The 57,671-nt window shown below is 47.1% G+C and carries 48 protein-coding genes and 1 pseudogene (2 of these 49 cut by a window edge); 23 read left to right on the top strand and 26 right to left on the bottom strand.

Translation table 11 applies throughout. The annotated features are described in order from the left end of the window. Nucleotides 1-2,819, top strand: partial view of an aminomethyl-transferring glycine dehydrogenase subunit GcvPB gene (gcvPB, locus tag O3C43_01800; GenBank protein ID MDA1065215.1) — the 3' portion only. Its footprint begins 187 nt before the window's first position; the window shows 2,819 of its 3,006 coding nt (coding positions 188-3,006); the start codon falls outside the window, past its left edge; the stop codon is at nucleotides 2,817-2,819. A gap of 22 nt (nucleotides 2,820-2,841) precedes the next feature. After that, a complete protein-coding gene (locus tag O3C43_01795; protein ID MDA1065214.1) occupies nucleotides 2,842-4,008 on the top strand; it encodes a glycerate kinase in 1,167 nt (388 codons plus the stop codon). Nucleotides 4,009-4,018: 10 nt separating this feature from the next. Here O3C43_01795 and O3C43_01790 read toward each other — a convergent pair whose 3' ends face one another. Together O3C43_01790 and O3C43_01785 are read right to left on the bottom strand one after the other, a co-directional pair. After that, nucleotides 4,019-4,987 carry a transposase gene (locus O3C43_01790; protein MDA1065213.1) on the bottom strand — a complete coding sequence of 323 codons (969 nt, stop codon included), beginning with the start codon at nucleotides 4,985-4,987 and terminating at the stop codon, nucleotides 4,019-4,021. Nucleotides 4,988-5,076: 89 nt separating this feature from the next. Then, nucleotides 5,077-5,766, bottom strand: a complete 690-nt coding sequence (locus tag O3C43_01785; protein MDA1065212.1) for a hypothetical protein — start codon at nucleotides 5,764-5,766, stop codon at nucleotides 5,077-5,079. A 310-nt stretch (nucleotides 5,767-6,076) separates the two neighbouring features. Between O3C43_01785 and O3C43_01780 the strand changes: the two genes are divergently transcribed. Beyond that, the gene (locus tag O3C43_01780) at nucleotides 6,077-6,637 is read left to right on the top strand and encodes a DUF2062 domain-containing protein (protein MDA1065211.1); all 561 of its coding nucleotides are present in this window, start codon (nucleotides 6,077-6,079) and stop codon (nucleotides 6,635-6,637) included. A 39-nt stretch (nucleotides 6,638-6,676) separates the two neighbouring features. Continuing rightward, the gene (locus tag O3C43_01775) at nucleotides 6,677-7,957 is read left to right on the top strand and encodes a DUF1343 domain-containing protein (GenBank protein MDA1065210.1); all 1,281 of its coding nucleotides are present in this window, start codon (nucleotides 6,677-6,679) and stop codon (nucleotides 7,955-7,957) included. 24 nt (nucleotides 7,958-7,981) lie between these two features. Here O3C43_01775 and O3C43_01770 read toward each other — a convergent pair whose 3' ends face one another. Continuing rightward, nucleotides 7,982-8,776, bottom strand: a complete 795-nt coding sequence (locus tag O3C43_01770) for an Fpg/Nei family DNA glycosylase (GenBank protein MDA1065209.1) — start codon at nucleotides 8,774-8,776, stop codon at nucleotides 7,982-7,984. A 3-nt stretch (nucleotides 8,777-8,779) separates the two neighbouring features. Then, nucleotides 8,780-9,448 (bottom strand): hypothetical protein, encoded by a 669-nt coding sequence (locus O3C43_01765; protein ID MDA1065208.1) that lies wholly within the window; start codon nucleotides 9,446-9,448, stop codon nucleotides 8,780-8,782. A gap of 170 nt (nucleotides 9,449-9,618) precedes the next feature. Between O3C43_01765 and O3C43_01760 the strand changes: the two genes are divergently transcribed. Genes O3C43_01760 through O3C43_01750 form a run of 3 tightly spaced genes read left to right on the top strand, consistent with a single transcriptional unit; the run spans nucleotide 9,619 to nucleotide 12,955 of the window. Continuing rightward, a complete protein-coding gene (locus tag O3C43_01760; GenBank protein ID MDA1065207.1) occupies nucleotides 9,619-10,662 on the top strand; it encodes a sugar phosphate isomerase/epimerase in 1,044 nt (347 codons plus the stop codon). Between the two features lie 30 nt (nucleotides 10,663-10,692). Next, nucleotides 10,693-11,772: a Gfo/Idh/MocA family oxidoreductase gene (locus O3C43_01755; protein MDA1065206.1), complete on the top strand. Its 1,080-nt coding sequence runs from the start codon at nucleotides 10,693-10,695 to the stop codon at nucleotides 11,770-11,772. Between the two features lie 22 nt (nucleotides 11,773-11,794). Further along, the gene (locus O3C43_01750) at nucleotides 11,795-12,955 is read left to right on the top strand and encodes a Gfo/Idh/MocA family oxidoreductase (GenBank protein MDA1065205.1); all 1,161 of its coding nucleotides are present in this window, start codon (nucleotides 11,795-11,797) and stop codon (nucleotides 12,953-12,955) included. 69 nt (nucleotides 12,956-13,024) lie between these two features. Here the strand turns inward: O3C43_01750 and xseA are convergent, their stop codons facing one another. The 6 genes from xseA to O3C43_01720 all read right to left on the bottom strand — a co-directional run bounded on the left by xseA (nucleotide 13,025) and on the right by O3C43_01720 (nucleotide 19,304). Continuing rightward, a complete protein-coding gene (gene xseA / locus O3C43_01745; GenBank protein ID MDA1065204.1) occupies nucleotides 13,025-14,377 on the bottom strand; it encodes an exodeoxyribonuclease VII large subunit in 1,353 nt (450 codons plus the stop codon). Continuing rightward, the gene (locus O3C43_01740) at nucleotides 14,334-15,020 is read right to left on the bottom strand and encodes a VTT domain-containing protein (protein MDA1065203.1); all 687 of its coding nucleotides are present in this window, start codon (nucleotides 15,018-15,020) and stop codon (nucleotides 14,334-14,336) included. Before O3C43_01740 ends, xseA begins: the two co-directional genes overlap by 44 nt. 144 nt (nucleotides 15,021-15,164) lie before the next feature. Further along, nucleotides 15,165-16,598 (bottom strand): bifunctional class I SAM-dependent methyltransferase/glycosyltransferase family 2 protein, encoded by a 1,434-nt coding sequence (locus tag O3C43_01735; protein MDA1065202.1) that lies wholly within the window; start codon nucleotides 16,596-16,598, stop codon nucleotides 15,165-15,167. 124 nt (nucleotides 16,599-16,722) lie between these two features. Continuing rightward, nucleotides 16,723-17,349 carry an SDR family NAD(P)-dependent oxidoreductase gene (locus O3C43_01730; protein MDA1065201.1) on the bottom strand — a complete coding sequence of 209 codons (627 nt, stop codon included), beginning with the start codon at nucleotides 17,347-17,349 and terminating at the stop codon, nucleotides 16,723-16,725. Further along, entirely contained in the window at nucleotides 17,291-17,605 is a 315-nt protein-coding gene (locus tag O3C43_01725; protein MDA1065200.1) for a hypothetical protein, read from the bottom strand. Before O3C43_01725 ends, O3C43_01730 begins: the two co-directional genes overlap by 59 nt. A 19-nt stretch (nucleotides 17,606-17,624) precedes the next feature. Next, entirely contained in the window at nucleotides 17,625-19,304 is a 1,680-nt protein-coding gene (locus O3C43_01720; protein MDA1065199.1) for a hypothetical protein, read from the bottom strand. 133 nt (nucleotides 19,305-19,437) lie between these two features. On the opposite strand from O3C43_01720, the gene O3C43_01715 reads away from it, so the two are divergent. The 4 genes from O3C43_01715 (at nucleotide 19,438) to O3C43_01700 (ending at nucleotide 25,041) form a co-directional block, all read left to right on the top strand. Then, nucleotides 19,438-20,316, top strand: a complete 879-nt coding sequence (locus O3C43_01715) for a prephenate dehydrogenase/arogenate dehydrogenase family protein (protein ID MDA1065198.1) — start codon at nucleotides 19,438-19,440, stop codon at nucleotides 20,314-20,316. Nucleotides 20,317-20,329: 13 nt separating this feature from the next. Continuing rightward, nucleotides 20,330-21,667, top strand: coding sequence for a 3-phosphoshikimate 1-carboxyvinyltransferase (aroA, locus tag O3C43_01710; GenBank protein ID MDA1065197.1), 1,338 nt, complete (start codon nucleotides 20,330-20,332; stop codon nucleotides 21,665-21,667). Further along, on the top strand, nucleotides 21,664-22,374 hold the full coding sequence (cmk, locus tag O3C43_01705; GenBank protein ID MDA1065196.1) for a (d)CMP kinase: 711 nt from the start codon (nucleotides 21,664-21,666) through the stop codon (nucleotides 22,372-22,374). Before aroA ends, cmk begins: the two co-directional genes overlap by 4 nt. A gap of 159 nt (nucleotides 22,375-22,533) precedes the next feature. Next, nucleotides 22,534-25,041 (top strand): TonB-dependent receptor plug domain-containing protein, encoded by a 2,508-nt coding sequence (locus O3C43_01700; GenBank protein MDA1065195.1) that lies wholly within the window; start codon nucleotides 22,534-22,536, stop codon nucleotides 25,039-25,041. Nucleotides 25,042-25,117: 76 nt separating this feature from the next. Here the strand turns inward: O3C43_01700 and purE are convergent, their stop codons facing one another. The 3 genes from purE to O3C43_01685 form a co-directional block, all read right to left on the bottom strand. After that, the gene (purE, locus tag O3C43_01695; protein ID MDA1065194.1) at nucleotides 25,118-25,615 is read right to left on the bottom strand and encodes a 5-(carboxyamino)imidazole ribonucleotide mutase; all 498 of its coding nucleotides are present in this window, start codon (nucleotides 25,613-25,615) and stop codon (nucleotides 25,118-25,120) included. A gap of 58 nt (nucleotides 25,616-25,673) precedes the next feature. Further along, complete coding sequence (locus O3C43_01690) at nucleotides 25,674-26,672, bottom strand: purine nucleoside permease (protein ID MDA1065193.1); 999 nt, start codon at nucleotides 26,670-26,672, stop codon at nucleotides 25,674-25,676. Between the two features lie 195 nt (nucleotides 26,673-26,867). Continuing rightward, a complete protein-coding gene (locus O3C43_01685) occupies nucleotides 26,868-27,104 on the bottom strand; it encodes a ferredoxin (protein ID MDA1065192.1) in 237 nt (78 codons plus the stop codon). A gap of 171 nt (nucleotides 27,105-27,275) precedes the next feature. Here O3C43_01685 and O3C43_01680 point away from each other — a divergent pair, with 171 nt between their 5' ends. Together O3C43_01680 and O3C43_01675 are read left to right on the top strand one after the other, a co-directional pair. After that, nucleotides 27,276-28,166 (top strand): rhomboid family intramembrane serine protease, encoded by an 891-nt coding sequence (locus tag O3C43_01680; protein ID MDA1065191.1) that lies wholly within the window; start codon nucleotides 27,276-27,278, stop codon nucleotides 28,164-28,166. A 226-nt stretch (nucleotides 28,167-28,392) separates the two neighbouring features. After that, complete coding sequence (locus O3C43_01675; GenBank protein ID MDA1065190.1) at nucleotides 28,393-30,744, top strand: carboxy terminal-processing peptidase; 2,352 nt, start codon at nucleotides 28,393-28,395, stop codon at nucleotides 30,742-30,744. 3 nt (nucleotides 30,745-30,747) lie between these two features. Here O3C43_01675 and prmC read toward each other — a convergent pair whose 3' ends face one another. Together prmC and prfA are read right to left on the bottom strand one after the other, a co-directional pair. Further along, nucleotides 30,748-31,590, bottom strand: a complete 843-nt coding sequence (prmC, locus tag O3C43_01670; protein ID MDA1065189.1) for a peptide chain release factor N(5)-glutamine methyltransferase — start codon at nucleotides 31,588-31,590, stop codon at nucleotides 30,748-30,750. 29 nt (nucleotides 31,591-31,619) lie between these two features. Then, complete coding sequence (prfA, locus tag O3C43_01665; GenBank protein ID MDA1065188.1) at nucleotides 31,620-32,717, bottom strand: peptide chain release factor 1; 1,098 nt, start codon at nucleotides 32,715-32,717, stop codon at nucleotides 31,620-31,622. A gap of 78 nt (nucleotides 32,718-32,795) precedes the next feature. Between prfA and O3C43_01660 the strand changes: the two genes are divergently transcribed. From O3C43_01660 to O3C43_01640, 5 genes are all read left to right on the top strand, one after another. After that, nucleotides 32,796-33,818: an HAD family hydrolase gene (locus O3C43_01660; GenBank protein MDA1065187.1), complete on the top strand. Its 1,023-nt coding sequence runs from the start codon at nucleotides 32,796-32,798 to the stop codon at nucleotides 33,816-33,818. A 111-nt stretch (nucleotides 33,819-33,929) separates the two neighbouring features. Then, nucleotides 33,930-34,847 carry an ATP-binding cassette domain-containing protein gene (locus tag O3C43_01655; protein MDA1065186.1) on the top strand — a complete coding sequence of 306 codons (918 nt, stop codon included), beginning with the start codon at nucleotides 33,930-33,932 and terminating at the stop codon, nucleotides 34,845-34,847. A 36-nt stretch (nucleotides 34,848-34,883) separates the two neighbouring features. After that, the gene (locus O3C43_01650) at nucleotides 34,884-35,603 is read left to right on the top strand and encodes an ABC transporter permease (protein MDA1065185.1); all 720 of its coding nucleotides are present in this window, start codon (nucleotides 34,884-34,886) and stop codon (nucleotides 35,601-35,603) included. A gap of 18 nt (nucleotides 35,604-35,621) precedes the next feature. Further along, entirely contained in the window at nucleotides 35,622-37,493 is a 1,872-nt protein-coding gene (locus tag O3C43_01645; protein MDA1065184.1) for a Gldg family protein, read from the top strand. A 12-nt stretch (nucleotides 37,494-37,505) separates the two neighbouring features. Beyond that, entirely contained in the window at nucleotides 37,506-38,705 is a 1,200-nt protein-coding gene (locus O3C43_01640) for a DUF4340 domain-containing protein (GenBank protein MDA1065183.1), read from the top strand. A gap of 14 nt (nucleotides 38,706-38,719) precedes the next feature. On the opposite strand, the gene recJ is transcribed toward O3C43_01640, so the two are convergent. Genes recJ through yajC form a run of 3 tightly spaced genes read right to left on the bottom strand, consistent with a single transcriptional unit; the run spans nucleotide 38,720 to nucleotide 43,343 of the window. Beyond that, nucleotides 38,720-40,429 carry a single-stranded-DNA-specific exonuclease RecJ gene (gene recJ / locus O3C43_01635; GenBank protein MDA1065182.1) on the bottom strand — a complete coding sequence of 570 codons (1,710 nt, stop codon included), beginning with the start codon at nucleotides 40,427-40,429 and terminating at the stop codon, nucleotides 38,720-38,722. Nucleotides 40,430-40,432: 3 nt separating this feature from the next. Beyond that, complete coding sequence (gene secD / locus O3C43_01630; protein MDA1065181.1) at nucleotides 40,433-42,982, bottom strand: protein translocase subunit SecD; 2,550 nt, start codon at nucleotides 42,980-42,982, stop codon at nucleotides 40,433-40,435. A 37-nt stretch (nucleotides 42,983-43,019) separates the two neighbouring features. Beyond that, on the bottom strand, nucleotides 43,020-43,343 hold the full coding sequence (gene yajC, locus O3C43_01625) for a preprotein translocase subunit YajC (GenBank protein MDA1065180.1): 324 nt from the start codon (nucleotides 43,341-43,343) through the stop codon (nucleotides 43,020-43,022). Between the two features lie 96 nt (nucleotides 43,344-43,439). Between yajC and speA the strand changes: the two genes are divergently transcribed. Beyond that, nucleotides 43,440-45,347, top strand: coding sequence for a biosynthetic arginine decarboxylase (gene speA, locus O3C43_01620; protein MDA1065179.1), 1,908 nt, complete (start codon nucleotides 43,440-43,442; stop codon nucleotides 45,345-45,347). 85 nt (nucleotides 45,348-45,432) lie between these two features. On the opposite strand, the gene O3C43_01615 is transcribed toward speA, so the two are convergent. The 4 genes and pseudogenes from O3C43_01615 to gcvT form a co-directional block, all read right to left on the bottom strand. Then, complete coding sequence (locus tag O3C43_01615) at nucleotides 45,433-45,714, bottom strand: helix-turn-helix domain-containing protein (GenBank protein MDA1065178.1); 282 nt, start codon at nucleotides 45,712-45,714, stop codon at nucleotides 45,433-45,435. A gap of 4 nt (nucleotides 45,715-45,718) precedes the next feature. Next, a pseudogene (locus O3C43_01610) lies at nucleotides 45,719-46,063 on the bottom strand (type II toxin-antitoxin system RelE/ParE family toxin). A 300-nt stretch (nucleotides 46,064-46,363) separates the two neighbouring features. Beyond that, nucleotides 46,364-46,750, bottom strand: a complete 387-nt coding sequence (gene gcvH / locus O3C43_01605) for a glycine cleavage system protein GcvH (protein ID MDA1065177.1) — start codon at nucleotides 46,748-46,750, stop codon at nucleotides 46,364-46,366. A gap of 34 nt (nucleotides 46,751-46,784) precedes the next feature. Continuing rightward, entirely contained in the window at nucleotides 46,785-47,885 is a 1,101-nt protein-coding gene (gene gcvT, locus O3C43_01600) for a glycine cleavage system aminomethyltransferase GcvT (protein ID MDA1065176.1), read from the bottom strand. A 375-nt stretch (nucleotides 47,886-48,260) separates the two neighbouring features. On the opposite strand from gcvT, the gene O3C43_01595 reads away from it, so the two are divergent. Both O3C43_01595 and lgt read left to right on the top strand, forming a co-directional pair. After that, complete coding sequence (locus O3C43_01595; protein ID MDA1065175.1) at nucleotides 48,261-49,346, top strand: hemolysin family protein; 1,086 nt, start codon at nucleotides 48,261-48,263, stop codon at nucleotides 49,344-49,346. An 8-nt stretch (nucleotides 49,347-49,354) separates the two neighbouring features. Then, nucleotides 49,355-50,188: a prolipoprotein diacylglyceryl transferase gene (gene lgt / locus O3C43_01590; protein MDA1065174.1), complete on the top strand. Its 834-nt coding sequence runs from the start codon at nucleotides 49,355-49,357 to the stop codon at nucleotides 50,186-50,188. Here the strand turns inward: lgt and O3C43_01585 are convergent. Together O3C43_01585 and O3C43_01580 are read right to left on the bottom strand one after the other, a co-directional pair. Next, nucleotides 50,172-51,020, bottom strand: a complete 849-nt coding sequence (locus O3C43_01585) for a universal stress protein (GenBank protein MDA1065173.1) — start codon at nucleotides 51,018-51,020, stop codon at nucleotides 50,172-50,174. The two genes, lgt and O3C43_01585, sit on opposite strands and share 17 nt — an antisense overlap. A gap of 1 nt (nucleotide 51,021) precedes the next feature. Then, complete coding sequence (locus O3C43_01580) at nucleotides 51,022-52,302, bottom strand: glucose-1-phosphate adenylyltransferase (GenBank protein MDA1065172.1); 1,281 nt, start codon at nucleotides 52,300-52,302, stop codon at nucleotides 51,022-51,024. Between the two features lie 72 nt (nucleotides 52,303-52,374). Between O3C43_01580 and glmS the strand changes: the two genes are divergently transcribed. Together glmS and O3C43_01570 are read left to right on the top strand one after the other, a co-directional pair. After that, on the top strand, nucleotides 52,375-54,225 hold the full coding sequence (gene glmS, locus O3C43_01575) for a glutamine--fructose-6-phosphate transaminase (isomerizing) (protein MDA1065171.1): 1,851 nt from the start codon (nucleotides 52,375-52,377) through the stop codon (nucleotides 54,223-54,225). Nucleotides 54,226-54,469: 244 nt separating this feature from the next. Then, on the top strand, nucleotides 54,470-55,510 hold the full coding sequence (locus tag O3C43_01570) for an RNA polymerase sigma factor RpoD/SigA (GenBank protein ID MDA1065170.1): 1,041 nt from the start codon (nucleotides 54,470-54,472) through the stop codon (nucleotides 55,508-55,510). A gap of 114 nt (nucleotides 55,511-55,624) precedes the next feature. Here the strand turns inward: O3C43_01570 and rpsA are convergent, their stop codons facing one another. Together rpsA and O3C43_01560 are read right to left on the bottom strand one after the other, a co-directional pair. After that, nucleotides 55,625-57,286 (bottom strand): 30S ribosomal protein S1, encoded by a 1,662-nt coding sequence (rpsA, locus tag O3C43_01565; GenBank protein ID MDA1065169.1) that lies wholly within the window; start codon nucleotides 57,284-57,286, stop codon nucleotides 55,625-55,627. Between the two features lie 220 nt (nucleotides 57,287-57,506). Continuing rightward, nucleotides 57,507-57,671, bottom strand: partial view of a hypothetical protein gene (locus O3C43_01560; GenBank protein ID MDA1065168.1) — the final stretch only. The gene runs 1,803 nt beyond the window's last position; the window shows 165 of its 1,968 coding nt (coding positions 1,804-1,968); its start codon lies off the right edge, out of view — the gene reads right to left on this strand; the stop codon is at nucleotides 57,507-57,509.

Raw genomic sequence — 57,671 nt, 5'->3', positions numbered from 1 at the left:
TCGATCTTCCGGACGCATTATCTTACCAAGAGCTGCAAGACAGGTTGTTCGAATGGTCTTCGGAGAATAAACTGCACACTTCGTTTCTCGGAGACGGGCTTCCCCAGTTCGAAGTCCCCGAGATTGTTCCTTACGTTTGCAACATCCGTAATCTGACAACTTCTTACACGCCGTACCAACCTGAACGCAGCCAAGGAACCCTGTTAACCCACTGGATTTACCAATGCTGCATGAGTGAGCTTACGGGTTTCGAAGCCGTGAACTCATCCCTGTACGAACGATCAACCGCTATTTTCGAAGCGATTTGCGCATCCCTTCGCATGACACGCCTATCAGATACCGTTATCGTTTCCGAGGGTATCTATCCCGGTGACAAAGAAGTCATCGAAACCTTGATCCAGGATACCAAGATTATCGTTAGGTGGATCCCACTGGACTCAGAGTCCGGGAGAACCCCGTTGGACAAAATCCAATCCACAGCCGCGGAACTGGGAAACCGTTTGGCGGGAGTGGTTTTCCCTCACGTGAATCATCATGGGCTCGTGGAAGACGTGGATGCACTAACCGACGCCACGCGCGCGCTAGGTGTTAAAAGTATTGCGGTGATCGATCCCATGCTTTTGGCATTCGGTGGCCTAAAACGTCCTGTAGATTTTGGCGAACACGGCACCGACATGATCGTGGGTGAAGGTCAACATCTCGGTTTAGGTGCAAACTTTGGAGGCCCGGGATTGGGGCTCTTCGGTGTTCGCTTGAATGACTCGGTTAAAAATGACATCCGTCAATCCCCGGGACGTTACGTTGGCAAAGCAGTAGATAACCAAGGCAAAGAGTGTCGTGTCATGGTGCTGTCAACACGCGAGCAACACATCCGAAAAGAAAAAGCTACTTCAAACATTTGTTCAAATCAGGCCTACGTTGCTACCATCGTTGGGGCAGCGATTCTTCAACGAGGTGATGCCGGCATGACAAAGGCCTGCTCAAAGGCCCGCTCCAATGCCGTTCAAGCGTTTCAAAAATTGTCCAGGCTGAAGGCCCTTTCATTCCCGTTTGCGGGGCAGACTTTTTTCAATGAATTCGTAGTCCAAATTCCGATAGCAGCAGCCGAACTCATTTCTAAAGGCAGTGCTGCGGGGTTACACATTGGCGTCGACGTTACCGACCGCTTCCCATCAGTCAGTGGTCACTTTTTAAAGCTCTCTTTTAATGACAGGCAATCAGCAGAAGACATTTCGAAGCTTGAAGTTTTCTTTGCAGCTGAGCTTGGAGATGCAACCACCGATTCCACCTCCGCGCCGGAGCTCGACTCAAAACAAACACGTTCGTCCCACCTTACTCTACCAAAAGTCTCTTTAGACGAATTGAAGGCTTACTACGACCGCCTGGGCGAGCTGAACATCAGTCCGGATGACACGTGTTATCCATTGGGATCCTGTACCATGAAGTACAACCCATACATTAACGATTGGGCTGCGGGTTTGTCCGGATTCGCCGATTCCCATCCGCAAGCTCCTATCGACGATGTCCAGGGCAATCTCCGTTTGCTTTACGAGACTCAGGAATGGTTTAAGAAAATTACGGGTCTCGCGGGCGTCACCACTCAACCCGTAGCAGGAGCTCAAGGCGAGTTGGTCGGCATTAAACTTTTCCAAGCCTATCATAGCCATCGAAACGACACCGCTCGAGACGTGATCATAATTCCGCGCAGTTCGCATGGAACCAATTTCGCCACGGCTACGATGGCCGGCTACGAAAATAAAATCATCGACGGTCGCAAGACCGGCATCGCTTATCTGGAAGCCGACGAAACGGGCCAGATCAACATGGACAGCCTCCGTGAAATTCTTTCAGCACAGGAAGGACACGTCGCAGGCATCATGGTGACCAATCCAAACACGGGTGGTATCTTCGAAAGTCGTTTTAAAGAAATGGCTGATCTCATCCACGAAGCCGGCGGACTGGTTTACATGGACGGAGCCAACATGAACGCCATCGCTGGTTGGGTTGACCTCAGCGCACTGGGGGTCGACGCCGTCCACAACAACTTGCACAAGACCTGGACCATCCCGCACGGCGGGGGAGGCCCGGGCGATGCTATCGTGGCAGTTAGCGACAAGCTGGTAGATTTCCTGCCTGGATTTCAGATTCAAAAGGATGATGGAATATACATCCCCGTAAAATCTGTTCATTCAATCGGCTCTTTTCACCGGCACTGGGGAAACTTCGCTCATAAGATCCGCTGCTTCACCTATCTCCTTCGACTCGGTGGATTGGGGATCAAACAAATGTCAGCCGTCGCAGTTCTCTCTTCTCAATACCTGTTCAAAACTCTCGGAGCACATTTTCCCTGCCTCCCAAAAAACGCAGAGGATATTCCTCGTATGCATGAGTTCATCCTCACCCTGGATGACGCCGATTTTGATAAACTGGAAGAAGCAGGAATTCCCAAAGCCGTGGTCATTCCACGTATTGGAAAACTCTTTTTAGATTTCGGCTTCCACGCCCCAACCGTTGCATTCCCCGAGGTGTACGGACTCATGTTCGAACCGACAGAAAGCTATACCAAGGCGGAACTTGATCGTTTTACGGAAGCCGTCCTTGCGATTCGCAAAATTATTCATGAAGCCCCTAGCCTGCTTAACAAGGCACCGCTCTTTACGCCGATCGATCGTGTCGATGAAGTATCAGCCAATCGCCAACTCCAGTTAAACGAAGCCCTGACTCACCTCCCCGAAGTGCCAACAAACCGCATCCCGGCCAAGGAACTTCAGGCAAGCTCGATCAACGAAATCTATGAGAAGCTCATGGCCCACGCATAAATAACCTTCCGCTTTACTGCTCATGAATCTTCTCATCTGTTTCGATAAGTTCAAAGATTCCATGACAGCGTTTGAAGCAGGCAAGGTGGTAGAAAAAGTACTTTCTGAAAAACATCCGGATTGGGCAATTGAAACCGTGGCCTTGGCTGATGGTGGCGAAGGCTTTTGCGAAATACTTACAACCGCTCAAAACGGGATACTGGAAATCCACACCGTACCCGGTTCATTGTTTCAGACAATTGAAGCACAACTCGGTTGGGTTAAAGGAGAAGCCCTCAGCGAACAAACCAGAGTCGATTGGAAACTTCACGCATCGAGCAAGGTCGCCATCATCGAAATGGCCCAAGCTTCTGGATTGCAGGAATTACCCATCGATCAACGTGATTGCTGGAAGACAAGCTCACTCGGAACAGGTGAACTCATTCGCAAGGCCATTGACCAACAAGCGGAAACCATCCTGCTGGGCGTTGGCGGAAGTTCCACCAATGACCTTGGCCTCGGCGTTCTTGAAGCACTCGGCCTCCGTTTCTACGACAAAGACAATCAGCTCCTCCAACCCATCCGCCCCGAGCTCTGGGCACAGGTCCATCACATCGAAGGATCAATCCCAGAAAATCTACCTCCTTTCAAAATCGCCTGCGATGTCCAGAACCCGCTGTTTGGGCCTCAAGGCGCAGCAGCCATTTACGGACCGCAGAAAGGACTGAAGCCCGAGGATCATTCAAAAATTGAAGAGCAGGGAAAAAAGATCGCCCAGCTGCTTTGCGACCACCTCAACAAAGCCTGGAGCCTTACAGAAGTCCCCGGAAGCGGTGCTGCTGGCGGCATCACCTTTGGCCTGAGCACCTGTTGCGACGTTGAACTTCTCCCCGGCTTCGACCTCGTCTCCCAATGGCTCAACCTACCCGAAAAGATAAACGCCTGCGACTGGCTCATCACTGGCGAAGGTAAATTCGATGCCAGCTCTCTCCAAGGCAAAGGCCCCGGCACCCTCGCCCATAAAGCACTATCAAAAGGCAAACGCGTGACCATCATGGCCGGCCAGATTGACGTCTCAAGAGACCTATTTCCCCGGCATGAAAGACTGGAATTCGTAGAGATTTCTCCAAAAAACATCCCCCTTAAAAAAGCCTTGGACCAAGGGCCAGAGTTCCTAGCAGAAGCTACGAAATCACTATTGAGTCATTAAAAAGCTTCGCCTACGAAAAGACCCCTTTTCGCAAGTTTCGCATCACCGTCATCCCACTGTCCTTCATTCCCACCATCTGACGGGCACCGGTTTTGCGATTCTTGCCGAACAAGTGGCGGTGGCTTTTGAAAATCTGATCCACGTACTCCTTCGATCCCAGGACCATGCCGTCGGTAAAGTATCGGACCTTAAGCCGAAGCACCTGGCCCACGGGTAATTCACCATCCTGCTCAACTACTTGCTTAACCTTTTCCCGGCTCATAGCCTTCTGGCTTTCACGGGAGGTGGTAGATCCCATCAGGAACAGAATCTTCCGGTATTCGGAAAGCATTTTCTTGGCCGTCTTGATGTTCAAAACCCGGCAAAGGCCGTTCTTGGCCTCCTCATTTCCCGTAACGGCTTCGGCATAAGCGCAGTAACGGTAGTCCTTCGGATCTTCCACGATTCCGGCCCGCACCGGATTCAAGTCAATGTAAGCGGCGACCGTTCTCAGACAGGCGGCGGTATCTTCAATCAACACACTCTTAAACCGCTCCGCCCACAAGGTTCCATAACGACGGTGACTCTTGTTATACCAAATACTGAACCGCTGCTTTAACTCTTTCATAAACAAAGAGACATCACCCATCCGGGACAGCAGTTTATCGCGTTCCGCCTGGGCCTCTTCCCCGCCCTTCTTCAACACTGCCTCCAAAGTCTCCACCTTACCCTTTTGATTGCCATACAACTGGGCAAAGCGTGCAACCAACTCATCATCACTCATCTTCTGCCCTTCCGGCACACGCACCAACACATGGAAGTGATTGGTCATAATACAGTAAGTCAAAATTTCCACCCCGCAAAACCGGGCCATATACCAGATCTGCTTACGCAGTACCTCTTTTGCCTGCTTATCCAAAAGCATCGCTCCCCCAACCACACGGGTAACGCAATGATACACGGCCGACTGGCCTAGAACTTTGAGACGGGCATTTCGCATAATTAAAAAATCCAGTGAATTAAGATGAACGCAACGAGTGGATGATGCGGCAAATTCAAGGATCAGGGGCGGAAGAGTCAATTATATAATTAGCCTGTCCCTTTTAAGTTCCCCCTTTTAAGTTCCCTATTCTCCCCCCGTGCCTTTCTCGCCATGGAAGAAGGAAGGAGAGAAATTTCAACGCATTTTGTCAACATCCAAGGTGTGTCCCCTTTGGCTGTCCCCCTTTGGCTGTCCCCAAGGTGTGTCCCCTTTGGCTGTCCCCTTTGGCTGTCCCGCCCTTTGGCTGTCCCGCCCCTTTGGCTGTCCGCCTCCCTGCCGTCGCGCCAGCGGATGATCCGCTCAGCGCTCCAGACCGATTCGGGCAGTTCCTTTGCGCAACGCTCCGGACCCTCGGTCCACTTGTTGTAACTCACGCTGAACTGATCGACCGATCCGGCCATCGACTCCAGATACTTGCCCGCGCTCGAACCACTGTCAGCGTAGAGGTAACTGCGGTAGTCTTTCCAAAGCTCCGAACACCCCTTCAACTGCCCCGGCATCAGCTCGCTGCAATCGCGGCTGCCCACACCCAGTTCGCCCGCCGCCAGAAACGGACCGGTCCACAGCGTCTGCCAGGACAGCGTGGTATTGCCCTCGTAGTTCATAACCGCCCCTTCGAAGTGTTTGCCGCTCACCTCCAATTGCGTGTCGTCAAAAAACAGCTCCAGCTGACCGCAGTGCAACAGCCGGCCATCCGCGATCTTCGGCAAGGCCCAGGCGATGAACGCACGGTTCAAGCGCCACAGCGCGGACGCTCCCTCCTGCCCTATGCCGCGCAAACACTCCGCCCTTCGCGCTCGCTTCTTCCATCGTACGGAATTCGATCTCGATCCGTGGATTTTTCATCGTATAGTGACGTGACATCCAGACACTTTACAATTTATCCCATTCACCAAAAGGTGAAAGTTTTTCTACTTCGCTAAGGATCGGGGACACTCAATAAAGGAACAAAATCACTCTGATTTCCCTTAAATTTGAAAATCATTTGTTAAATCTTCCAGGCAGCTTGCAAAGGGGTGAGAAAAGAGCCCATTACTCTGGGCATAAATGGAATTCTCTCCTTCATCGATAGACAAAAATACGGATGCGCGCAAAAAAAGCATTCGGAAGCTTTTGCGGATGCGCACCTTTCTGAGATGGTTGCCGAACAAAGGATCTCTGAATCGTTATCCTATCCTGGGGAAATATGGATACAACCTTCGAAATCGCAAATACCTGTGGTCCTTCAAGGAATCGAAAGTGGGTCCGGCGATTCTGGTAGGTTCAGTGGTAGCCTTCTTGCCGCTCTTTGGCATCCAATTACTGACCGTGATGGCTCTGGCTTTGATCTTAAAAGTCAACCTGCCTGTCCTCGCAGGCCTTCAGTTCATTTCGAATCCACTCACGCTCGTTCCCATATACCTTGCCAACTATAAAGTAGGTTCCTGGTTGCTCAATGTTGTTGGATTTGAGCCAATGAAAGAAACCGTCTCGGAAACGGTTTTGACGGGAGTAAATTCGACCATGCTTGGTGGGGCCGTTTTAGGAACGGTGGTGGGATTGCTCTTATACGGAGTCTACATGGTTCGGCTAAAATGGAGTGAGCGCATTTCTGAAGTTGCCCTTTAAAGGACATTCCCTGCTTATAGTCACCCAAAACCAGCAGGTATGCCGACTCCGTCATTCAGAAACTTTTTTTTCAACTCCAGCTTTGCTTTCGCGCTTATACTCTTCGGGCTGAATTCCGGCCAGCTGGAAGCCGCTTCAAAAATCATGCTGGGGATCGATGTGCTCGAATCCACAGACTATTCCATTTTAAAGGGAAAAAGAATTGGCCTCCTGACTCACAAAGCCGGCGTGAATCGGTACGGAGTGAGCAGCATTGATTTGTTGAATCGATCAAATGTGGTTAACCTGAAAGCCCTCTACGGACCGGAACATGGGATCGATGGAGTTGCGGTTGCAGACGAGAAAGTGAAAAGCGGAATTCACAAGAAAACAGGCCTACCTGTTTTTTCTCTATACGGTGAGCACCGAAAGCCAGCACCATCCATGCTTGAGGGGATCGACGTGATGGTCATCGATCTGCAGGACGTGGGAGTTCGCTCGTACACTTACGTTGCCTGCATGAAGCTGACAATGGAGGCTTGTTTTGAAAATAATAAGCAGGTCATTGTCCTCGATCGACCCAACCCGTTGGGAGGAATCAAAGTAGACGGCCCGCCTCTGGAAGAAATATGGGAGAGTTATGTGGGCCCGTTTCCAACGCCTTATTTGCATGGACTGACCATAGGTGAAATTGCACGCATGGCCAAGGCGACCAAAGGTTGGTTGGATGTAGAAGATTCCATCCGACAACGTGGCCAACTTACCATCCTATCCATGCGCGGTTGGAATCGTAACATGCTTTGGCCAGATACGGGTCTTCAATGGGTGGCAACGTCTCCCAACATTCCTGATCTCTCAGCTGTTCTGGGATACCCCATGACCGGACTCGGTGCTCAGATCGGCGGATTTAAACATGGCATCGGGACCCAGTACCCCTTTCGTCTGCTCACCTTTGAGGGAGTGTCTCCCAAGAATCTTCAACAGCGGCTCAGCCAAATGAATATACCCGGCCTTCGTTTTGAAGAAAAGAGCTTTATCCAGTCCAACGGGAAACTGGGCATCGGCGTTTATACGGCGGTGACCGATTACAACAGCTTAAGGCCCACCGAGTTGAGCTTTTACATGATGAAGCTCGCAGCAGAATTCCAGGGTACGAATCCCTTCAGCAATGTGCCATTTTCCCAAGAGAACCTTTTCAACAAACACGTCGGATCTTCTGCGTGGTGGAAAGCCCTGTCCACCCAGGGAGCTCGAGTAAACGTAGCTGCTTGGGTCAATGAATGGGAGAAACAGGCGAAAGCCTACCGGGAGAAGACAAAGCCATACTTTCTGTATAAGTGACGAGGTAGGAGGAAATTAAACCTACTATTGTTGCCAGGCTGGTGACCAACAAGTAGTGCGGCCACCAATAGTTTCACGTTTCAAGGACTGTTTGGTCTTGGGACACATCCCCCCATCTTTCCAACGGTGATTAAATAGCCAGGAGTCCGGGAAATCACCCCAGTTATCGCCGACAATAGTTAAGGCATGTTTACAGACCCATCGAACTTCATTAAAAATAAGCCGACTTTCGTCCGGGGATAAACTTTTTACCCGCCTTCCTGGAGCGAGACTCGCCCTCCAAAGAATTTCATCGGCCATCCAGTTCCCAACGCCAGGAAAAATATCCTGCATCAATAGAAATGGTTTTAGTTGAGTGCCTTTTCTTCGATTTAAATGAGAAACGAAATAAGAGAAATTGAACGCCTTCGAAAGCACTTCAGGAGGAAGGGCTGCCCACCATTTCGGAGCTTCGGGACTCACATCAAAACGCACACGCCCAAATTGCCGTGGGTCGTTAAAAAGCAATATCCCGTTTTCAGTTTCAATAACCAGATGAGCATAGTGGTCATCATACGCGGAATCTTCAGTGAAGCTCAACTCGCCGGTCATACCCAAATGGACGCCAAGCCAGGCATCTCGATCGGATCGAAACAACATCTGCTTCCCATGCGTTTGAGACTGGATCAAACAACTACCCGGTAATGATTTTGCCAAATCGACCGGGGACATATCGCGATATAAACGCGTCCACGGATGCAACGTTACACGAACGATCTTTTGGCCGATTCCAGGCGACCATTGTTTCCGGAAATAATCTACTTCAGCCAGTTCGGGCATCAGCTACTCCTCAACCACTATCAATCCAGCACCTGAATCGTAGAGGTCTTTGTTACTGGCATTGAACTCAAGCTTTAGCTGGCACTCCAAACTAAACAGATCGAGCAACTTGAATCCGGACAACGAATACACTCCCTCTTCAATCTCTTCCGTGGAGAATGCGAGCAAGAGATGATAGCCATCACGGGAAACTTTAAAATCCTCCGAAGGTGAAATATAAAACGTCCGCTGACTACTGTTCTCCGTCTTGGGAGAGTAGGTTTTTATTTCTATGTAGAAATATTCACTTCCCTTCACGGCAAAGAGATCGGGATACCCAGCCGTTTTCCTTCTCCCCGAAGGCGGTGAAGGCCTCCCAGATTCAAATCCTGCTTTCTTAAGGGCAGCGAGCACATAAAGCTCAACCGCATTTCCCACCTCATTGATTCTCTCCGCATGGATGGGATCCTCACCCACTTTTGCCACTATCTCCTCAGCTACTTGCTTGAAGAGCGGAGCAAGCTCTTCTTTCCAGTCATAAACCTCGTGGCCCGAAATAAGTTCGATCAATTTGGGCAACGCGATACGCCTTCCATGCTGCGCGCCCCAGTCTTCCGGTGGATCTCCATTTAAAGATCCTGCCAGCCAAACGCCGGCCAAAGACAAAACGCCTATTCGCCATTTTCCAATCATCCCTTATGCTATGGGCAAAGATGGCTGATCGGCAATACCCGGTTTAATCCAGAGTTAATCATTTTTTGAATTGCCAACCGTGTCGGCAAAACGGCTTACTAAAAATCTTTCATCCGGTCCGAGCCCTGCTCGGAGCAATCAGAATTAACCTAGGAAACACCTCTATCTTTATGTCTAGAACATGCACCCTATTCACCGGCCAATGGGCAGATTTGCCCTTGGAAGAACTAGCACCAAAAGCAAAAGCCATGGGTTACGATGGCCTCGAACTCGCCTGCTGGGGAGATCATTTCGATGTCATTCGGGCCAATAAGAGCAAGCAGTACCTCAAAGACAAATGGGAGCTTCTATCGGACAACGGACTCACCTGCTACGCGATTTCCAATCATCTGTCAGGTCAGGCCATTTGCGATCTCGTCGACGAACGCCACAAGGCAATTCTATCCGATCAAATTTGGGGCAATGGAAACCCAGAGGGTGTTCGCAAACGTGCCGCCCGCGACATGATAACTGCAGGCAAGGCTTGTCGCAAATTCATGGACCTGAAACCTGGCCGAAAAAAGAAAGATGATTTTCCAGCCGTAGTGAATGGATTTACAGGATCAAGTATCTGGCACATGCTTTATGCTTTCCCTCCCACTACTCAGGCCATGTACGAGAAAGGCTATCAGGACTTTGCCAAACGCTTTATCCCTATCCTCGATGCATTTGATGCAGTTAATGTTAACTTCGCTTTGGAAGTTCACCCAACTGAAATCGCATTCGACATTGCCTCAGCGGGTCGCGCGATTGATGCGGTTAAAGGACACAAACGATTTGGATTCAACTACGACCCATCCCACCTCGGTTATCAAGGAGTGGACTACGTAAAATTTATCCGCGATTTTGCCAGCCGTATTTACCATGTTCACATGAAGGACGTATGGTGGGGCCATGGTGATGGCTCAGTTGGCGTATTCGGCGGACACACGGACTTTACGGATCCACGACGTTATTGGGATTTCCGTTCGCTGGGGCATGGAGACATCGATTTTGAAGAAATCATCGTTGCACTGAATGACATTGGATATGCAGGTCCACTCTCCGTTGAATGGGAAGACGGACGAATGGATCGTTTCCACGGAGCAGAAGAAGCGGCCACTTTCGTCAATGCGGTCGATTTCAAACCCAATGAAATGGCCTTTGATGCCGCCTTCGATAAGTCCAATCAATAACCCGAACTATTTTAGAACTTAAAACTACCTATGAGCACAAAAATAGGAATTATCGGAGCCGGAGGAATGGCTCAGTATCACATTGCTGGATTTCGCCAGGCAGGCGCGGAGATTCTGGCCATCGCAGACATGTACGAGCCCGCCGCTCAAGCTGCGGCTGAAAAGTACGGAATCCCCACTGCGCTTGGCAGTGTAGAAGCCATATTAGCGATGGAAGAGTTGGACGCGATCTCCGTCATCGTCCCGAACAAGTTTCACGCACCACTGGTCATTCAGGTATTGGAGTCGGGAAAACATGCCTTCTGTGAAAAACCACCCGCGATAAATGCAGCACAAGTAGCGGACATGCAAGCGGCGGCTGAGAAAGCGGGCAAGCACGTCATGTTCAACTTCAACAACCGCGCCCGCCCTGAGTCCTACGCCATGAAGCAATACGTTGCTGATGGAACGGTTGGAAAAATTAACTCCGCCCAGGCCAAGTGGATTCGCAGAACTGGTATCCCTGGTTTGGGAGGCTGGTTTACTACTAAAGCACTCGCTGGCGGAGGTCCATTGATCGATCTGCTTCACATGGTCGACCTCGCTATGTTCCTGATGGATTATCCAGAACCCGCATACGTCCTGGGTGCAACGTTCGACGATTTTATCACCGACAAAAACTTCAAAGGCCCCTGGGGCATTCCTGACAACGCAGACGGTACAACAGACGTCGAAAGCGCTGCTCATGGATTCGTAACCTTTAAGACCGGTCAGGTTTTGACCATGCAGGTGTCGTGGGCTGAAATGGTTAAACGCGAGGAAGTCTCGGTCGTTTTCCAGGGAACCGGAGCCGGAGGTAAGATCGAACGACTCTTTGGCATAGATGGTTTGGATGAAACCGGCATCGACAGTTGTGAACTCTACGTGCAGGAAAACGGCAACTCGGTAAACCGCGAGGTCATCACAGAAGCCTGCGAGGATATGGGTCGCTCACGATCTGCCGCCAATTTCATCGCAACGATCGAAGGCAAAGAGGAGCCACTGAATACGCCTGATCAAGCACTATCACTGATGAAAGTTATCGATGCGCTCTACGAATCCGCAAGCAGTGGAAAACCAGTGGCATGTTAATTTCTAAACACTCGAACTTGTAATGAATAGAAAACTAAGAATGGGAATGGTCGGCGGTGGCCGAGGTGCATTTATTGGTGCCGTTCACCGTATGGCCGCAAACCTTGACGGAAAAATCGAGCTGGTAGCTGGTTGCTTTTCCTCCAAGGCCAAAACATCGAAATTGTCCGGTAAGGATTTCTTTCTCGATCCATCGCGCGTTTATACCTCCTACGAAGACATGGCGAAAAAGGAAGCGGCTCTTCCTGCAGACCAGCGCATCGATTTCGTGAGCATTGTTGTCCGCAACAATCTACACGTCCCAGTCGCCACAGCGTTCCTCAAGGCCGGTATCAATGTCATTTGTGACAAACCATTGGCCTTTAATTTGAAAGAGGCCAAGGAGCTGAAGAAGGTGGTTGAAAAGTCTGGCAAAGTGTTTGCCCTCACTCACAATTACACGGGTTATCCCATGGTCAAAGAGGCACGCGAGTTTGTTAAAAATGGCAAGCTTGGACGTCTTCTGAAAGTAGTGTCCGAGTATCCACAGGGTTATGCCGTGGGTGACGTTGACCGAAAAGGTCCGACCAAAATAAATTCCTGGCGAACGGATCCCAAAGTCGCGGGAGCTTCTAATTGTATGGGAGACATTGGCACCCATGCCGAGAATCTGGTTCACTACATCACTGGGCTCGAGATTGATGAGCTCTGTGCTGAATTAACCGCGTTTATTCCAGGCCGCCAATTGGACGACGACGGCAATGTCCTGATCCGTTACAAAGGTGGAGCAAAAGGGATTCTTTACGCCTCACAGATTTCCAACGGAGACGAAAACGCCTTAACGATCCGAGTGTACGGAACAAAAGCGTCACTCGAGTGGCATCAGGAAGATCCGAACGAGTTGATTATTAAATACGCGGACAAACCACGTCAGATACTGCGTCGCGGCAATGATTACCTCGGCAAAGCAGCCCAGAATAACTCCCGGACACCGTTTGCCCACCCGGAAGGATTTATTGAGGCATTTGCCAATGTTTACCTCGCTGCCGCCGAAGCCATTTCAGATGAGGTAAGTGGCAAAAAACTGAAGAAGAGCTACGACTTCCCGAATATCGACGACGGCATTTACGGAATGGCGTTTATCGAGTCGGTAGTTAAGTCGAGCAATTCCAAAGCGAAGTGGACCAAGTTTCCAAAGCTGTAACCAAGCCTAAAACTTTACCAAACCCTGTCGGCCAGCCCGGCAGGGTTTTTTGTTTAAGACAAAAGAAAACTAATCACCAATCAAAGGAACTTCACCGTCCTTAAATTGCACTCTCACCTTATCGCCCGGTTGAATAGACTTCTTTGAAACAATCGGTCTTCCCACATCATCTCGAACAATCGCATATCCACGATTCAAAATCGAAACAGGACTGAGGGATCTGAGAAGAGACTCCGATTGCAAATAGCGACTTCTACTTTGAAGAACCCTGGTATTTATTTGAGTATCAGCACGGCGACCCAGTGCCTCCACATAAACGCGGTATCGTTCAATTCTTGGTAACGGATCCATACTCTTTACCTTGTGATTCATTTCCTTCAGTCGGTTCTGATTCTTAAGGATCTCGGAAGTCAGTACACCCTTCATCCGGTTGGTAAGATCGTCCAATCTTAGTTGCCCCTGCTCAATCCGACCAACCGGAGAAAGCAAATCCAGGTGTCGCCGATTTACCTCAAGTGCTTCCTTCCTGGAACTCAATCCTTCCTGAACCCAATAGCTAAGATTGTCGGCCGCGGAGTCAAAGCGATCAATAAGCTGCAGGTAATCGGTGCTAATAATTTCTGCTGCTGCGGATGGTGTTTCCGCGCGGAGATCGGCAACAAAATCAGATAAGGTGAAATCAATCTCATGGCCCACAGCCGATATAACAGGAATGCCGGACCTATGAATCGCCCGCACAACCACCTCTTCATTAAAAGCCCACAAATCCTCCAGACTACCTCCACCACGACCAACCACCAGTAGTTCCAGTCCAGACAGTTTTTGTGCAAAATCAATCATGCCTGCAATCTCAGAGGCTGAGCCTTCACCCTGAACTTTTGCTGGTAAAACAATAACGTGCCCAACCCATTCGCGGCGTTTTAGAATGCGGATAAAATCCTGCACAGCCGCCCCGGTAGGTGATGTGATAATTCCAACCGCACGTGGAAAGCTGGGGATCTTCTTTTTTGTCTCCGCATCAAATAATCCCTCTTTCTGCAAGCGCACCTTCAACCGTTCAAACTCCTGCTGCAAACGACCGAGACCATCCATGACGACCAAACGAACGATCAACTGGTAATTTCCCCTCGGCTCATAAACACTGATTTGCCCAAATACAATCACCTGCATGCCATCTTCAAGATCGACACTTTGCTTCAAAGCATCGTTTCGAAACATAACGGAAGTTACCTGGCTACCCTCGTCTTTAAGGGAAAAATAAACATGGCCGCTCGACTGGCGACGCAGGTTGGATACTTCACCACGAATCCAAGCACCCCCGATTTCAGTCTCGAGCAGGTACTTTACTTTCTGAGTGAATTCCGAGACCGAAGCGATCTCATCCGCCGGCGGTATCAGCAGATCCTGGTTCTGGTTGTGCATAACGTTTTCTGAAATAGGAAATGGCAATAAAGGCAACGACAAGCAGGCCCAATCCCAAAAGCGCTTTGCCAATGTTTCCGGAAAAGAAGGAATCTCCAAAGATAATGACGCCAATTATTATTGGAGCCTGAGCCACCATGGAGATCCATAAGTAAGGCCAAAATGGAACGTAGGACAGACCAAGCACATAATTTTGCGCGACCAATGGAGCACCGCACAGGCGAATGACAAATATCCATTTAACTGCATCGCCCTCCTTCACACGTGGCAGCTCGTAATTCCAGCGAGCCACAATTTTCTGAATAAAATTGTGCAGCAGCTTGGTGCTGATCCAATAGGCCAGAATAAAATTTACCGCGAGAGCCGAAAGGACAAAGGGTATGGCACCCGCAATTCCAAATCGGATGCTGGCTATGATAACCAAGGGCGAAATGGGAAACCCCAATAGAGGAAGAATCGCGACCATCAAAAAGAACAGAAGGGCGGGCCAAGTTTGAAGTTCCTCAATCCAGAAGTTAATCCAGGATTTGAGATCATCTATCCCGATATCGGTAAAAGAAAGCAGGCCCCAAAGACACAATGCTCCCAAGAACAAAACACCGACTAATACTAATAATTTTTGCTTATTGATCCAATCTCCCATGGGACGTAGCGAGACTCGGAGACCCACCTAAAGAATGCAAGTCAGCGATTGGCAGTTCTTGACATTAATACAATTACGATTCGCGGAAGGACATAAACGGGTTCAAGATCGACCCTCCATCCCCTAGCAGAATGCTCGCTCGCATTAATGCTGTTTTGTGTGATCGACCGAAGAAAATTTTATTTTCCTCAATCCAAAGAAGGTCATCTTCAACAAAATCCACCCGTGGCTGAACCGTGATATGTTGGTATCTCCATAAGACCGATCTTTGTAGCGTACCAGGATGTCCCGAATTTTCAGATCAAGCATGGCACTACCGAACAGGAGATTGAAATCGCCAAACGGGTCAAAATCGCCAAGAATACGGATGCGTTTTAACAGCCGTTGGTAGTCAGTCCGAAGCATCATTTTTGTTCCGCACAGACTATCCTTAAAATCTTGGCCAAGGACAAAACTCAAAGCTACGGCGAAGAATTTATTTCCCAGAAGATTCAGGAAGCGCATGGCTTCTGACTCCATCGGATAAACAAGGCGACAGCCGTTGGCGAATTCTGCCCTACCCTCAGCGATCGCTTCATAAAATTTGGGTAAGTCTTCGGGTGGAGCTGTTAAGTCGGCATCCTGAATCACCAACACATCTCCTTCAGCGACTGTAAAACCGGCGAAGACCGCGTCCCATTTCCCTTTTCCGGGCTGCTGAAGAATTTTTATTTTGTGAGGACCTTTGTAGGCAGCGGTTTCGCGTTGAATTACATCCCACGTATCGTCGGTACTATTACCTTCGACAAAGATTATTTCCGTTTGCTTCCCAAGCGTGGGTATGCGTTCAAGGGCCGCTAGAACATTGCCGGACTCATTTCGCGCAGGTACGATTACTGAACAGGAAATATCACCTTCCAGCCGTGGTTTAACGGTAGGACGTGCCACAATTAAATTGGACATTCCCAAATGTCGAAAGAATGGAAGCCGCACTAAAAAGCGATTGAAGAATCCACTCAATAAAGGAACGCGAAATGGAAACATTTGCTCGGTCGTCTTCGTAAGCACTTCAAATCCATTGAGTTCAAGTATGTTGCAGAGGTCTGTTTTGCTCAGCCAATTGCTTTCAGGCTGTTTCGTCACAAGGCCAAGCCATTTCGCCATACCTAACAACGGCTTGTAGACTTGATTAAGCGACAAAACATACAAGCGAGTGCGAGGATGACACGACTTGCGCAGGTTGGAAATGCTGGCATGGATATCCTGTAAATATCCCGGTAGATAATCCATAATAACCGCGTCAAACTCTTCATCGATTTCATCGGTATGTAAATCGCCCTCGCGAAACTCGAGGTTGGGAAGGTCGCGTTCGCCTCTGGCTCGCTCAATCATCTTTGGACTCAGATCCACTCCAAGTCCTCGGGAAGGCTTGAGTGATTCCAGAAGCTCGCCAGGGCCACAACCCCATTCGAGTACCCTCGATTTTTCCGGAATATGATACCTAAGAATCCCCTGAATCTGGGAGTGAAATGAACGCTGCGCGTTGCGGGGACCGGAATCGTTTTCAGCGACCCAGTCAAAGTGTTCTTTGAAACTCATAGATTAAGGATAGGAAGGGTAAGTTAAATAGTGTGAGGTGTCTCAAATCGTCTTCAAGTAGATTCCCTTAAGGAATACTAAAGCGAGGAAGCTTCGATCGAAAATCGGATGTGGTGAGGATTATTTAGAAATTCATTTTCTTAAAAATTGATTCAGGAATTGAACGGACGATAAACATGATAAGTCTCCAATATCCGGGTACGTAAGCAGTAGATTTCTTTTTTTGAATAGCGTTTACAATACCCCGGGCCACTGATTCAGGAGAGGCAAAGAGTAGACCCTTCTTGAGATGCCGAGTCATCGGAGTATCGACCATTCCCGGCTTAATATTCACAACATGCACTCCCGAGGCGGCTAATCGACCTCTCAAGCCATCGGTAAAAGCAGAGGCCCCTGCTTTGGCTGATCCATACACAAAATTACTCTTTCTTCCCCTGTCTGCAGCGACCGAAGTGATCGAAGCAATGGTACCACTTTTTCGTGTTTCAAAGTACAGAGCCAAAACGGTTAGAAGAGAAGCATAGCTCAGGAAGTTGGTATGGATCGATGCCTGAATTGCCGGAAAGTCGTCCTGGATAGTTTGCTGATCAGGTAGAACACCATGGGCAATGATGGCTATGTCTATTGGGCCAGCCTCCGCAACGGTTGCTTCCAGTTTGCTGGCGTGAAGGTCGCATTGGTCCAAATCGATTTCATACTCCCAGATCCCGGTTGCGCCCAGAACCTCGAGGTTCTTCCCAATGCTCTCCAAATGTTCTTTGTTCCGTCCCCAAACCAAATGAAAGGGCTGTAAGACCCCGAAGAGAAAATCCTTTTAAAAAAACATCTACCAAGATCACCAAAGATCCCAGCATACAGCCGATCCCGATAGCAAGGAGCTGATAATGATCCCACTCTTTGACCGTAAAGCAAACGAGCCAACTCCCCATAACGCAGATCATGAAGAAAAAGATTCGGATGATAAAAATGGTCTTGTTCACTTGTTTGGTCATTTCGCTGCCAGGCATGGCAGAAGGACAATAATTCTTAATTGAGCACGCAAAAGCGAAACCCTACCCAACGCGAACGAAAATTTGTTGCGACAGTTCTTAAAGGTTTTTTTCGCATTTGGCTCCAGGTATCGGCTCCACTCCCTCCAAACAAATATACAACTTCCCCCTCCTCAGAGCGATACACCCACTCCGTAAGATTTCCAAATAGGTCATACAACCCACCAACTGCCTGAGATGTACCAACAGGTTGGCTCCGAAAGCCACTCCGACCTGAAAACCACATCTCATTTTCATTTAACAAGGAGAAATCAATTTCGGGAAGCCATTCTTTTTGAGGTAATTGGACTTGTTTACCTAAGGACCAACCCAGCAATTTACAAAACTCATTGGCTTCATCGAATCCAACCGAGTCGACAGGATAATTGTCACCTACCCATCGACTAGGGTTGTTACCCATAACTTGATGATAGAGCAACTGATCAACCTCCGTTTTATAAATCCACAAATTGAGGACCGAATGTTTGACCAACCCTTCGCCAACCTTTGCAGATATATCAGGGAGGTCGGCTTGGTGTATTATCATCCAATTAATCCGCTCTTTTAGAGATGGGTCAGGTAACAGACTAAATGAAAATCGCTTCTCAAAATCCTTTATGCAACCTTCAATCTCTAACAAAGCAGCCTCCACATTTGCCCATTGATTTTGCTGGAGGAGTAAGTCAAGCAGTGCCACCTGCTCGGAAAGAAGGACTGCATTCGCTTGACTTTGGTCGGACGCCAATTGCGCCCTTAACTGTTCAAAGCGTTCACGATTATAATAAACAGTATTAGGATAGCGCTCGTTGACCAAAGCCTGAAGATTCAATGCCCGGTCAATACTGTTATTGCTCGGAGCAGAAGCCGCTAACAAATCTTCAATCCGTTCATTCATTTCTGCAGCCTCAATACGCCTTTGGTTTTCTTTTAGTTCCTGGACAAGCCGCCAGCGCACCAAACTACTGTCAGGCATGTTTAGGTTAATAGATTCCTGAAGAACAAGCGCACGGTCATAATGCGTTTTTGCATCTTCCCATTTCCCTTCCTCAAACGAAGCATTTCCCATTTCAACCAGGCTTTCAACTTCGACAGAAACATCCTTGGCTTCGAGCCTTTCTAGCAAATGCTGGATTCTGGCGACCTCATTCCTATCGACCAAGTCGCTTTCCTTTAGGTGAGAATTTATCCATTCTTGAGCCTCTAGCGCTTCCTCTAATAAAGGTACGGCCGAAATAGCATCACCGTGATTCTCGAATTGAGCGGCTCGATCTGTATACGCCCTGGATTTTGAAAAAAGCATTTTGCCCTTGGTATCTTCGAGGCGCTTTAAAAGCCGGTTTAACCGACTCATTGAACCAAAGGAGTCATCAGGATCAACGGCCCTTAGTTTAAACTGATATTCGATTGCTAGTTCCAGAGAACGAAAAACCTCGGGATCCCCAGGGTCTGCCATCCAGTTTTGCTCAAATACCTCTTCGGATTCTATGCTCTTGGACATCCATTCAATAACTGATGACTCCTCAATCTCCCAACTTTTTGCCCGTTCAATTTGTCCAGGATCAGCAAACCACAAATATATTAAAAACACCAAAAACAGGGATGCGACCATAAAGACAGTGGCTGATAACCAGAAAAGCCCCTGGGACTGAGCTCTGTCTTGATCTTGGTGAATTGGCATGCTCCCGTTTTGTCGAATAAATCCACTGCAGAAAAGAAAAACCGTAAGTTGATAAGCCGCGGCTTTTTTATTTGATACTCATCAATACACCAACCACCTTATTCCCCTTTTTATAACATCCATAGTTAGACCATTGGAAATCGATACAAATAAAGAACCCTATCACCGTTTTGAAACCGTGTGCGTCCTTGCAGTCGGCCTTTTGGGTGCGTCTGTCGCTATGGCATGCAAAAAATATCGAATTGCAAAAAAAGTTCACGTTTGGTCTCGCAGGGCAAGCAGCCGGGCAAGACTGTCGGAACAACCTTGGTGTGATGAAGTGTTTTCTGAGCCGCAAGAAGCGGCTGCAGCAGCAGACTTGGTTGTGATATGCTCGCCAGTCGATTTTATCGTTCAACTATATAAGGAGATCAAACCGTCGCTAAAACCCCATGCTTTGGTTACTGATGTGGGAAGCACCAAGAGCATGATCTGTCGCCAGGCAAAATCAGAAGAAGCGGATCAGGTGCATTTCATCGGTGCGCATCCCATGGCTGGCTCAGAAAAGACAGGAATGGACTTTGCCGACGAAGACCTCTTTTTGAACAACCCCTGTATTGTTACTCCACTTGAGAATTCTAACGACTCCGCCGTCCAGAGAGTCGTCCAATTTTGGAAATCACTGGGAGCAGTTACGTTTATAAGAACGCCGGAAGATCATGATGAAATCGTAGCCCACATAAGCCACTTGCCCCACCTTATCGCTTCGAGTCTTTGTCAATTCCTGGATAAGAAACCAGACAATTGGTTACAACTAACCAGTTCCGGGTTGCGTGACACAACGCGGATTGCGGCTGGTGACCCGACCATGTGGAAAGCAATTATTGAAACGAATCAGGAGGAGATCAAACGAGCCCTCTCCAAATACCAGGATGAGCTACAGCGTATTCATTCAGCTCTTACGAACGGGAATATGCTGGAAATTGTATCCATCCTCGAAAAAGGGAAGCAATACCGAGACCGCCTCTCTTAAGGGAGAAAATTAAATGAGTATCCTTTATCCTGATCCTCTGGCGATAAAACCGTTTTCGCGACCTGTTTCAGGCGCGGTAGAAGTGCCAGGCTCCAAAAGCATAACGAATCGGATGCTCATGCTTGCATGCATGGCTTCCAACACGGTGGAACTAACCGGCGCTCTGCTCAGTGACGACTCTCAATACATGGTCGAATGTTTGCAGAAGCTGGGTTTCCAGGTTAAAATAGATCCTGCCAAGAAAAGTATCCATGTTTCTGGCACAAAAGGAGAAATTCCTTCAGAGAAGGCATCACTCTTCGTCGGAGTAGCGGGCACCGCGGCAAGATTTTTAACGGCTTTTTGTGCAACTAGAAACGGAGGGCAATTTGTAATCGACGGAACTCCGCAAATGCAAAAGCGCCCAATGAAAGGGTTATTGGACGCATTGGAACAACAAGGAACTGACATCCACTCAAACGATGGATTTTTACCGGCAACTCTATCACCGCACGGACTGAAGGGAGGACGCATTCAATTAGAGACTTCTGCAAGCACTCAGCTGCTTTCCGCACTCCTTATGGTTGCTCCATTGGCTGAGGAAGACCTGGAAATTAAGATTTCTGGAGGAGCCGAGATAAAACCCTTCGTACGACTCACCCAAGAATTGATGTATCGGTTTGGGCAACCCAAGCAACACATCCAATCTCTTGGAGATGGGAAGGCCCTCCTTCGCGTAAAGGCCGGAATTCCCTACTCAATACCCGAGATAGTTGCGATAGAACCTGATGCTTCGGCAGCGTCCTATTTTCTTTCATTGCCCTTGGTTGTTGGCGGCAGCGTAACCGTTAAAGGGCTGCATTCGAATTCTCTTCAGGGCGATTATGCTTACACCGAAGTTCTTCGCGAGATAGGCATGAACGTGGAGGAAACGGAGGTCGGTACAACCGCGTCCATTCAGCTAAAGGAACTACCCGGTGCCGGAATAAACAGGAATTTTTGGCCCATTTCAGATACCTTTCTCACATTGGCTGCGATTTCACCTCTACTGAAAGGAATCACCCGCATAGAGGGAATAGCACATACCCGTCACCAGGAAAGTGATAGAGTCGCTGCCATGGCCAATGAGCTTATTAAATTGGGGCAGTGGATTGAAGAAGGGGACGATTACATAGAAATCCATGCCGGTCCGATGATCCCATCAGAAGTGATGACCTATCATGACCACCGGGTAGCAATGAGCTTCGGAATTTTGGGTTGCTTTAATCTGTATGGCGATGGGACTCCCTGGCTTAAGATCAGCAATCCCGGATGTTGCTCAAAAACTTTCCCAGAATTTTTTATCGAACTTGAAAAGTTGCGAACCGCATGAAAGACGACAACTTTATCATAATCGCAGTGGATGGGGGTGCGGCCTCAGGAAAATCTTCCACATCAAAATTACTGAGTAAGCGACTAAATCTGCTCTACGTTAATACTGGCTCGCACTACCGGACGTTGACATGGGCGATACTGAAGGCGGGATACTCTGTGACTGATGTGGATCCAATCGTTTCACATTTGAAGGCGATTGATATCGGAACCCGCATTGAAGGAAAAGAAGCGCATATCACTTTGGACAAAAGAATCCCTGGTCAGGAAATCAGATCAGAACAAGTCAACGAGGCGGTTTCCATTGTAGCGGCAATACCAGAAGTTAGGCTATTTTTGTTAACTTACCAAAGATCCTATGAGCAGTTGGCACGAGAAGCAGGATTTTCTGGTCTAATTATGGAAGGTCGAGATATCGGCTCCATCATTTTTCCAGATGCAGATTTTCGTTTTTTTATGTCCGCAGATGAAGGCGAGCGAACCCGAAGAAGAAGATTAGAGGGGCAAATCGATAGCATACAGAAACGTGACCAGCTAGATACTAAAAGAAAGACAGCGCCTTTAACTTACACAGAAGGTGCGATTCTTGTAGATACCACCTATTTGAGTCTCAATGAAGTCGCAGATAAAATGACCAGCCTTATCCATCTCGTAGAAAAAACTGATCCAAAACCTCAAGAAAACTTAGGTAAAAACACTAAAAGCTGAATAGGTACTGTAATACTCTTCTCAAGTAAGATCTTTTAGTTTTTTAAAGAGACTTGTAATAAACATTTTGGGTGAAAAAAATTTACTACTTTCAGGAAAACGGGATTGATAATGCCCATTTTGTAGCATTTTTAACCTGCAAGAAACTAACAAATAATTATGAATAATAGAACCTACTGGACAAAATACCTAAGTGTATTTTTCGGATTGCTGGTGCCCTTTGCGGTCGCCTTCGCCCAACAAGAAAACGATGAGAGACTGGATACCTACAATCTGGCCGAATTAAGCATCGAGGAAATTCCTATCGAGGAAAACATCATGCCGACCTCGCGACCATTCAACTCGGTCTACGGAACCAATCGGAGCATTCTCGACACTCCCCGTAATGTAACGATTATTTCCCGGGAACAATTGGATGCCATCGCGATTAAAGACGTTCGTGACTTTTCCAAACTTACATCGAGCTCTTACACCAAAACAAATTTTGGTTCACCAAGCACACCCAATTTACGAGGTCAGGAAGCCGATCTATTTGTCAATGGAATGCGACGTGGAGGATCCGTAAACGGTAATGGAATGCCGATTAACTTCAACGCGGTTGAATCCGTGAATATTGTTAAGGGTCCGGCAGGGGTTGTTTACGGCACCACCAATTACCTGGGTGGCTATGCAGACTTGATCACAAAGAAACCCTTTTTCGACGGGCCTCACGGTGAAGCTCAGTTCAGTATTGGTGATTACGATCAGTACACGTGGAATCTAGACTACGGTACTCCTCTTGAAAACGGTAAGACTGCATGGCGCATGTCTTACGAAGGAAAAGACTGGGGCGGTTACTGGCAGTTTTGGAAACAAAAAACTCATGCGATCTATTTTGCACTGACACATATGCCTAGCGATACGTATACGATTGAGGCGAATATCGAATTTTTCTTCGCCAATTATACGGAAAACTGGGGCATCAATCGCGTATCTCAGGGATTGGTTGATAAAGGGGAATACATTCCTAACAGACAAACTGATGCTGACTATGCCAAATACGTTTCCCTCTTGGGAAATGGTGATGGTTTCTGGGCAGGCACAGCTGGAGTTGATTTTGCAAGTCATTTTGGTGGGGCCGGATTCGCAACAATCGTTCCCGTTGCCTACAATACAGTCCCGGTAAATCGCAGATGGAAACTAGCTGCTCCGGGAGATGATTCCGATGGAGTGTCCATCTTCGGTGGAATCGACCAGACCTGGGAACTTGCGAACGATATCGTTATCGTTAACAAAACCTCCTTCGGTTACAAAGACAGAAACACATTTAGTTCCTATCACTATTCCGAATTGATGAAGGACAACTACCTTGTTGAAAACAGGACTGAAATTCGCTGGGGAGGTGACATGGGAAATGGTTCCTACAACATGAACGCTGGTGTCCGCTTTCGCTATGATGACATTTGGGCTGTGAATCACTTTTTCAATGAGCCGGTAAATTTCTGGGACATGAATCGCGATCCTAACTTACGCCGCGTTCCCGATCAGGGTTTTACCGGCCTGGCCTATGTCGAAGGTCAAGATGCACGGGGAATTCTTAGTAAATGGTGGATTGGAGGAGATCCTAACAATCCAACAGGTGCCGATAGCAACATGTTCAATGTTGGACCCTTCATTCAGACAGACTTACAATTTACTGATACTTTCAGCCTCCTTGCTGGTTTCACGATGGACTTCCTGGATGCCACACAATGGCACCCGACTTTAGGGAGCAACAAAGAATTTGATTATGACGGCGACGGTATCAACGAGAAAGGCTATAAAAAATCCGACACCATGAAACTCATAAACTACAACATTAGTCCCGTTTTTAAGGTCAATGAAGACACCACTATCTATGCCACTTATAATTTGAGTGATACCTACACTGCAGATACCGGTGGCCGTCCAGATGTATTCGCATTTAATGATGCCCAAGAAAGTGAGCTTTTGGAGCTCGGAGCCAAATTCTCTTTCCTGGACGACAAATTCTTCCTGGGAGCTGCTTTTTTTGACCGTGCATTTACTGAAAGAAACCAAGACGGTTCGGTGGATGATGTGGAAATAGACGGATTCGAGATCGAGTTCAACTACCAGCCATCCAGCAAGATGTTCCTCACGATGGGCTATAGCTACCTCGACGCTCAAAGAACTTTGGGATTCTTCGCTAGTGGCTATACTATTGATAGAGCTCTTGCTGAAACGGGCGGTTTCTATGTTTCTCCAACTTTTCCAGGCGGACCTACGGATTCGAGCGGAAACGCCTTGCTGGTGAATTCTCCTGGGACTCCAGAGCATTTAGTAAATGCACTCCTTCAATACAAATTCGAAAACGGATTTGGATTTACGGCGGGTTTCCTTGGTTGGGGTGAAATGACTTCTGGTTATGAAGGTTTTCCAATATTCATTTTTGACCCAACAGATCCTGATGGCGGCTATAACATTACTGCCAATACAGCACACCTTCCTTTCCAGCACGAAATAGACCTTAGCTTTTTCTATGAGCAGGAAGATTGGATGGTTAAACTCGCTCTTTTCAACATCACGGATGAAGAAAATTGGGATGCTAACAATTCTGGATACGGGAATGGATCCATTGTTTCCAGAATGCCTTTCCGTGCAGAGGTAACGGTGAGAAAACGTTTCTAAGAAACACTTACATTGCTTTAAAAAAAGGACGGTCTCTAACGGGACCGTCCTTTTTATTTGGGAAATAGGAGCGAACCTAGTCTTCTGGAAATTCTGAACTGAGAACTTTTGCAGCCTGATCTTTTCTAAATTGAATGAGCGCTTCTCTGACCGTGGGATCCCCAAGTGCGATGATCGCAGCAGCGGACAAGCCCGCATTGGTGGATCCTGCTTTTCCTATGCCCATAGTCGGAACTGGAATGCCTCCCGGCATTTGAACCATGGACAAAAGAGAATCGAGCCCAAGCAGATTAGATTCCATAGGAACTGCAAGCACTGGCAAAATAGTGAGGGAGGCAACAACACCTGCAAGGTGAGCCGCCCCACCGGCTGCTGCAATAAAGACTTGTACCCCTGCTTCTTCACACTCCCTCAACCAGGCTTCCAATTCCTTGGGTGTGCGGTGCGCACTTAAGACACGTTTGTCGTATGAAACGCCAAGAACATCGAGAATCTTAGCGGAGTGTTTAAAGACGGGCCAGTCGGAGATACTGCCCATCACAATGCCAACTTTGGGAGAAATTGTGAGTGCCATAGGTTCTGTGATTAAAGTGAAACGGAAAGGTAGGTAAGGCTGGCTATTGATTCCAAGTCTAAAATCCAGGAACCTTGGTTTTATATGAATCCCAGTTTGCAACGATAACGCCTACTACAACAGAGGCTACCCGATATAGGTTTTCCAAACTCGGAAGATAGGCCGGGAAACGATCCTCTTCAGATTCCTTGGAAGTTATGTTTTCAACAGCTGTTTTTGAGGGAGGTTGCATGCAGAAATTGCTGGCTGACCGGACGACCATGATTCGATCAAACTCAAGTTTACCTTGATCTTTGAGAACGGCGAAGCCTCGTAAAGCGCCCATTTCCTCCATGGTGCTCATGGCAAAGGTGCCTTTGCCTTCTGTCCAAAGCTTCACCCATCGTTCGGCCCACTCAGTAAAATACTTACCATGCCAAAAGCGTTCGCTGGCGAGAACGTCACCCAACAATACACAAGGCGCTTTCATGGCAGCCGGAGTGTCTGTGTAAAGTGCCCTACCTTCTCGCATGCACTCTGAATCCTGCAGCAAAACGTCTTTGGTTAACTGATATGCCCAGTTTTTCAAACCGTCGTTCAGTTCAAAAACTTCATCTTTGAGAAACACACCATCCTCTCCTCGATATGGGATCTCGTATGGTTCATTGGAGCCTAATGGGAAAAGCCCGGTTGGCCAATGGGCGGGGATTTCACGCGAATCAATTTCGAAAGCCAAATTTCCATCCACAGCAAATCGAGCCCAAGCAACACTGCCAATTGAAGTCACATGCGGATCGGCTCCAGCAATACCAGCTATCAAGAAATAAGTATGCCTAAGATCAAACCGTTCATCATAGCCTAAAGCCATCAAGCTAATGGCCGGTTTCGTAGCTCCGATACCTAACAACAATGCCCCTACCCCATCGCTGTTTATAAATAGCTTACCCATGGCTCCCGGGATCTCATACGATTCGGAAAACCCCAAGCGTTCCTTAAACAAGGTCTGTTCACCAGGAATCTCACCTACGGGTTCAAACAAGCTTAGAACAATTATCTTCGGGGCTATCTTTACGGCCATAAGTTGAAACTGGTTTCTCCAGAAAGGGCAGGCAAGCGATAAGCCAGCGTGAATGGTTTATTAACCATACCTACTTTCCATTCCAGAGAAAGGAAATGCAAGGAGGGATTCTTTCTTAATCCGATTTATTGGATACCGACACAAAAAAGCCCTCTCTTTCGAAAGGGCTTTGAAAATTCTTATGAACCAAAACGGTTATTCGTCTCCATCCTCACCGATAGCTTCAACTGGGCATCCTTCGAGGGCTTCCATACACTGATCAATACCTTCCTGGTCGCCAGGTTGTTTATAAACATAGGAGTAACCACCGTCTTCATCACGTTTAAAGTAATCGGGAGCAGTTTCACGACAAAGATCGCAATCGATACATTGCTCATCCACGTAAAATTTCCCCGCAGCATTCTCAGGCCATTTATCGTTTATTTCCGCCATAATGCTAGAAACCCTTGCTATTCTTTAAATCCTGTCAAGTTCGATGTTGTACATTTACAGTCCAAAAAACGACGAAAGGTTTGCACTTTCCAATTCGACCACAGAGGGTGAATTTACTGGGTAATTATCAGGAAACCTTTTACCCAAATCGACACTCCTTAACTACCAGCCATGCTTTCTGACCGCCCATACATGCGTGAGCCGCAGTACCAGCCATCTCCGCTCAAGCCACTTTACTGGTTGATTGGGATCATGGTTGGCGTTTTCATCGTTCAAACTTTGGTGATCAATTGGTTCCAATCACCTTTTTTTCAGATGCTTTTCGCACTGTCTGAATACGGCATCAAACACGGCTACATTTGGACTTTCCTAACCTACGGTTTCTTACATTCCACAAACGGCTCAATACCTGTCCATCTTTTATTAAATTGTTTGGGCTTGTTTTTCCTGGGACGAATTCTTCTTCCGCTTCTCGGTAAAGAACGTTTCTTTACCCTCTTTGGAATCTCAGTCTTTCTCGGAGGATTGCTTTGGTTCGCCATAAATCACTTGCGGGGATATAATATCCCTCTGGTAGGAGCTTCGGCGGGTATCATGGGATTATTGGTCGCATTCACGATGCAGGCGCCAAATCGGCCGATCACAGTCCTTTTGTTTCTGTTTCTCCCTGTAACTATTACACCCAGAAACCTGGTAAGAATCGTTCTGATTTTTGAGCTTGTTGGTTTTTTTCTTAGTGAATTGGCCCCGTTTGGGAATGGGCTGGGGATCGCTCACTCAGCCCACCTTGGTGGCATGTTTGGCGGTTGGGTATTTGTAAAGTTCATCCTCCACAAAGACTTCACCATAGGCACAACTGACATAAAACCACCTCGCTGGTTTAGCAGTGAAAAAATCAAAAAGGCGAAAACCGGACGTTTCAAAATCAACTTCACAAATCGCAATGAATTGCAAAAAGAAGTAGATCGCATTCTCGATAAAATTAACCAGGAAGGATTTGGAGCATTAAGCGAAGAAGAACGTTCAACCTTGGACAAAGCAAAAGAACTACTGAATCGTTAGATCCACCGAAGTGAAAGGATTGTAAACTTCGGAACCATTACATTCTCGGTACTGTCGAAAACCAAAGAAGAGATAAATTGGAAATCTAACCCATAATCAGACGAGCCAAAACCGCAGCCCCCTTTTTTTCCATTGTTAACACTACGAATCTTTTTGAAGCAACAGGACCCCAAATGCCGAAATTCAAGAGTGACAGACACCCACCCCAATCTTTACAGTTAATATAATGCTTAAACTCAGTTCACGACTTTCTCTCACATTGCTTCTATTATTGGGAGCTGCCCCCTTTGTTAAAGCCCGGGATTTCGAATACACCCAGGCCATGAAAAAGGAGACCCAAACGGTTGTCTTCCTGCTAGAGAATTTTCACTACGCCCAGAAGTTTATAAATCAATCCCAGGCCGAAGAGCTCATCGAAGGCTTCATGGAGGATCTTGATTATAATCATGTCTTTTTCCTCAAGCAGGACCGGGAGGAAATGGTTAGCAAGTACGCAAGTAGGCTGGAAAGAAGCTTAAGACGAGGTGAACTCGAGGCAGCTTACGACATTTACCAACGATACGAAGAAAGGTTTCTAAGTCGTATTGATTGGGTTCTGGAACGCCTCACCGGTGGATTCGACTTTGAAGAGGAAACCGAATACGTCGTCGATCGTGAAGAATTTCCCTGGTTGGAATCTGTTGAAGTTGCGGACGAACTTTGGGAAAAGCGACTCAAGTATGAAATGCTCTTCGACATCCTGAACGACGAGGAACAAACGGATGCGGTCGAAACAATTAACAAACGCTACGAGCGCTTGAAGAAAAACCTACTCGATCTGGAGTCGAGCGATATTCAGGAAATTTTTCTGACTACCCTTACTCAGATGTTCGACCCACATTCCACTTTCTTATCCTCGGACACCCTGGAGGACTTTTCCATTTCCATGAGTTTGTCTTTGGTCGGCATCGGTGCCATTCTCGTCCAGGAAGAAGGCTACTGCACAATCAGAGAGTTGATACCCGGAGGCCCGGCTGATCTGGATGGACGAATGCGGGCGGGCGACAAGATTGTTCTCGTGGCCCAGAAAGGTGAAGAACCCGTAGATGTTATCGATATGGGTTTGAGAAAAATTGTGAAGATGATACGTGGAGAAAAGGCCACTACGGTACTCCTGACGGTGATCCCTGCAGATGCTGCTGATCCATCTTCTCGGGAAGTGATCGATATCGTCCGTGATGAAGTGCAAATCACAGCCAGCCGGGCAAGCGCCAATGTATTTCAATTGCCAATTAACGAGAAAGAAGAACTGCCCATTGGAGTCATTCAGTTACCTTCATTTTATGGAGACCTCAGTATAGAGGAAGGCGGCACTCCCACCAGCACCACAAAAGATGTGGCGGAACTCATCGCCAAATTGCAGGAGCAAAACATTCGTGGACTTATCCTGGATTTAAGAAACAACGGAGGAGGATTATTGACCGAAGCGATCGATCTAACCGGACTTTTCATCAAAACCGGACCTGTCGTACAAGTACGTAACAGCAGAGGTTTCATCCGCCGTGATTGGGATCGAGACGAAGACATCGCCTACGGGGGTCCACTTATTGTCCTTGTTTCAAGGTACAGCGCATCGGCCTCAGAAATCGTTGCCGGGGCACTTCAATATTACGATCGAGCCCTTATTGTTGGAGATAAATCCACTCACGGAAAAGGAACCGTTCAAGCTGTTTATGAAATTGATAAACTGGCCTCACCATCCTTCTTTAATGACCAGCCTACAGGTGCAGCAAAATTGACGATTCAGAAGTTTTATCTCCCCAATGGAAGGTCCACACAGAATAAAGGGGTCATCTCCGATATCGCCTTACCTTCAATCAATGAATTCTTGAAAATTGGAGAAGCTGATCTTGATCACTCCATGTTGTGGGACGAAATAAAACCGGTCAACTGGAGCAAGAAGGCAAGTGAGCTAAAGTTTGATCCGATCGATGAGTTACTGAAAACCCAACTCACAAGACTGAGCGAGGCCCGCCAAAACGAATTGGAAGAATTTGCATTTCTTAAAGAGAGTATTGAGTTCTTCAAAGAAAAGCAGGAGCTAAAATCGTACTCCCTCAACCTCGCAAAACGCAAAGAACAAAAAGAAACAGACAAAGAGTTTCGCGATTTACTCGAATCCAGACAAACCGAACTCAAGAAGCTCAACTTTATTAGTACGGAGATAACCCTAAACGAAGTTGAAGTTGCCAAAGCAACGGAGAATTCAACGGACAGCGTGCATGTGGACAACCCGCCGAGTACGGTCTCATCTCTGATCGAACCAACAAAAGAACTCGCCAATTCCAACAAAGAATTTCAACCAGAATTAGGTGAGATAAATAATACATTATCTGGTCCCGAGATTGCTCTGAACGAAACTCCGTTAGATGATAGTTCAGAAAAGGGCGACAACGACTCTACAGAGAAGGGGCCAAGCATCGACATTCACCTTCGCGAAACCCTTCGTATCTTATCTGATTGGATTCACGCACAAGATCCAGAAGTGAAAGACACAGCTGCCAATCATGGTGTAGCTGAAGTAAAATCCAAAAGTTAGTCTCTACTTGAGGCCGATTAAAAAACGGTCGCGTCTTCCCAGGTCTTTAACGGATTGAATCGCAACAAACCCGACATGTTTGGCACGCGCCATTAAGTCGGCGTGTTGATGAATCCCCGTTTCAAGAACGAGCATTCCTCCGTTTGCAAGATAAGAGAAGCTTTCATCCACAATGCAGTTGAGGTCATCCTGACCATCATCTCCGCCGTATAGGGCACCACGTGGTTCAAACTTAAGAACCTCTGGCTCAGCAGACTCCATTTCGGCAGATGTCAGATAGGGAGGATTGGCGATAATGAGTTCAAACTCCCCCTCTACATTTTCAAACCAATCCGAGGCCACCAACTCTAATCGATCAATAACTCCGGCAGATTTTGCATTTTCCGTAGCAAGCTCCAGGGCAGGTTCAGACTGATCAACCGCCACCGCTAGGGAATTAGGGAAAACAGACAGTAATGCGATTGCAATGGCACCGCTACCTGTGCCCAAATCCAATATACGGGTCGGCTCCTTGTTTAAATAACGGGTATGGAGCAATTCGACCAAGTACTCTGTCTCCGGTCTGGGGATAAGCGCACGTGGGTCGATCTTCAATTGAACATTGTAAAAATCAATAGTCCCAAGTATATACTGAAGCGGTTCTCGATTTGCCCTGCGCTTGATCCCTTTTCGGATTCCAACCAGTTCCTGCTCTGTCAATGGTCGCTCGAATTGGAGATACAAATCCAGCCGCTGAAGGCCAAGAGACTCGGCCATAATCCATTCGGTACTGATTTTTGCATCTTCTACGCCACGTTCATTTAGAAAACTGGTGCTTTTTTGTAATACTTCCAGCAAGGTAATCATAGCAGCAGCACTTTGGCCCAACGACTAAATCAAGACAACAGGCCCTTCCCTTCTAATAAAGCCTCCAACTTATCTTTATACTCTGCTTCCCCCAACGCTTCCACCACCGCACTCAGATCACCTTCCATAATTTGAGGAAGTGTATGTAGAGTTAAGCCGATCCGATGATCGGTTAGACGACCTTGAGGAAAATTGTACGTGCGTATTCGTTCGCTTCGGTCACCAGTCCCGATCTGACTTTTTCGCTGAGCGGCATACTTTGCCAGCTCTGCTTGTTGTTTCTTTTCGAGTAATCTTGAATAAAGCACCTTCAAAGCTTTGTCCCTGTTCTTGAGTTGAGACCGCTCATCGGCGCAATAGACCATTTCGCCGCTAGGAAGGTGAACGATTCTAACGGCAGAATCTGTAGTATTTACGTGCTGACCACCTGCCCCGGAGGCACGCATCGTGGTTATTTCCAAATCATCAGGATGGATATCGACATCAACTTCCTCTGCCTCAGGCATCATCGCCACTGTTACTGTCGAGGTGTGAATACGGCCTCCAGATTCCGTAACCGGGATCCGCTGAACCCGGTGCACACCGGACTCATAACGCAATTTGCGATAGACCTCATCTCCAGTTACCAAGAAAATGTGTTCTTTAAAACCACCCACTTCGGAAGGACTGCTACTCATTGGCTCAATTCGCCAACCATTTAGTTCAGAATACCGTTGATACATCCGAGAGAGGTCACCGGCAAACAGACTGGCCTCGTCGCCCCCGGCACCAGCTCGAATTTCAACAATCGTGTTTCTGGAATCAGAAGGATCCGGAGGAATCATTGAAATCAATACCTGATGTTTCAACTCGGCCAAAGTCGTTTCCAGATCCGGGAGCTCCGCCTCCGCCATTTCTTTCAGCTCCTGGTCCGCGCCATCCTCGTTTATCAATTCGATGGTCCCGGCTATCTCAGCAGCCAGTTTTTCAATGACACCATATTGCTCGATTAATGCGCCGAGTTGGTGGTGCTCGCGCGAAATGATGCTTACACGACGCTGATCTTGAAAGAAATCGGGTGCTTCCATTTCCGCTGACAATTCCTGGTAGCGGCTAATGTAAGGGTCAATTGGTGGGATGCCTTCCATACTGTATTTTATTAGAAAAGCTCGTGATTAAATGGGTGGAGTTTTATAAAGCAATCCGTATAAAGGGTCCTCTTTCTAATGGAAACAAGCCTATACACTCAAAACGTTGTCGCTTGTATTTGGGATTTCGACAAAACGCTCATTCCCGGCTACATGCAGCAACCGCTGTTCGAAAAATTTGATATCAACGAAAAGCGGTTCTGGGAAGAAGTGAATGCATTACCCAAGGCCTATCTGGACCGCGGGCTCACCGTGTCTGCTGATACGATATACTTAAATCACCTGCTCTCCTACGTTCGTGCAGGTATTATCAAAGGTCTCACCAATGCGAAACTTGAAGAATTGGGGAAAGAACTCGTTTTCAATCCCGGCCTGCCAGGGTTTTTTAAATCGCTTAAAAATTTGATGACATTGAAAGCCGAGTACAAAAAGCATGATATCAATCTCGAACACTATATTATCAGCACAGGTTTAGCTGCGATGATAAGAGGAAGCGAAATCGCTCCATTCGTTGAGAATATTTACGGGTGCGAATTTATTGAAGATCCATTCCTTCCTCATTATCTGGATCAGCAAGACCTGGGTATCCACCCGGACCACGAAGTATCCCAAATCGGAGTGGTCATCGATAACACCATCAAAACTCGCTATATTTTCGAGATAAACAAGGGTTGTAACAAGAACCCCGAAATTAACGTAAACTCTAACATTCAACATTCAGACCGCCGCATTCCGTTTCGCAATATGATCTACATCGCCGATGGACCCAGTGACATCCCCGTCTTTTCGGTGGTAAAGAACAACGGAGGCAAGACCTTTGCAGTGTATGATCAATCCTCAAAGGAAGAATTCGCTCAAAACGATCGATTGCTTCAGAGTGGCCGTATCCATGCCTACGGACCCACAAACTTCCAGGAAACTAGCAACACAGGCATGTGGCTGAAGATGCACGTATGCGATATCTGCGATCAAATCGTTGAAGAACGAGAATTGGCGCTTACCAAAAAAGTAGGGAAACCACCCAGGCACATCCACAAAGAAGAAGAAATCGCGTTAGATCGTCGGCTCGAACAAGACACAATGTTTAATGAAAAAGAGTAACAAATTCCAGCCGTTTTCGCATCTCAACAAGTGTGGAAATTTTTGCTAGCCAAGTTGGAAGAATTTTCTAAATCTACCCTCTCAAGTTTTCAAACAACCTAGTAATTATCTATGATTGAAGTTCAATCCCTCCATAAAAAATACGGTTCTATCAATGCAGTGAACGGTGTGAGTTTTGAGGTAACCCGAGGTGAGATCCTTGGGTTTCTAGGCCCCAACGGTGCCGGGAAATCAACCACCATGAAAATGATCACCGGCTTTATCCGGCCCACTTCCGGCAAAGTACTGGTTGATAACATGGACGTCCAGGACCACCCGGTCTCAGTGAAAGAACGTATCGGCTATATGCCAGAGAATGGTCCTGTTTACGGAGAGATGACAGTTGAGGAATTTCTGATTTTTATTTCAGAAATTCGGGGGTTTGACGACCCGACGCAACAGGAAGATTGCATCGATCGGGTTTGCGACCTTTGCCGCTTGAATTCGGTTCGTCATCAATCCATCGAGACTCTGAGTAAAGGATTCAAGCAACGTGTCGGGTTCGCTCAAGCGGTGTTACACGATCCCCCCGTTCTCATCTTGGACGAACCTACAGACGGCCTGGACCCCAATCAGAAAAAAGAGGTGCGCAAAATCATCAAGGCCATGGCCAAGGACAAAGCCATTATCCTCTCAACGCACATCCTTGAAGAGGTGAGTGCACTGTGCACACGGGTTATAATTATCGCTAAAGGCCAGGTCATAGCGGACGAATCGTCAGAATCTCTTCTCAAACGAAATAAGTATTATAACGCACTTAAAATTGAATTTGAAGGAGCCGACCTCGAGGCCGTTAAACAAGCGCTCAAGGAGCTCCCGGAAGTCGCTGCGGCTGAGATCAATGAAAATTCCGTTGAAGTGTTTCCAAAAAATAAACAATCCATCGAAACCTTGGTGCTAAACGTATGCCGGGAAAATAACTGGCATGTTTCACGATTTGAAAAACGGCCTATTGGATTGGATGAAGTCTTCTGGGAATTGACCGCGTAAGCATATCATTCGAACTATAATACCCAATCTATTGATATGAAACAGATTCTACCTTTATTTAAACGTGAGTTCTACGGCTACTTCAGATCACCGGTTGCCTACGTGTTTCTAATTGTATTCCTGGTCGTAAGTTCAGGCCTGACCTTTTACCTGGGTCGTTTCTTTGATTCACGCGTCGCGTCGCTGGATATATTTTTTGCGATGCAGCCGTGGATATACACCTTCTTTATTTCTGCCGTCGGCATGAGGCTATGGGCAGAAGAAAAAAGGTCCGGCACGTGGGAGCTATTATTCACCTTACCGATTCGGGTGAAAGACGCAGTCATGGGAAAGTTCCTGGCAGGATGGGCCTTCATAACTACCGGCATTTTGTTAACCTTCCCTCTTATGTTGACAGTGGGCTACCTGGGCGACCCGGACTGGGGACCGATTTTCACTGGATACATTGGTAGCATCCTTATGGCCGGCAGTTTTCTTGCCGTATGTTCCTTTACATCCTCACTCACCCAAAACCAGGTGATCAGTTTTGTGTTAAGCGTAGTAATCAATTTGGGCCTGGTATTCCTCGGATGGTCCGTATTTACCGATTTTCTTTCCTTCCTGCCACTTGTCTGGGTAGACGCATTAAGTAACTTTAGCTACACTACGCACTTCGCCGGTTTTACACGGGGCTTAATCGTCGTCAAGGACCTGGTTTTCTTCTTTTCAATTTCGTTCATTTCACTGCTTCTAACCGTTCTTGTTTTGGAACGCTAATCCACCCGATTCACACCTATGAATACTTCCCAAAAGTTTATCGCTGGATTCCTACTCATCCTCGTCCTTGTTTTTGCAAACATGTTTGCCAACTTGTTCAGCTGGAAACTGGACTTCACCGATGGCAAATTATTCACCCTATCCAAAGGCAGCCAATTGCTGATTGATAAATTGGAAGACCCTGTAGATTTCGATTTCTATTTTAGTAAATCAGTGGACGGACTACCCATTTCCTTTAAAAATTACGGGACACGCGTTGAGGAAATGTTGCGCCAGTTTGAATCCGTCTCCAACGGAATGATTCGCCTAAACATCATCAACCCCGAGCCAGATACGGAAGAGGAAGAAGATGCAACCAGCGCGGGCATCACCAGCAATCCGATCGGCAATGGTCAAAACCTGTTGTTCGGCCTGGCTTTAACCCAGGCAGACAACCAGGAATCTGTTCCGTTCTTCGCCCAACAAAAAGAAAACTCTTTGGAATATGATATCGCAAAAGCGTTGTATACGGTCCAGCAGTGGGAAAAACCGACCATCGGACTGATTTCAGGTCTCCCCTTGATTGCACCTCCGCAATACTTTCCTGGTCAACAGCCCCAGGGAACAGATTGGACATTCATCCAGCAACTACGTCAGAACTTCGAGATTGTTGAAATCTCTGCTGCAAGTGATTGGCCCTCAACCTTGGATTTGCTCATGGTCGTTCATCCTCAAGACCTCGACGAGCAGTTGCTGTTTGAAATAGACCAATATCTTCTGGCGGGTAAGCCGACCTTCATCGCCCTCGATCCTTCCAGCTTTTTTATGAAGTCCCAGCAGAATCAACAGTCCATGATGATGGGGCAACCTCCTCAAGGAATAACCAGTAGCTTGCGCCAACTGTTCACTGCCTATGGAATCGACTTTAACGATATGGAAGTTCTGGTAGACCCAGAGAATGCAGCTCAAGTAAACACCCAAGCCGGCCCGATGCAAATGCCCACCTGGCTGAACCTCGACGAGAAGGCACTAAACCTGGATGAGTTTATTCTATCACAACTGGATTCCATTCTTGTAGTTGAGCCTGGCACATTTGGAAAAACGGAAGACTCGAATTTGGAGATCACGCCGTTGATTCAATCGTCTGAAAAATCAGGGAAGCTGTTTGCCATGCTTGCCAGTCAGGTGAATAACCCTGTTCAGCTGACTCAAAACATGACCGCTGCTGATGGACGTTTAACCATTGCAGGCTTTGTTCGAGGTAATTTGAAAACCGCATTCCCTTCAGGCAAACCTCAAGCACCACCAGTCGAGGGAGAAGAAGCCCCGGCGCCGGAGGAACCTACGGACGCATCACACCTGACAGAATCTGTCGAACCGAGCAGTCTTTTTCTCATCACCGATTCGGATTGGTTGCAGGACCAATTCTCGGTTCAAAGGATTTTCGGAAATCTTTTCCAGCCGTTAAACGATAACCTTAACTTTCTAACGAACACCGTTGAATTTATGTCAGGAAGCCGGGATCTTATCTCGATTCGTCCCAGAGGAAATTCCATTCGTCCGTTCGAAGTTGTGAATGAAATTGAGCGACAGGCTCAAGTCGAATACCAGCAGAAATTAGAGGAGCTCAACCGCGAGGTTCAGGAAGTTGAGGACAGAATTCGCCAGCTCCAAACACAACAAGGTGGAGGAAACACCCTGGTTATGACTCCTGAGTTACGCGCTGAAATCGAAGAATTAAATCAGAATGCCGCAGCAAAACGAGGGCAACGCAGAGACGTGCGTAAGAAGTTACGAGAAGACGTAGAAAGCCTCGGAAATAACCTGGCCTTCGCTAATCTCACCGTTATCCCCTGCCTCGTATTCATCGCAGGAATTCTCTTTTTTATCCGCAGACACAATCGCAAGTAGAACAGACTCATCATGAAGTTAAGAACACTTATTATTGTCACTGTCGCTCTCGCTGTCGTCACGGTGGCTGGTTATTATATACGCAATGCATCCCTCACTACACCACAAGACGATCCTTTGGTGGGGACCTCGTTAGTGGATAGTACCATACTTCCGGATGTGAACAGGATCGAGGTTAGCAAGAACGGAACCACTAGTATTCTTGAAATAGACGAAAACAAGCAATGGGTGGTTCGTTCGCTCTTTGATCTCCCGGTAGATTTTAATAAACTCAACCGGCTGGTCCAAGATATAGTAAACGCGAAAGTTCAACGTAAGATTACAAGTCGGCAAGACCGCATGGATCGACTCGAACTTAATCAAGGAACAGTCAAGTTGATGTCGGGTTCTGATAAACCCCTTTTCGAGATCACCTACGGAAAATCACTTTCCGGAGGAGGAAAGGCTTTTATTTTTGGACGTGAGAAAACCGCTTATCAAGCATTCACCTCTCCATCAGTAGATGCGGATTCCAACAATTGGGCTGTTAAAACACTCTACCAATTGAACGCTGATAATGTCGCCGGCATTCAATTCTCATTAGCCAATGAAACCTGGGGAGTTCGCAGAGACGACAAAGACAAAGAGTTTGTGAGCACCTTGCCGATAGACACCCGGACTCCGAAAGAGAGTGCCATAAAATCACTCATTTCTCGATTCTCGAATCTCCGATTTGACGCGGTTGCAGAACGCGCAACTGAAGAAGCCTCCCAAATTTGGAAGGATGCGCAAAGCAAGGTACGTTCAATAAAGTTCACTCTCTTTTCGGGTGAAACCATAAGCATAAAAATGAGTCAATGGGAGCCCCCCACACCAGAAGGTGAAGACGCACCAACCAGTACCGGCCCATCCACTACCTACTTACATATTTCAAATAGTCAGGTGGATCATTCGATCAACAAACTTATGAATCGCCTAAGCTTCAAAACATCGTCCTACACATTTACGGGGATTCCGGTGGATATCACTGAGGTAGCAGATCTCCCTGAACCGGAAGTAAAATCTGAAGCTGTAGAGGCACCTGCCCCTGAAGAGGTTTCTGCCGAAGCAACTGCACCGGGACAGCCAGAGATCAAACAGCACATCGACGGCAACTCTGTCATTTTCGAAGTTACCCCAGCAAAAAAGGAAGAAGACAAAACAGTCGAAGAGCGAACGACCCCGCAAAACTAGGTTTAGTTATACTGTTAACTGAACTTCCAGTCGAGTAACTCCAATTGGAGTGAGCGACGACCGTTAAAGTGGTTCCAGTTTATCTTTGCGGCTATGTCGATAGGCTGATCCGAGGGCGGTAGATTGTCCGCCTTTTTCCAGGCAACTCCCGATAAATAAACTCCAGGTTTTGGTTGAAGCAAAAAGCGGTAATGGTCGCTACCAAACGTTTCTGGAGGTCTACCTAACTGGATATTTTTAATCCCAAAGATAGGTTCAGGATTCCCCTGACCAAAAGGGTGGAGCAGATCCATGGTATCCATAAAACTCTCACAAATGTCCTCCGCATTAATATTAGCAGCGATTTCGAGTTCTGGCTCAAAGGCATCACCCTCAAGCGCACGCTTAACGGCTTGGTTGAAGGCCTTTTGAAACGCATCCACATTGGACTCTTCCAGTGAAACGCCCGTGGCCATCGGATGCCCACCCCAGCTTTCCAACAAGTCGCTGCATTCACCCAAAACCTCCACCAAATTCACCCCAGGTACACTTCGACCAGAGCCTTTTGCAAATCCACGATCTTCTCCCAGGACAATAGTTGGGACATTGTGCTTACGGGAAACACGTCCAGCCACAATACCTACCACTCCAGAATGCCAGCTTGGGTTGTGTAAAACGAATCCATAAGATCCCTTCAAATGGGTTTCAATATAATGATCTGCTTCTTCAACGATGCCGCGTTCGATATCTTGCCGTTCACAATTCATCGAATCGAGTTGTTTAGCCATTTCCAAACATTGAGACACGTTTCGATTAAGAAGCATCTTTACGGTCAGTTCAGCATCGGCTAATCGACCGCTCGCATTGATACGCGGTGCCAGTTTAAATGAAATGTCCGTAGACGTAACGGGATTACCACTTTGCATTCCTGCTACTTGAAACAATGCATGCAGCCCTTCTCGCCTGGTTGACTCGAGCATCTTTAAACCTCTATGCGTCAGGATACGATTCTCTCCAACCAACGGGACCAAGTCGGCAACGGTACCCATCGCAACCAGGTCCAGGTAATCCTTAAGCTGAATCTTAAATGCGATGGGATCACCATCATCCCGAAGAGATTTCACAATCCCATGAACAAGTTTGAACACCAGACCAACCGAACAAAGATGCTTCCAAGGTTCGTGATCACCATCGTTCACATGGGGATTTACCAGGATAGCGGGTATCGCCTCCTCGCAAGTTGATCGGTGATGGTCGATAATGATAACATCTGCCCCTGTTGACTTTATGTGGCGTATTTCATCGATCGAGTTGGTTCCACAATCAACCGCAATAACCAAACCCGCGGATCTGCCATCAAGCGCTCGATCAATCGCCGTACATGAGAGGCCATAACCTTCCTCTAAACGGAGCGGGACCGTATATTCGGGGAAAATCCCAAAGGTGTTCAGGGCATGAACCAGTAAGGCGGTACTGGTAATACCATCCACATCATAATCCCCTATGATAACGATACGTTCCTTCCCCGCCATGGCCTGGCGAATTCGAAGAACGGCATCTTCCAATTGGGAGAGATTGAAAGGATCATCCAGGTGATTCAATCGCGGATGCAAAAAAGCCTTGGCAGCCTTAGTCTCCTTGATACCCAGCCGGGCAATCAACTGCGCTATCAGGCGCGGAATCCCTAACTCCTTGGCGATATATGAAACCGTCCGTTCAGAAACGGATGCATTTCGCCACTCCATAAATTATGGTTTTGCCTTGTTGCCTGCTTCCCACTCGTAACTTGGCAGCCGATCTGCGTGTGATTCAACCCTGCGACGATCCTCCTTATGCCAGGCATAAAATACCGGACTCGCGATGAAAATGGATGAAAACGTTCCGGTCAGAATTCCGACAACAAAGGTGAACGCAAAATCACGGATGATTCCGGTACCAAAGATTAGCAACGATACGGTAACCAGTAGCGTGGTTATCGATGTGAGGATGGTTCGGGAAAGCGTTCTGTTAATGGCCAAGTTAATAACTTGTTTCAAAGACAGCCCGGGATTCATATCCAACTCTTCACGTATCCGGTCAAATACCACAATCGTATCATTCAATGAATAACCGACGATCATCAGGAGTGCCGCTACCATCGGAGCAGAAAACTGGTTCCCAAAGAGAACAAAAATGCCGATAGTCATTAATAAATCGTGTATGGTCGCAACGACCGCGCCTACGCCAAAACCAACCTCAAAACGCAACGCCACGTAGAGCAGGATAAACACCAATGCGATGGCCATGGAATAAAAGGTGTTAATCAAAATTTCCTTACCTACAGTGGGACCAATTTGATTGGTGCCAATCTCCTCAAGTCCATTATCCGGATAAGCAGCAAATAGTGCTTCCATTAATGGATTACCTTGCTCAAACGGCGTGGCAATTTTCAATACGGGCTTTGCATTGGCACTCAAAGGTGTATTCAACGTCACATTTACTTCGCCTATACCCAGGTTGCCTGCAATCGATTCAATTTCAGTAACGCTTAGTTCGTGCTTGAAGTGAAGTGAAACTTCATCTCCTCCGGTGAAATCAATTCCAGCAATCTTGTCTCGATTAACAACAGCCGCTGAAATTCCTATAGCTACAAGAATCCATGATGCAATAAATGCATATTTCCGAAACGCCAGAAAATCGATGGTCGTTTTCTCCTTAAAAAGAGACACCGTCAGCATGCGTTTTACGAGCTCAGTATTGATCAGCAAATCAAGGAAAACACGACTCACCAACAAAGCACCAAACAAGGTAGCGCCAATTCCGACTGCGAGGGTGACACCGAATCCTTTTACGGGTCCGGTTCCAAAATACATCAAAATGAAAGCGGTGATAAGGGTCGTCAAATTGGCATCTACGATGGTTGAAAAGGCTTTCTCGAAACCACCCAGCAACGCATTCTTCAGGGTCTTGCCCGCACGCAGCTCTTCACGCATGCGCTCGTAAATCAGTATATTCGCATCTACTGCCATTCCGACGGTGAGCACTAGCGCAGCGATACCCGGAAGGGTCAGGGTTGCGCCAAAGCTTGAAAGCGTTCCAAGAACAACCACCAGGTTTATTGCCACCGAGATCAGGGCAACAAGACCGGCAATCATGTAATAAAGTAACATGAAGAACACGACAAGAGCCGCGCCGATTATGAAGGCTTGTTTACCAGAATTGACAGAATCTTGAGCCATGGTGGGGCCGATTTCATACATCTCGGCAATGCGAAGTTTCACATCGAGAGGGTTGTTCAATCCGTTGGCTATTTCTTCGGCCTCACGTTGAGTAAACGAACCGGTGATACGAGCAGAACCTCCAGCTATGGTAGCTTGAACGCTTGGAGCAGTTAACAGTTCACCATCTAAAGTAATAGCTAACCGTCCAACGCTGTTTTGATTGTTCCCACTGGAAATTTCCCGGGTAAGTTGTTCGAATTGTTTGCCGCCTTTCGAAGTAAAATCCATCCGAATCTCAAAACCACCAAATTCGGCCATAGCAGCCCTGGCTTCATCAATCGCATCACCTTTAATATCGGGAATGCGTTTAATGAACAAGTAACTGGTGTTTACGACTCCGTTCCTATCTTCGCTCTTGAGCGCTTTAACTTCATACCCAACCGGCGCATTCAGGTCCTTGGGCCCTGTGGGGTAAGCCGTACGATGGACCTGCTTAAACTCGAGCCGAGCTGGTTTACTGATGGTGTTTTCCAATTCAGGATTATCTTTGGTTGATTGCCCTGGTAACTGCACTTCAATGCGGTTGTCGCCCGAAGTTCTAATAACCGGCTCGGTAACCCCGAGGGAATTAATACGCTTACCGATGATCTCAATCGCCTTCGAAAGATCGCCTTGCTTTTCGTAGTCAGACGCATTTGCAGGAATATCAAGCTCGAAGACAAACACTACTCCTCCCTTAAGATCGAGACCTGGTTGTAGTTTCGATTTGGAACGTTTGAGCAACTCCTCCAGGAGTACCTCATTTCGGCGCTCAGTATTGCGTAGACTCGATTCCAGAATAAGCTCAGGAAAGTATTGAGAGAGATCGATATCGCGGTTTAAGGCAATCTCACGAAGTGCTATATAAACACTGTGATACTCCTCGTTCTGATAGGCTCCTTCTGCCTCGTTCACAAGAGAAGTAAAGGCTTCATCCTGATTACATTCCGCAAGAATGTATTCCTTGAATTCAGTATCCTGATAAGGAATGAGATAAAGAACTGCGGTGATTACAATCAACGCAGATAGGATGAGTTTCCAGGTAGTACTACCGTTCATGGATAGTTGGGAGAAATTGGTTAATGAAAGGAATTATTTATTTGGCAGCGCCAGACTCAATCTTGCCCTGAACAAAGCTCTTCTGGATTTCCACTTTCGTGTTTTCAGCGATCCGCACAACAAAGCGATCATCTTTAACATTCGTAATGGTTCCATAAATCCCAGAGGCTGTGATTATTTCGTCACCGGTAGTTAAGGCATCAATCAATTTAACGTGTTCCTTCTGTTTTTTACGCTGAGGAGCCACCAAAAAGAACCACATGGCACCCAGGATAAGAAACCAAAATACGATCATCATCGAACTATTTGGTCCTGCCTGCGCAAAAAGCGGAAGAAAAAGATTGTTAATTATTGTCTCCATAATTGAATCCGTAAAATTGAACGGACCACTCAAGGAAAGTGTTTTTAGAAAGGCAAGTCATTAACCCAGTGATTTGATCACAAGGACGAAGCGCACATGCAAAACTGGAGTTACAAAAAATCCGAGACACTCTACGGCTTCGATCGATGGGGAAACGGCTATTTTTCGGTGGATGAATCGGGGGAGGTTACTGTCACACCCATAGCAGACGGACCATCGATTCGAATTACGGAAGCCATGGAGGAAGCGTTCAGCCGAGGATTGAAACCGCCCTTACTGCTGAGGTTTCAGGATATTCTGCGGGATCGGGTAGAAGCGATCAACCAAGCCTTTGTTACCGCGATTGAGCAGGAGAGCTATGCCGGGAAGTACCAGGGCGTCTTTCCCGTAAAGGTAAACCAACTACGTGAAGTTGTTGAGGAAATATTGGAAGCCGGCCAACCCTACAACTTCGGCCTGGAGGCAGGAAGCAAGCCGGAGCTGATACTTGCGATGGCTTATATAGAAGATTCGAAACGTCTACTGATCTGCAATGGCTACAAAGACGAGACCTACCTCAACCTTGCCTTGATGGCTCAGAAACTGGGTAAAAACGTCATTATTGTGATAGAACAGCTAGACGAGCTACAGTCCTTGATCAAGCTAGCCAGGAAATCAGAAATTGTACCCTCCATTGGTATAAGGATCAAACTACAGTCACAGGGGGAAGGAAAATGGGCAACATCGAGTGGTGAAAAGGCGAAATTTGGACTGACAACGCCAGAAGTAATCGCAGCTACAAGACAGTTGGAAGAAGCAGGGCTTACCAATGCACTCAAGCTAGTCCATTTTCACATCGGTTCGCAGGTCCCGAATATCTTGACGATTAAGAACGCCGTCACTGAGGCAACACGCTTCTACTGTGAATTGAAGAAAAGGGGATTCCCCATGGGTTACCTGGATGTCGGAGGAGGACTGGGGATTGATTACGACGGCAGCCGGACCAACTTTGATAGCTCAATGAACTACACCATGTCCATTTATGCCCGGGACGTGGTTTTTAATATTCAATCAGTCTGCCAGCAATCGCAGGTACCCGTACCCGACATCATTTCCGAAAGTGGGCGTGCCATCGTTGCCCCACACTCTGTCCTGATCCTGGAGGTCTTCAATAGAATCACCAGACATGAGCACCGGACCTCGATCACACCGAAAACCAAATCCAAGCATAAAATAATTGAAGATCTGGAGTATAGCCTCAACAACGAATCGGACCAAACACCTCTAGAACGCTACCACGATGCACTACAGAAAAGAGACGAGGCTTTCTCGTTATTCAACCTGGGATACCTCGACCTTGATACCAGGGCCGAGGCGGAATCGATTTACTGTAAGATTTGCAAAGAAGTCGTGGCGGATATACCGAAAAAAGGATACCAGCATGAAGAGCTGATGGAGCTTAGGAGTTCGATGGTAGATCAGTATGTGTGCAACTTTTCGGTATTTCAATCCCTCCTGGATCATTGGGCCTTGAATCAATTATTTCCAGTTGCGCCCATTCATAGACATTTGGAAAAGCCAACGGTCGACGCCATCATCGTAGACATCACCTGCGACAGCGATGGAAAGATTTCAAAGTTCATAGACCTGGAGGATGAATTGACCGACATCCTGCCACTGCATCCCTTGTCCGATAAACCATACTATCTGGGTATATTTTTATTGGGGGCTTACCAGGACATCATGGGAGACATGCACAATCTTTTCAGCAAAGTTCCGGAAGCTCACGTATTTCTGGAAGACGATGAAGAGGATGGATTTTATATTGAGGAAATAATTCCCGGAGCCAGCAATAAGGATGTTCTGGAACTCACCCAGTACCATTCGCACGATCTTACCCGTAAGATTAAAAAGCAGATCGATAAGGCAACCAAGTCCGACAAAATCCGCCCCCGCGAGGGCATGCAATTACTCAATTTCTATCAGAAAACGCTCGAGAATACCATGTATCTGGAATTCGAGTAAGGCTTTTTAATTTGAGACACGCTCGCTACAGCCACATCAAAATCTTGCAGGAAGGGAGCTTCCAAATTCATTTATTAAGCAACCGCTACACGAGCTCCAAGCGAACTTGTTTGCCCATAGCATGAGCCGCCTTCTGGATCGTATTTAGTTGGACCTTGTCATTGTTCGGGTCGAAAAGACGATTTATCTGCGAAACACTGGTGCGCGTTCTTCGTGCAAGTTCCGCCTTTGACATCCTCGTCTCCTCCATGACTTCAGTCAGCTGGAATACAAGAGCTTTCTTCTGCGCCCGGGCAGTTGCCTCTTCAAGGATGCCCTCATCCTCAAGAAATCCATCGAGTGATGAACCAATATTTTTCTTTTTCATATTTCTAATCTCCTTCTTTAATTCGTTTCATTGCCAATTCGATATCCTTGCGTGGTGTCTTCTGCGTTTTCTTCACGAAGCCGTGCAAAAGGATCATCCTACCATCGTGAATGCAGAACAATACACGGGCAATTCGTCCACTGCGAATAGTACTCCTGACTTCCCATAGATCCTATTCAGATAAAATCCGCTGACAAAGCGGCATACCAATCGGCCATCCATATTCCACATCCTTTAAATCCATTCCGACTGTGTGACAGTCTTCCTTTCCCAAGTCGTCAATAAGCCAGTTACGCACAGGCTCATTTTCCAAATTAGTTTTATAAAAGAAAGCCCGTATCCGTTTCATCCGCTACCTCCAAAAACATACCGCATAAGGTATACCTCACAAGGTATGAATGTAAAGAACTCTTTTCTTTCCGCCGCAAAGATTGCGGGGCAGGAGCTTCAAGCTTCGAAGGGCATGTGTTCTCGAAGCTGGACGACACAAGTCATCAGCAATCTTCCCGACTTATTTCAATGTCGGCGACAATGTTGTTCAATTGGCAACCAAGTTAGAAAAGATCCGACCTCCCCAGGGCATGCAATTACTCAATTTCTACCAAAAAACGCTCGAGAATAGCATGTATCTGGAAATCGAGTAGTTCGACTACTCTGCCGTGAGTTGCTCATACTCATCGGAGGACAGCAAGGTATCCAGTCCCGACAAGTCAGTGATCTTGAATTTGATCAGCCATCCTGCTCCGTAGGGATCTTGATTGATCAGTTCGGGAGAATTTTCCAAAGGAGAATTGATCTCCAAGACCTCGCCGTCGACAGGCAGATAAATATCCGATGCGGCCTTGACCGATTCAACCACACTGAAACTATCCCCCTTCGAAAAGCTGTCTCCCTCACCAGGTAATTCAACAAAGGTAACATCTCCTAAACTGGATTGTGCATAATCGGTGATACCAATAAGTGCGGTATCATCATCTAACAATTTTACCCATTCGTGGTCTTTCGAGTATTTCAGCTCAGCGGGGATATTGCTCATAAGTTTGAATCGTTTTGGTTAAAATAATGGTGGTTTAACTGGTTTTGTGAAGTGGTGGTTTGGCCTGGTTGATGGCGTAACGTTTTCCTCTTAAATCGACTTCCAAATTCTCTGACGAGACAAATTCTGTTTTAATTAAGGCCGACCCAATAGGTTTGTTCAGGATAGGTGACTGAGTTCCCGAAACGACTTCTCCAACCACATCATCCCCACAATAAATCATCGTACCAGCGCGTGCAATTCGTCGATCTTCCATAGTGAAAAAGATCCTGCGCCGCGGAATCCCGCTGCTCTTTTGTTTGAGGAGTGAGTCTTTGCCGATAAAGTCGGAGGTCTTTTTTAATTTAACTGTCCACCCTATCCCGCCTTCGTAAGGAGTGGCCGTATCACTGATCTCATGGCCATAAAGGGGAAATCCCGCTTCCAAACGTAAACTGTCCCGACACCCCAAGCCGGCCAAAACCAATCCCTCGGATCTCCCCATTTCAAAAATGGCTTGAGCGATTACCGGTCCTTGATCCCAGGACGCATAGATTTCGAAACCGGACTCCCCTGTATAGCCAGTGCGGCTAAGAATGGCAGTCTCGCCACAAACGGCTCCCTCAACAAAGTGATAGTAAGCGATATCGCCAAGAGGAACCTCTACCAAGCTTTGCAAGATCGATTCAGCTCGGGGGCCCTGCAAAGCCAGCTGACAAAAGGAGGCCGAAACATTCTCAACCATACAATCAAACGGCTCGGCCTTCCCCATCAACCAGTCTATATCTTTGTCCGTATTTCCGGCATTAATGCACAACAGAAAGTGAGTTTCCGAAAGGCAGTATATCAAGAGATCATCCACCACGGTTCCCGACTCGTAACACATCGGCGTGTAAATAACACGACCTGGAGTCATTTGACTTACATCGTTGGTGACAAGGTGGTCGAGAAAGGACCGGGCTCCTGCTCCCAGAATAGTTGCCTCACCCATATGGCTCACATCAAATAACCCAGCAGTTGAACGAACTGCCTGATGCTCAGCCAGAATTCCTGTGTATTGCACAGGCATGTCCCAACCCCCGAAGGGAACCATACGAGCGCCATTTTCAATATGAAATGCATGGAGGGACGTTTTCTTCAGGCTGTCGGATGTCATAAATATCGGCACCTTAAGCAGCATTTAGAAAAGGCAAAAGGAAGAACTGTCAAAATCTTCAGGAAAGGTGTCTCGACCCTTGAACAGGGGGTGAAAGCAACACTTGAATATCTCGATCACTTCACTACTGTTTTGTGCCTAATGAGAAAATCGAAAGCCGTAAATGGGCCAATTACACCCCTGAACTGTCAGGATGGAGTTAATTAACAGGATGGAAACAACCAAAGTAAGTACACTCCAAAACGAATCAAATTCCGACGACCCTCTCCCCCGAATTAGCACCGGCAGATTTTCCTGCCGCTCAGTTAATATACAATTCTCGTCCAATCAAATTGTTCGTAGGTCACAAGCTCTCGCACCGCGGGCTTCAAGAGCATGACTCACCTTATTGTAGCGGTTGTCCTCACGATTGGGATATCGGCTTTCTGTTCCGTGCTTGAGGCAATGGTTCTCAGTACGTCCTCCGCAGAAACAGAGACCATACGCAATAAATACCCAAAGCGGGGAAAACTGTTTGGACAAATTATGGAAGAATTGGATGATACCATTTCCGCAATCCTGACGCTCAATACGGTTGCTAATACAGCGGGAGCGTCCGTCGTTGGGACATTGGCAGCTGATATCTATGGCTCAGCATCCGTAGGAATCGTCGCAGGGCTAATGACCTTTCTTATCCTGATTTTTTCAGAAATAATTCCCAAGAATCTGGGGGTAGCCTACCGTTCAGGGATCCAGTCTTACTCAGTTTATCCACTCTGGCTAATACGCATACTAATGCGGCCAGTGACCTTCTTCACCCGAAAATTCGTACGTCTACTTGTTAAAGAACAACAAACCACGAGTGCAGAAGCGGAGGAGGAAATCAAGCTCCTCGCGGAGAAAGGTGCCAAAGAAGGTAAACTTCGTCACTCCGAAGCAAACGTAATCAGCAACACGCTCACCTTGGATGACTTGGCGATTGACGAAATCATGACGCCGAGGACGGTCGTTTTTGCCCTCGAGGATGATAAAACGTTGGGAGAAATCTTTAAGGAGTTCAACAACATCCCTTTTGCACGAATTCCCGTTTATAAGGAGACCATAGACAATGTTATCGGAGTAGTCCGTCGGCGGGATTTGCTACACGGGATGGCCGAGGGAGGGCACGACACACTTTTAACCGACATGGTTGAAAGCGCTCTATTCGTTCCGGAGACAGCAAACGGAGCTGACACCCTTCAAAGCTTTTTGGCCAAACATCAGCAAATTGCCATAGTTGTCGACGAATTTGGTTCAATGACCGGAGTTGTAACGATGGAAGATATCATCGAACACATCCTTGGCCGGGAAATTTTTGAGAAGGACGATGTAGCGATCGACATGCGAGAGTTGGCACGAACGAAGAACAATCAAAGACGGGAAAAAGAGATGAAGAAAGCCCTTCAAGAAAGTGCGCCCAAAGAGGACTCCGCTAATTCCTGATTAAGCTTATGACAGTTTCATACGAAGGTTCTGATTACCACCTCCACGATTGGGATCCGTTCATCATCCAGTTTTCAGAAAACTTTGGTATCCGCTGGTACGGATTTTCCTATGTTCTGGGATTTTTGTGCGCTTCATGGTTGCTGGCCTATTATTTTAAGAAAGGGAAATCACCCTTCGACAAAGAACAACAATTCAACGTATTGCTGATCCTCATCGCTGGACTGATGCTAGGCGGTCGACTGGGTTACATGGTACTTTATGACTTGGAAACTTTGGCCAAAACGCCCTGGAAAATAATCCAGGTCTGGAAAGGAGGCATGGCAAGCCACGGAGGGATCGTAGGCCTTGTCGCTGCAGTCGCCTATATGTCGCGTCATCACAAACTGCCGTTTTGGAGAGTGGCCGATATCACAGTAACACTCGGTCCGGCAGGTGTTTTTTTTGGAAGACTGGCAAACTACATCAATGGGGAGTTATGGGGCACTTATTCAACCGTTCCCTGGGCGGTCGTCTTTCCTGACGCATCCCCTTACGGCATTCCGCGTCACCCAAGCCAATTGTACGAGGCCGCATTGGAAGGGCTTTTGCTCCTGACTTACTTGCAGTGGCGATTTTGGAAGTCACGCATCACTATCGCCCGACCGGGGCAACTGAGCGGGGAATTCTTCATATTTTACGCCGTTGTGCGAATTTTAGGAGAACAATTCAGGGAACCTGATGCCGACCTGATACTTGGCCTAAGCCGAGGCGCTTTCTATTCAGCACTTATGCTTATTACCGGAATTATGTTTGTTGCCCGAGCTCGAAGAGGGCAAACAGCGACTAGCGGAAAAGCATAAGCGGGATATGACAGCGTCGGATCATTTCGGTGGTAGTGCTTCCAATCAGAAACTCGCGGATTCTGCTATGACCATAAGCCCCTAAAAGTAGCATGGAAATGCCTGCCTCCTGCACATAGGTGGAAATAATATCCTCAGGAATACCTGGTAACATTTGGCAATTGGGGGTTAGACCTGCTGCCTTTAGAAGATTTTCCGCATTTCGTAAATTTTGCAAGGCGAAGTCTTCTCCCTTATCATCAGGAACACTTACAACATGTATTTCTAATCCTCGGAACATACCGGAAGAAATAATATAACGAAGAGCCTTGTTACTGCTTGCTCCACCATCGAATGCGAGTGCGACTCGTTTTATGGGATGATAAGAACGGGATGTCACCAGGCAAGGTTTGCTACTGGCCCGAACAACTCGCTCAATTGTGGAGCCAATATGCTCTTTGGCGGTTTCGAAGTGTTCACCACGCTTTCCCAGCATAATCAGGTCATAGGGTTCTTCAAAGTCACGCAATCGATCGACCAGAAATCCAGTAGTATGATGGGTTTTAATACGCTCTTCTTGACCAGCATCTTTGAACACGGATTTTGCCGCACTTAACAAGGCAGTAGCCTTGGTTTCTTCTATCTCCTCAAGCTGAGAGAGAATCGATTGATAGGGTTGAATACCCAAACTACCACTGAGATCAGCAATAAGCGGAACTTCATACTGGCGCAAATCGCTTACATAGAGGACATCAAGCCGTGCCTCGGCCAGTCGCGACAATATCCATGATCCGTACTGACAACATACCTGGCTATAGTGGGAACCATCGGAACAAAGAAGGATTTTGGTCATACTATATTATAGCACCATCCGGAATAATTGCACCTTTCAAAATAACTATTACGCCATCTCGTACAAAATAACCTTCACCTTCGGTCTTATCTGCTTTCCCATCTGGAGTCAAAGTGACGTTGTCGCCAATACGTGCACCCTTGTCGATGATCGCATTCTTTATTGTGCAGTTACGCCCTACCCCTATTGCAGGTATACCTTTGCCCCTTAATTCCTCAACGACTTCCGGAGGTTCAAAGTATTCAGCTCCCATCATGATCACCCGTTCGAGCTTACAGCCTTCGCGGATAATCGAACGGACCCCAATCACACATTGAATTAGCTCTGCTTCATAAATGATACAACCGTCTGCTATGATGGCATGATCGATCCTGCATTTGTTAATCTTCGCGGCAGGAAGGTAACGAGCACGGGTATAAACTGGGTAATCAGACTCGAAAAAATTAAAAGGTGGCAAATCACTTGTAAGGGAAAGATTGGCTTCAAAAAAGGAAGCAACCGTTCCAATGTCCTCCCAATAACCATCGAAAATAAAACTACTTAGCTTTGATTTTCCAAGAAGCCCGGGAATGATCTCTTTACCAAAGTCCCGCATATCATTTTCCAGCGACTTAATAAGCAAATCACGGTTAAAGAGGTAAATCCCCATCGATGCCAGGCAGTGTTTTTCCTCCCTGGAATTCTTAACTTTTGCTTGTAAGGTCTCACTGATAGCGAGGCCTTCAATCACAGCAGGATCCTTTGGTTTCTCAACAAATTCGCTTATGGACAAGTCATCCTTCACACGCATGAGCCCAAGTCCTTCTACCTGGGAAATAGGCAGTGCCTTGGCCGCTATGGTCACTTCAGAACCGTTTGCAATATGCTGCTCTATCAGTTCGTTAAAATCCATGCGGTAGAGTTGGTCACCTGAAAGAATCAGAAGGTAATCAAAATCAAAATCACTAAAGTGGTGCATGTTCTGTCTCACCGCATCGGCAGTTCCCTGATACCAGTTCTCTCCTTTTTCTGTTTGTTCGGCGGCAAGGATATCCACAAAACCTCCTCCAAATGGATCGAATTTATAGGAGTATTGAATATGCCTGTGAAGCGACGCGGTATTAAATTGGGTGAGCAAATAAACGCGATTTAACCCGGAGTTTAAACAATTACTGATTGGGATATCGACCAGCCTGTATTTCCCAGCCAGTGGAACAGCAGGTTTACAACGTTCTTTAGTGAGAGGATAGAGACGTGAGCCGCGGCCACCGCCCATGATTACGGCAAGAACTTTAGGAGTCATAAATAGGTTTGTTAAAGAAGGTTGGTTCTGAATGACTATCTTCCTCAGAGCGAACAGTAGAACAATATTAAAATGTGCGGAATTGTAGGATACTTAGGTAAACAAAACGCAACCGGCATCCTTCTCGAAGGTTTAAAGCGTCTCGAATACAGAGGCTACGACTCTTCAGGCCTGGCTGTCATAGAAAAAAACGAAATTCATGTCACAAGACGCATCGGTCGTGTTAAGGAACTAGTTGCGGCCCTGGTCACAGCTCCCAATAAAGCAACAATAGGGATCTGCCACACCCGGTGGGCCACCCACGGCAGCGTAACAGAGGAGAATGCTCACCCTCATCTAAGTTCGGATAGGAAGATAACTCTTGTCCACAATGGGGTCATTGAGAACTACGCTGGCATCCGAAATTTCCTAATCATGGAAGGTTACACTTTTACCTCAGAAACAGATACCGAGGCACTTTGTAACTTGATAGCTTATCATTATGCGAAAGAAGATTCCTCAAAGGAAGGAAGTCGGTTCGCCCAGAGCGTTCGCAAAGCGTTGCTCCATGTCGAAGGAACCTACGGACTGGCAACGTTGTGTGCCGATTGTCCGGATGAGATGGTAGGAGCGCGCCATGGATCACCCCTAATCTTAGGGGTTGGTAGGGACGAAATACTGTTGGCAAGTGATGTTTCCGCCATGGTTAGTCGCACCCCGGAAGTAGTTTACCTGAACGATGGAGAATTAGTACACATTCAGGGAACCCATTTCAATATCTCAACGCTGGAGTCAGAAGCGGTTAATCCGGTGATCGACAAAGTCGACTGGGACATCTCAGAAAGTGAAATGGGCGACTTCGATCACTTCATGCTAAAGGAGATTTTTGAACAACCGGATGCAATAGAGAATGCGATGCGTGGGCGGTTTTCCCAGGATCAAAGTACTGCCAAGTTCGGTGGACTTAATATGACTCCCCAAGATCTCCGACAAATCGACCGCATACTGCTTTGTGCGTGTGGAACAGCCTGGCACGCGTGTTTAACAATTGAATTCCTAATTGAAAAATACGCCCGCATTCCAGTTGAAGTGGAATACGCCTCCGAATTTCGCTATCGCAATGCACCTCTGGATAAAAACACCCTGGTCCTGGTAATCAGCCAATCTGGTGAAACCATTGACACATTGGCTGCACTCCGTGAATCGAAGCGAAAAGGCTACAAAACGCTAGCGATAACAAATGGGGTGGGTTCAACCATCGCGCGGGAATCCGACGGAGGGATCTACCAACACGCAGGACCAGAGATCGGGGTAGCTTCGACAAAAGCTTTCACCTCGCAATTGATGATAGGGGCTATGCTCGCTCTTTATTTAGGAAGATTGAGAGACCTAAGTTTTAGCGAAGGAACGGATATGGTGAAAGGTCTTCGAGAGGTTCCAGACTTGGTCAGAGAAATTCTCAAACAATGTGAGCACATTCACCTGATTGCGAAAAAATTTGTCCGGAAACAGGACTTTTTATTTCTCGGTCGTTTAAGCATGTTCCCGATAGCGCTGGAAGGCGCTCTAAAGTTAAAAGAAATTTCTTATATTCATGCGGAAGGTTACCCAGCAGCAGAAATGAAACACGGACCAATCGCATTGATCAGCGAAGACTGCCCGTCCGTCTTTTTTGCAACTGAGCCGGAAACACTTTCAAAAGTCTTATCCAACATGCAGGAAGTGAAAGCGAGGAATGGCCAGATAATCGTCGTTCGTTCAGCGAGCTGCCAAATGCCGCACGGCCTTGCTGATGAGGAGGTGGTTATCCCCGACTGTCATCCCTCTGTAGCTCCGATTTTGGCATCCGTCCCCGTCCAGCTATTGAGTTATTACATAGCGGTTGAACGCGGCTGCGACGTGGATAAACCCAGGAACCTTGCCAAGTCAGTCACAGTCGAATAGTTGTTGTTCTAAGTGAAATCCTTAGGACCTGATAGTACAAGTAACGGCTGCTAATAAATGACGATTCAATGGGGAATAGCCTTGAAGGGTAATTTGAAAATCACCCTATTCTTGAACCTGTGGATTCTAAATATTTCAACCTGAAGCACGCTCCCCATGAAGAAATGTGTAAGGGATCTCCTTGGAATCAGGCTAGTTAGATGATCTCTTTTAAAGAAAGTAATTAAAAATAAAAACGCCCCAAATGACTGAACCGAAACATAGTAGCGAAGAGTCTTTCAAGGATAGCCCAAGTCCCGACATTCGAGCGGTTGCATCTATCAGGGACGTTCCTGACGTAAATACAGATAAAAAGGAAGAGCTCAGCTCAAGCGAACGGAGCAGTATCAAGCTTTACTTAAAAGAGATTGGGCAAATTGACCTTCTAAAGCCGGAACAGGAAGTGCAACTGGCGAGGCGAATTGCAAAGGGAGACAAACAGGCAAGAGATATGATGATCCGCGCGAACCTTCGCCTGGTGGTCAAGATCGCTAACGATTACTCTAATTACGGATTACCTCTTTCGGACCTAGTAAGTGAGGGGAATATTGGCCTTATAAAAGCAGTGGAACGATTCGATCCCGACAAAGGCGGAAAACTTAGTACCTATGCGGCGTGGTGGATAAAAGCGGCCATAAAACGAGCCTTGGCCAATCAAAGTAAATCGATCCGGCTTCCGGTCCACCTGGTGGACAAAATTTCCAAGATACGCCGGACAGTGACACAGCTCACGGAAGAATTGGAAAGGGAACCCACTAATGAAGAAGTCGGTATCGTACTAGGGGTTTCGGCAAGCAAAATAGCCCACCTAAAAAGTGTCAGTGTCCGTCCTGCCTCATTGGATGCCCCAATTGGAGATGATGATGGGACGGCCTTTGGTGACATGATTGGGGATGAAAAAGCACTCACCCCATTTCAAAATCTGAGTAATAAATCCGTTTCCAACGATATCTCCGATATGATGAATCAACTAGAAGAGCGGGAGGCCAAAATCATCCGCCTTCGATTTGGACTCGATGGAGATAGCCCAAAGACACTGGAGGAAGTAGGAAGTATTTTTGGAATTACCCGTGAACGGGTTCGGCAGCTACAGAACCTTTCCATTAGAAAGATGCGCTCCATCATGGCGGATAGAAATGCCCAGCGTAGTGTAGAGGACATCAAAGAAGAAAATCGACAACGCCGACGCATGAAAATCCTCAAGGATTACTTCGATCAAAAAAAGAACGAGCAGGCTGAGACATAGGGTATCCGAGTTTTTGAGAAAGCAATTGATTCTTCTCTCTTTTGACTGGGTCAAAAGAGAGACAAAAAAAGCAGCTCAAAATGAGCTGCTTTTTTGTCAGAGAAAAACCTAAGCTTAGTCTTTCGTAGCTTCGTCGAGAATATCACCCAAGGACATAAGGTCGCCCCCTTCTTTGAGTGTCTCATAGGCCGCGGCTTCTGCAGCAAGTTCTTCCGCGTTGTAATTGGCCGCCTTGATACTGAGGCCAATTCGGCGCTCCTCACGGTCAATTTTGATAACGCGAGCAGAAACTACATCACCAGCTGAAACGATATCTTTGATCTTCTCAACGCGATCTTCGCTGATTTGGCTGATATGAACCAATCCGTCGATTCCATCCTGTAACTCAACAAAAGCGCCATAGGAAGTGATCTTGCTAATAGTACCTTGGACAACATCACCAATTCGGTAAAGCGTTGCGATATTTTCCCATGGATCGGTGGCGAGCTGCTTAAGACCCAGCGATATGCGCTGCTGATCAGGATCGACGTCGAGAACCGTGGCATCAATCTCATCACCCTTCTTAAGCATCTCAGATGGATGGTTGATCTTTCGAGTCCAAGACATATCCGAAACGTGGACCATCCCGTCGATACCTTCTTCAAGTTCGATGAAAGCACCGTAAGTGGTAATATTACGTACCTTACCTCGAACACGAGCACCCACAGGATAGTTATGGCGAACCATATCCCAAGGATTAGTATCCAACTGGCGAACTCCGAGAGAGATCTTCTGTTCTTCTTTCTGGATTCCCAGAACAACGGCAGAAATTAAATCCCCAACCCGAAGCATCTCACTCGGTTTTGAAATACGTTTGGTCCAGGAAAGCTCAGTAACGTGAACCAATCCTTCAACACCCTCTTCAAGTTCGATAAAAGCACCGTAAGGCACAAGGTTGACCACCTTGCCTTCGATTCTGCCACCCACTGGGTAGCGCTTTTCGATTTCGTCCCAAGGATTAGATGTTGTTTGTTTGAGACCGAGGGATACGCGTTCTTTATCGCGATCCACTTCGATGATCATCACGTCGATTTCTTCACTGATCTTAACCATCTCACTTGGGTGAGAGATGCGACCCCAGCTCATATCGGTGATGTGTAAGAGACCGTCCAAACCATCGAGGTCAATGAACGCACCGTAATCGGTGATGTTCTTAACTACTCCACGACGGATATCACCAGGCTTAACATCGGCCAATAGTTTTTGGCGTTTAACATGGCGCTGTTCTTCGATCAGTTCACGACGCGAAACAACAATGTTTTTCCGGTCGAGATTGATTTTAAGAACCTTAAAGTCATAAGTCTGACCGATGTATTGATCCAAGTTCTTTGGAGGCTGAACGTCGATCTGAGAAGCAGGAAGGAACGCATCCACGCCCATCGCCACAATAAGGCCACCTTTGACCTTCGCTTTGACGCGGCCAGAAACAATAGTGCCTTCTTCACAACGAGACAGGATCTTTTCCCAGTTCTTCTTTTGCTCAGCTTTGTCAAAAGAGATTACAGGGTTACCGTCCTTATCTTCGATCTTTTCAAGGAAGACTTCAAGAGCTTGGCCGATTTCGAGATCTCCAAGATCTACAAATTCATGTCCAGCGATGCTGCCTTCGGATTTAGCGCCAATGTCAACTACGACTTCATTTTGGCGGATTTCAATGATTGTTCCTTCAATGATGGAACCTTCTTTTAGATTCTCAAAGGATGATTCCTTGAGAAGTTCTTCCATTACGGAGCTCATAATAAGCGGTCCTGGGTCATTTCCTGAACTTCAGGAGTGCCCTAATTGGTTAATTGTTAACGATTTATAGATTAATCCAGGGCGCACCGCGAGGTGGACTGGGACGAAAAGAGCATCAGAATGCCAGTCAAACCCTTGAATTCAAGGATAATTTTGGGAATTGTCGGTCGTGTAAAAAACCAGACGCTAGGCACCACATCCTGAACCCGTACCCCAAAGTCTACTCCTCATTTACCCACTCGATCGGGGTAACAATTAGAGCCGCATTTTTTTTGAAATAAAATCCATTGAAAGAATCCACTCGCAGAGTAACGCCTGCCAATTCCGGGAAAGCAGCGCCTCGCCGGTAATGCCATAACTCTGGAGCCGATTGCGCAGCAGGACT

The organism is Verrucomicrobiota bacterium (assembly GCA_027622555.1).
Lineage (GTDB): Bacteria > Verrucomicrobiota > Verrucomicrobiia > Opitutales > UBA2995 > UBA2995.
The sequence above is the reverse complement of the archived record's forward strand: the minus strand, read 5'-3'. Positions and strand labels throughout refer to the sequence as shown.

What these genes read in the sequence shown, in the direction of transcription:
- rpsA (MDA1065169.1), bottom strand. Translation starts at nt 57,286, where the DNA reads ATGAGCTCCGTAATGGAAGAACTTCTCAAGGAATCATCCTTTGAGAAT.
- O3C43_01570 (MDA1065170.1), top strand. Translation starts at nt 54,470, where the DNA reads ATGACTGAACCGAAACATAGTAGCGAAGAGTCTTTCAAGGATAGCCCA.
- O3C43_01690 (MDA1065193.1), bottom strand. Translation starts at nt 26,672, where the DNA reads ATGGCCGTAAAGATAGCCCCGAAGATAATTGTTCTAAGCTTGTTTGAA.
- glmS (MDA1065171.1), top strand. Translation starts at nt 52,375, where the DNA reads ATGTGCGGAATTGTAGGATACTTAGGTAAACAAAACGCAACCGGCATC.
- prfA (MDA1065188.1), bottom strand. Translation starts at nt 32,717, where the DNA reads ATGGAAGGCATCCCACCAATTGACCCTTACATTAGCCGCTACCAGGAA.
- O3C43_01735 (MDA1065202.1), bottom strand. Translation starts at nt 16,598, where the DNA reads ATGAGTTTCAAAGAACACTTTGACTGGGTCGCTGAAAACGATTCCGGT.
- O3C43_01725 (MDA1065200.1), bottom strand. Translation starts at nt 17,605, where the DNA reads ATGCCTGGCAGCGAAATGACCAAACAAGTGAACAAGACCATTTTTATC.
- purE (MDA1065194.1), bottom strand. Translation starts at nt 25,615, where the DNA reads ATGGCACTCACAATTTCTCCCAAAGTTGGCATTGTGATGGGCAGTATC.
- O3C43_01595 (MDA1065175.1), top strand. Translation starts at nt 48,261, where the DNA reads ATGACTCACCTTATTGTAGCGGTTGTCCTCACGATTGGGATATCGGCT.
- O3C43_01775 (MDA1065210.1), top strand. Translation starts at nt 6,677, where the DNA reads ATGCCGACTCCGTCATTCAGAAACTTTTTTTTCAACTCCAGCTTTGCT.
- O3C43_01615 (MDA1065178.1), bottom strand. Translation starts at nt 45,714, where the DNA reads ATGAAAAAGAAAAATATTGGTTCATCACTCGATGGATTTCTTGAGGAT.
- aroA (MDA1065197.1), top strand. Translation starts at nt 20,330, where the DNA reads ATGAGTATCCTTTATCCTGATCCTCTGGCGATAAAACCGTTTTCGCGA.
- O3C43_01755 (MDA1065206.1), top strand. Translation starts at nt 10,693, where the DNA reads ATGAGCACAAAAATAGGAATTATCGGAGCCGGAGGAATGGCTCAGTAT.
- secD (MDA1065181.1), bottom strand. Translation starts at nt 42,982, where the DNA reads ATGAACGGTAGTACTACCTGGAAACTCATCCTATCTGCGTTGATTGTA.
- O3C43_01675 (MDA1065190.1), top strand. Translation starts at nt 28,393, where the DNA reads ATGCTTAAACTCAGTTCACGACTTTCTCTCACATTGCTTCTATTATTG.
- lgt (MDA1065174.1), top strand. Translation starts at nt 49,355, where the DNA reads ATGACAGTTTCATACGAAGGTTCTGATTACCACCTCCACGATTGGGAT.
- O3C43_01750 (MDA1065205.1), top strand. Translation starts at nt 11,795, where the DNA reads ATGAATAGAAAACTAAGAATGGGAATGGTCGGCGGTGGCCGAGGTGCA.
- yajC (MDA1065180.1), bottom strand. Translation starts at nt 43,343, where the DNA reads ATGGAGACAATAATTAACAATCTTTTTCTTCCGCTTTTTGCGCAGGCA.
- O3C43_01700 (MDA1065195.1), top strand. Translation starts at nt 22,534, where the DNA reads ATGAATAATAGAACCTACTGGACAAAATACCTAAGTGTATTTTTCGGA.
- prmC (MDA1065189.1), bottom strand. Translation starts at nt 31,590, where the DNA reads ATGATTACCTTGCTGGAAGTATTACAAAAAAGCACCAGTTTTCTAAAT.
- O3C43_01720 (MDA1065199.1), bottom strand. Translation starts at nt 19,304, where the DNA reads ATGCCAATTCACCAAGATCAAGACAGAGCTCAGTCCCAGGGGCTTTTC.
- O3C43_01795 (MDA1065214.1), top strand. Translation starts at nt 2,842, where the DNA reads ATGAATCTTCTCATCTGTTTCGATAAGTTCAAAGATTCCATGACAGCG.
- O3C43_01760 (MDA1065207.1), top strand. Translation starts at nt 9,619, where the DNA reads ATGTCTAGAACATGCACCCTATTCACCGGCCAATGGGCAGATTTGCCC.
- O3C43_01780 (MDA1065211.1), top strand. Translation starts at nt 6,077, where the DNA reads ATGGAATTCTCTCCTTCATCGATAGACAAAAATACGGATGCGCGCAAA.
- O3C43_01680 (MDA1065191.1), top strand. Translation starts at nt 27,276, where the DNA reads ATGCTTTCTGACCGCCCATACATGCGTGAGCCGCAGTACCAGCCATCT.
- gcvH (MDA1065177.1), bottom strand. Translation starts at nt 46,750, where the DNA reads ATGAGCAATATCCCCGCTGAGCTGAAATACTCGAAAGACCACGAATGG.
- speA (MDA1065179.1), top strand. Translation starts at nt 43,440, where the DNA reads ATGCAAAACTGGAGTTACAAAAAATCCGAGACACTCTACGGCTTCGAT.
- O3C43_01660 (MDA1065187.1), top strand. Translation starts at nt 32,796, where the DNA reads ATGGAAACAAGCCTATACACTCAAAACGTTGTCGCTTGTATTTGGGAT.
- recJ (MDA1065182.1), bottom strand. Translation starts at nt 40,429, where the DNA reads ATGGAGTGGCGAAATGCATCCGTTTCTGAACGGACGGTTTCATATATC.
- O3C43_01790 (MDA1065213.1), bottom strand. Translation starts at nt 4,987, where the DNA reads ATGCGAAATGCCCGTCTCAAAGTTCTAGGCCAGTCGGCCGTGTATCAT.
- O3C43_01765 (MDA1065208.1), bottom strand. Translation starts at nt 9,448, where the DNA reads ATGATTGGAAAATGGCGAATAGGCGTTTTGTCTTTGGCCGGCGTTTGG.
- O3C43_01685 (MDA1065192.1), bottom strand. Translation starts at nt 27,104, where the DNA reads ATGGCGGAAATAAACGATAAATGGCCTGAGAATGCTGCGGGGAAATTT.
- O3C43_01645 (MDA1065184.1), top strand. Translation starts at nt 35,622, where the DNA reads ATGAATACTTCCCAAAAGTTTATCGCTGGATTCCTACTCATCCTCGTC.
- O3C43_01740 (MDA1065203.1), bottom strand. Translation starts at nt 15,020, where the DNA reads ATGGGAGATTGGATCAATAAGCAAAAATTATTAGTATTAGTCGGTGTT.
- gcvT (MDA1065176.1), bottom strand. Translation starts at nt 47,885, where the DNA reads ATGACATCCGACAGCCTGAAGAAAACGTCCCTCCATGCATTTCATATT.
- O3C43_01585 (MDA1065173.1), bottom strand. Translation starts at nt 51,020, where the DNA reads ATGACCAAAATCCTTCTTTGTTCCGATGGTTCCCACTATAGCCAGGTA.
- O3C43_01650 (MDA1065185.1), top strand. Translation starts at nt 34,884, where the DNA reads ATGAAACAGATTCTACCTTTATTTAAACGTGAGTTCTACGGCTACTTC.
- O3C43_01655 (MDA1065186.1), top strand. Translation starts at nt 33,930, where the DNA reads ATGATTGAAGTTCAATCCCTCCATAAAAAATACGGTTCTATCAATGCA.
- O3C43_01640 (MDA1065183.1), top strand. Translation starts at nt 37,506, where the DNA reads ATGAAGTTAAGAACACTTATTATTGTCACTGTCGCTCTCGCTGTCGTC.
- cmk (MDA1065196.1), top strand. Translation starts at nt 21,664, where the DNA reads ATGAAAGACGACAACTTTATCATAATCGCAGTGGATGGGGGTGCGGCC.
- O3C43_01580 (MDA1065172.1), bottom strand. Translation starts at nt 52,302, where the DNA reads ATGACTCCTAAAGTTCTTGCCGTAATCATGGGCGGTGGCCGCGGCTCA.
- xseA (MDA1065204.1), bottom strand. Translation starts at nt 14,377, where the DNA reads ATGCACAACCAGAACCAGGATCTGCTGATACCGCCGGCGGATGAGATC.
- O3C43_01770 (MDA1065209.1), bottom strand. Translation starts at nt 8,776, where the DNA reads ATGCCCGAACTGGCTGAAGTAGATTATTTCCGGAAACAATGGTCGCCT.